Here is a 55,485-nt window from a genome sequence, read left to right on the forward strand (position 1 = left end):
GCATCCGGGCGCAGTGCGTGGGCACGGGCAAGAGCCTGGAGGCGGTGCTGGGCGACGCCACCGAGGCGCTGTCTGGCCTGACCCGCCATGCCGGGCTGGTGGCGGCCCCGGCCAGCGACCGGCCGTTCCGCCATGTCGAGTTCGTGTCGCTGGGCCCGGGCCGCGCCCTGGTGGTCACGGTCACCGATCATGGCATGGTCGAGAACCGGATCATCGACGTGCCGCTCGGCATGCCGCAGACCTCCCTGGTGGAGGCCGGCAACTACATGACCGCCCGCCTGTCCGGGCGGAGCTTCGCCGAGGCGCGGATCCAGGTCCACGAGGAGATCGAGGCACGCCGCGCCGAGATCGACGAGGTGACCCAGCGGGTGGTCGAGGCGGGGCTCGCCACCTGGGTGAAGCCCGGCGGCGACAGCGACGGGTTCCTGATCGTGCGCGGCCAGTCCAAGCTGCTGGAGGACGTCCAGAACCTGGTCGAGCTGGAACGGGTGCGGCACCTGTTCGAGACCCTGGAAACCCGCAAGAACCTGCTGCGCCTGGTGGAGGCCGCCCAGAGCGGCAACGGGGTGCAGATCTTCATCGGCGCGGAAAACGAACTTTTCGGCCTGTCCGGCTGCTCCATGGTGATCGCGCCCTACCGCGCGCCATCGCCGGACCAGTCGCAGTCGGCCGTGGTGGGGGCGATCGGCGTGATCGGCCCGACCCGGATGAATTATGCGCGGATCATCCCGATGGTGGACTACACCGCCCGGGTGGTCAGCCGCATGCTCGGTCACCATGACAACGGAAGCAGGGAATGACGACGGAACAGGAAGCGACCACCAACCCAGAGGCCGAGGCCAAGGTCGAGGAGACCCAGGTCGTCCAGCCCGAGCAGGAGATCGCGGACCTGAAGGACAAGCTCCTGCGCGCGCTGGCGGATGTCGAGAACACCCGGCGCCAGAAGGAGCGCGAGGTCGACGAGGCGCGCCGCTACGCGGTGACCCGGTTTGCCCGCGACCTGCTCGACGTGGCCGACAACCTCAAGCGCGCCCTCTCGGTGCCGGCTTCGGCCGCCGAGGAGAACCCGGCGCTCAAGAATCTGCTCACCGGCGTCGACATGACCGAGCGCAGCCTGCAGAGCGTGCTGGAGCGCCACCAGATCAAGCGGATCGAGCCGCAGATCGGCGAGAAGCTCGACCCGAACCGCCACCAGGCGATGTTCGAGGTCCCGCGCGCCGACGTCGCTCCCGGCACGATTGCCGAGGTGATGCAGGCCGGCTATCTGATCGCCGACCGCCTGCTGCGGCCGGCGATGGTCGGGGTCGCGGCACGGCCGGCCGAGGCCGCGGACGAGACGGCGTCACCGGGCGAACCCGGCTCCAGCGTGGACACGCGGGCCTGATCCGCACCGATCGACGGCGTACGGACGAGCGGCGCCGGGCAGAGGACGTTTTTCGATGAAGACTGGTGTGAAGCGGGTGGTGCTGGCCTATTCGGGCGGGCTCGACACCTCGGTGATCCTGCGCTGGCTGCAGGACAATTACGGCTGCGAGGTGGTGACCTTCACCGCCGACCTGGGCCAGGGCGAGGAACTCGAGCCGGCCCGCGCCAAGGCCGAGATGATGGGCGCCACCCAGATCTTCATCGAGGACCTGCGCGAGGAGTTCGTCCGGGATTACGTGTTCCCGATGTTCCGGGCCAACACGGTCTACGAGGGCTGCTACCTGCTGGGCACCTCGATCGCCCGGCCGCTGATCGCCAAGCGCCTGGTCGAGATCGCGCACCAGACCGGCGCCGACGCCGTGGCCCATGGCGCCACCGGCAAGGGCAACGACCAGGTCCGCTTCGAGATCTCGGCCTACGCCCTGGATCCGTCGATCAAGGTGATCGCCCCCTGGCGCGAATGGGACCTGAACTCGCGCGACCGGCTGATCGAGTATGCCGAGGCCCGGCAGATCCCGATCCCGCGCGGCAAGCGGGGCGAGCCGCCTTATTCGACGGACGCCAACCTCCTGCACATCTCCTACGAGGGCAAGGTGCTCGAGGACCCGTGGGTCGAGCCCGACGAGGAGATGTTCACCCGCTCGGTCTCCCCGGAAGCGGCGCCCGACCGGGCCAGCTACGTCGAGATCGACTTCGAGAAGGGCGACCCGGTCGCGGTGGATGGCATCCGGCTCTCGCCGGCGGCCCTTCTGTCCCGCCTGAACGATTTGGGCGGCGCCAACGGCATCGGCCGCCTGGACCTGGTCGAGAACCGCTTCGTCGGGATGAAGTCGCGCGGCGTCTACGAGACGCCCGGCGGCACCATCCTCCTGGCCGCGCATCGCGGCATCGAGAGCATCACGCTGGACCGGGGTGCCGCGCACCTTAAAGACGAGTTGATGCCGCGCTATGCCGAGCTGATCTACAACGGCTTCTGGTTCACCCCGGAGCGCGAGATGCTGCAGGCCGCGATCGACGCCAGCCAGGCGAACGTGACCGGCACGGTGCGCCTCAAGCTGTTCAAGGGCAGCGTGCAGGTGGTCGGCCGCAAGTCGCCTTTCACCCTCTACAGCCACGAATACGCGACCTTCGAGGCCGACACGGTCTACGACCAGCGCGACGCGGAGGGCTTCATCAAGCTGAACGCCCTGCGCCTGCGCATCAAGGGCCTCTCGGGCAAGCTCGCGGCGAAGACCCAGGCCGGCGAGTAAGCCGGCGACGCGGACGGAGGTGGCCGCCAGGCGCTGCCACCTCCCGACGCTCCTTTAGCGGACGATCATCTCCAGCGGCGCCTTGGCCAGCGGCTCCGCCTTGCCCTCGGTGACCAGCGAGGTCCGCGCCAGCGTCATGGCGCGGCCGGTCTCGCTGTTCATCAGGATGATGTGGATGAAGAAGGTCATGCCCGGCGCCATCACCACCGGGTTGCCGGTGTAGAACATCGGCCAGTCCATCCAGGACGGCGCGTACACCGCCCCCAGCGAGTAGCCGGTGGCGTTCAGGCGGTGCGCCCGCATCCCGTGGCGGTCCAGCACCGCCGCCTGGGCATCGAACACCTCCCCCATCGTCCGCCCCGGCACCAGGGCCGCCTCGGCGGTGAGCAGGGCCTCCTTGGCGGCATCGAACATGCGGCGATGGTCGTCGTCGGGCTCGCCGACCAGCAGGGTGCGCATCAGCGCCGCGTGGTACTGCCGGTAGACGCCCGCGAACTCCAGGGTGAGCTGGTCCCGCGCGTCCAGCTTGCGCCTTCCGGTATAGTAGCGGCACAGCAGCGCCTGCGGCCCGCTGCCGATGATGAACGGGTTGCCCGGATAGTCGCCGCCGCCCTCGAAGATCGCGTCGTGCATCCTGGCCAGGATCACGCCCTCGTCGGCGCCGGCATGGGTCGCGGCCACCGCGGCGTCCAGCGCGGCGTCGCCAAGCTTGGCCGCCTCGCGGACATAGACCAGTTCCTCGACCGACTTCACCAACCGGATCTTCGAGAGCAGCAGCGAGGCCTCCTCAAGGGTCGCGAACCCCTCCAGGGCCGCTTCCAGCCGCTTGCCGTTGCGATAGGTCAGCCCGTGCGTGTCGAACTCGACCCCGACCCGCCGGCCGCGCAGCCCCAACTCCTCCAGCACCGGGCGGAGGTCGGTGGAGGCCGGGTCGGCCCCGTCGCGATCGACCCAGATCCGGATGTCCTGGATGTTCGAGGTCAGCTGCGCCTGGCGCAAATCGGCGGAGCGGGTCACCAGGACCGGCTCGCCCTTGGCCGGGACCACCAGGCACTGGAAGAAGCAGAACCCGAACGTGTCGTAGCCGGTCAGCCAGAACATGCTTTCCTGCTTGAACACCAGCAGGGCATCCAGCCCCTGGTCCGCCATCGACGCCCGGACGGCATCGCGGCGACGGTCGAACTCTGCGGCGGAAAAGTGCAAAGGCACGGTCGGCTCCTCGTCGATCCCAGGCGGCATGGCATCCACCGTTCCGATTTGCTTGTCGAGCCCCTGGCGCGCCCGAGCCGCCTTGGGCACGATCCGCCCGCATAACATGAACGGGAGAGCGGCGTTGCAGGGTCGGGTAGCGGATCGGGTGGCGGTGGTGTTCGGCGCGGCGCGGGGGATCGGCGCTGCCGTCGCGGCGCGCTTGGCCGAGGAGGGCGCCATCGTCTGGATCGCGGACGGACGCCCGGAAGGACAGGCGACCGCCGAGCGGATCGGCGGGCGCTTCCTCTCTTGCGACGTGTCGAAGGAACAGGACGTCCAACAGGTGGTCAACGCCATCGTCGCCGAGCATGGCCGGCTGGAGATCTGCATCCAGAACGCCGGCATCTTTCCCGAGACCATGCTGGACGAGATCAGCGTGGCCGAGTGGGACCAGGTCCTGGCGGTCAATCTGCGCGGCTCGTTCCTGGCGATCCGCGCCGCCTTCGCCCCGATGAAGCAACGGAACTACGGCCGGATCGTTCTGACCAGCTCGATCACCGGTCCGCGGGTGGTGCCGCCCGGCCATGCCCATTACGCCGCGTCCAAGGCCGGGCTGCTGGGGCTGATCCGGGCAGCCGCGCTGGAGGGCGCGCCGTTCGGGATCACCGTCAACGGCGTGGAGCCCGGCAACGTGCTGACCGAGGGGATGCGCGCCGAGCGCTCGGCGGCCTATGTCGAGGGCATGGCGCGGTCCATCCCGCTCAAGCGGCTGGCCGATCCGGCCGAGCTCGCCCACAGCTACCTGTTCCTGGCCTCCGACGAGGCCGCCTACATCACCGGGACCAGCATCGTGGTCGACGGCGGCCAGACCCTGCCCGAGGGCAAGGTCTAGCTCCGCCTCGCCACCGGCCGGAACGTCCGGCCGGGCCTGCCCTCAGCGCCGGCGCTGCACCTGGGTCACGTCGCGCACCGCGCCGCGCGCAGCGCTGGTGGTCAGCGCCCCATAGGCCTGCAGTGCCGGCGAGACGACCCGCTCGCGGTCCGGCTGCCAGGCGGCCGCGCCCTTGGCCTCCATGGCGGCGCGCCGCTTCGCCAGTTCCTCGTCGCTCAAGGCGACGTCGAGCTTGCGGTTGGGGATGTCGATCTCGATCCGGTCGCCCTCCTCGATCAGGCCGATCGCACCGCCCTCGGCCGCTTCCGGCGAGATATGGCCGATCGACAGGCCGGCGGTGCCGCCGGAGAAGCGGCCGTCGGTGACCAGCGCGCAGACCTTGGCCAGCCCCTTCGACTTCAGGTAGCTGGTCGGATAAAGCATCTCCTGCATGCCGGGCCCGCCCTTCGGCCCCTCGTAGCGGATCAGCACCACGTCGCCGGCCTGGATCTTGCCGCTGAGGATGGCGGACACCGCGGCGTCCTGGCTCTCGAAGATCCGCGCCGGGCCGGCGAACACCAGCACCGACGGATCGACGCCCGCGGTCTTCACGATCGCCCCGTCCAGCGCGATGTTGCCGTACAGCACCGCCAGCCCGCCATCCTTGCTGAAGGCGTGCTCGACGTCGCGGACCACGCCGTTCTCCCGGTCCAGGTCCAGTTCCTCGTAGCGGTTGTCCTGGCTGAACGCCTCGGTGGTGCGCACGCCGCCCGGTGCGGCCTTGAACAGCTGGACGGCCGCATCCTCCTCGCGCCTTCCGGGTGCCCGCACGTCCCACTGGGCGATCGCGTGGCCGAGCGTGGTGGCGTGGATGGTCGGCACCTCGCGGTGCAGGAGCCCGGCGCGGTCGAGTTCGCCCAGGATGCCCAGGATGCCGCCGGCGCGGTGGACGTCCTCCATGTGCACGTCGGTCTTGGACGGCGACACCTTGCACAGATTGGGCACGCGCCGGGACAACCGGTCGATGTCGGCCATGGTGAACGGCACCTGCCCCTCCTCGGCGGCCGCCAGGAGGTGCAGCACGGTGTTGGTCGACCCGCCCATCGCGATGTCCAGCGACATGGCGTTCTCGAACGCCTCGAAGCTGGCGATGGTGCGCGGCAGGGCGGTGGCGTCGTCCTGCTCGTACCAGCGCCTGGCCAGGTCCACGACCACCCAGCCGGCCTCCACGAACAGGCGGCGGCGATCGGCATGGGTGGCCAGCAGGCTGCCGTTGCCCGGCAGCGCCAGGCCCAGCGCCTCGGTCAGGCAGTTCATCGAGTTGGCGGTGAACATGCCCGAGCAGGAGCCGCAGGTCGGGCAGGCCGAGCGCTCGACCGCCAGGGTCTCCTCGTCGCTGACGCTGGAATCGGCAGCGACCACCATGGCCGAGATCAGGTCGACCCGGCGCGCCTTGGTGGTGCCGTGCACCATCTTGCCGGCCTCCATCGGGCCGCCGGACACGAACACGGTCGGGATGTTCAGGCGCATCGCCGCCATCAGCATGCCGGGCGTGATCTTGTCGCAATTGCTGATGCAGACCAGCGCGTCGGCGCAGTGCGCGTTGACCATGTACTCGACGGCATCCGCGATCAGCTCGCGCGAGGGCAGGCTGTAGAGCATGCCGTCATGGCCCATCGCGATGCCGTCGTCGACCGCGATGGTGTTGAACTCCTTGGCGACGCCGCCGGCGGCCTGCACCTCCTTGGCGACCAGCTGGCCCAGGTCCTTGAGGTGGACGTGGCCGGGCACGAACTGGGTGAAGGAGTTGGCGATCGCGATGATCGGCTTGCCGAAATCCCCGTCCTTCATGCCGGTGGCGCGCCAGAGGCTGCGGGCGCCGGCCATGTTGCGGCCATGGGTGGTCGTACGGGAGCGGTAGGTCGGCATCGACGATCCTGGTGATGCTGCGGTTGCGGAACCCGGCGATACGCACCGGAGGGGCGAACGTCCCTGGGATGACACACCATTCGTCCGCTGGCCCCTGCCGCGGCAGGGAAGGTCGGGCGAGGTGCTCCGGGCGCTCTTCGGTTCGTGCGACAGGACAGATGCCTCTTTCCTAGCCGGGCACGCTATGTATGACAAATGGAAGAACGGGCCGCCGCCGCGGTCCCATCCCGCCTGATGGCACTCTGGCGAGGCTCGCCAAGCTCTCTCCGATGCGGCTAGGCTCGCGGCCGCGCCCTCACCCGCCGGAGCCGCCATGACCACGCCCCTGCTCGTCGTCGATCACATCGCCCGCCGCTTCGGCGCGGTGACGGCGCTGGCCGAGGTGAGCTTCGAGGTGATGCCGGGCGAGGTGGTGGCCCTGCTGGGCGACAACGGCGCCGGCAAGTCGACCCTGATCAAGATCATCGCCGGCACCCAGCCCCCCTCCTCCGGCCGGCTGGTCTGGAACGGCCAGGAGGTGACCTTGGACGGGCCCGGCAGCGCCAAGGCGCTGGGGATCGAGACCGTCTACCAGGACCTCTCGCTGGCGCCCAATGTCGACGTGGTCGGCAATTTCTTCATGGGCCGCGAGCTGACCCGCAAGGTCGCCGGGATCCGATGGCTGCGCGAGAAGGAGATGGAGGAGACCACCCGCGCCGCCCTGGACCGGCTCGGCACCAAGATCCCCGACGTGCGCGCCAAGGTCGAGAACCTGTCCGGCGGCCAGCGCCAGGCCATCGAGCTTTGCCGCTTCGTCCATTTCGGCGGCAAGCTCGTCCTGCTGGACGAGCCGTTCGCGGCTCTCGGCGTCGAGCAGACCCACAAGGGCCTGGAGATGATCGAGCGGGTGCGCCGGGAAGGCATCTCGGTGATCGTGATCACCCACAACGTCCTGCACGCGCTCCAGGTCGCCGACCGGATGGTGGTGATCCGCCAGGGCCGGGTCGCCGGGGTGCGCACGCGGGAAGAAACCTCCCACGACGAGCTGATCGAGCTGATCACCGGCGACACCAGCCTCACCCGGCGTCCGGCCGCCGCCTGATCAACCGTTCTGCTTGTGCCGGCTGTTGCGGGCCCCGGTGTCGATGACCCCCGTCATCGCCAGCCGCGCCGCCTCCGGGTCGCCGGCCTCGATCGCCTGGAAGATCGCGAGGTGCTGGCCTGCGGAGGCGAGCCGCTCCGCCTCCCCCACCGGGGTCGACTGGGTGAAGGCGGCGGCAAGGGCCGCCTCGATCAGTCCGCCCAGCGACTGCAGGAACGGGTTGCCGGACGCCTCGCTCACCGCGAGGTGGAAGCAGAGGTCCAGCTCGATGAACCGGCCGAGCTCGGCGCAGGCCATCATCGCCAAAGCGATCTCCCGCAGCTGCTCGAGCTGCTCGGGCGTCCGGCGAAGGGCCGCCAGGGCCGCGCCTTCCGGTTCCAGCACCCGGCGGACCTCGAACAGCGAGGCGATGAACTCCGGATCCATGCCGACCCGCGTGCGCCATTCCAGGAGGTCGGCGTCGAACATGTTCCAGGATTTCGGCGGGGTCACCCAGGTCCCGACCTTGGTCTTGGACGCGACCAGTCCCTTGGCCGCCAGCGTCTTGAACGCCTCGCGCTGGACGGTGCGGGAGACGTTGTAGCGGTCGGCCAGCTCCTCCGGGCTGGGCAGGAGCTCGCCGATCTTGAACTCGCCTTTCAGAATGCCGAGGCCGATGCCTTCGGTGACCACCCGATGAGCCGAAAGGGCCGCCGCTTTCGCCTGGCCCCGCACACCCGCCATGTTTCCTTGTTCCCGACCTCGCCTGATCGACCAGAGGTGATCGCCAGCGCCGCCGGTTCGTCAAGCCGGATGGATGAAACCGTCATCATTTCGACGCAACGGGCCGGTCGGGATCAGCTTGCCCGGCCCAGCGCATCCTGCAGGTAGGCCGCGGTCGCCAGGTCGGCATGGCCGCCCCCGCCCGACTTGAACCAGGTGATCTCGTCCGGGCCGAGCCGTCCCGGCCGCACGCCCCGGCAGAGCTCGAACAGGTCGACCAGCGCGCTTTCGGTGATGATCCCGGCCCGCATCGGCAGGATCAGGTCGCCTACGACGCCCACCGTGGTGAAGCGCGCGTCCACCACGTGCCGCGCGGCGCGCTCGGCCGCGGCGTCGTCGGCCTCGCGCATGTCGGCGAGATAGCCGCCGACCAGGTCCAGGTGCGCGCCGGGCTTCAGGAGCCGGCCCTTGACCAGCGGGACCGCGGCGCGGGTGGCGCAGCTGATCACGTCCGCCTCCGCGACGGCGCCGTCCAGCCGGTCCGGGGCCACCTGGGTGATGCCGGTCATCCCGCAGGTCGCGATCGCCGCCTCGGTCTTGCGGGCATCCCGCCCCCACCAAAGCACCTGGCTATAGGGCCGCACGCTGCGATGGGCCCGCACCAGCCAGCCGGCCAGCGCGCCGCTGCCCAGCACCAGCAGCGTGGCGGCATCCGGGCGGGCGAGCAGGTCGGCAGCGAGCGCTGAGTTGCAGGCGGTCTTCTTCAGCGTCAGCGCCGCCCCGTCCACCACCAGGACCGGCACGCCGCTGCTGCCGTCGAACAGGGCGTAGATGCCCTGCACCGCCTCCAGGCCATTGGCGGGATTGGCCGGGAACACCGAGACCAGCTTGGCACCGAAATGCCGGCCGAAGCGCCAGGAGGGGAGCAGCAGCCAGTCATTGGCCCCCTCGGCCGTCGGCTCCGCCAGGTGCAGCCGCTCGACCCGGTCGACGCCTTCGCGATACATGGCGCGCAGCGCCTGGATCAGACCCGGCTCGTCCAGCCGCTCCATGGCGGTGGCGAAATCGACCGTCCTCATAAGGCAAGCCCCGTGCGCCGGCCCTCGTAGAAGGCCAGGCTGGCCCGCCTGGAGGCGACCGCGTCGCCGATCAGGATCGCCTGGCCGCCCGTGGCCGACACCTCCTGCATCAGCCGGTCGTCGGCCACCGGCGTGGTCGCCAGCACCAGCGTGTCGAACGGCTCCAGGCGGAGCTCGCCGGACAGCATGTCGCGCAGCCGCGCCTGCCCGCCAAGCCAGGCATCCAGGGCCGTGTAGGGCTGCAGCCGGCCTCCGGCCTGCACCAGGCGGCGGCGCAGCGGCCCGTCGGCGGTGCTGTGGGCGAGGCCGCGGGCGATCTCGCCATCGGCGCTGGCGATTGTCACCTGGTGACCGCGCTCCTGCAGCAGGATGGCGGTGCCGATCGCCCGCCAGTTGCTCAAATCGTCCAGCACCAAAACCCGCTCGCCGATTGCCAGCTGCCGCTCCGGCGCATCCTCCAGCACGTCCTCGACATCCAGCACGTCCGGCCGGTCCACCCCCTCCAGGCGCAGCCGGTCCGGGAAGGCGCGCTGGTAGCCGTCCCGGGCGGGCCTGGCGCCGGTGGCGATCACCACCTCGTCGAAGCCCTCCAGCTCGACCGGGCCGGCCCGGACGCCCAGGCGGATCTCGACCTGAAGCTCCTCCAGCCGGTTGCGGTACCAGTTCAACAGCTTGCCGATCTTCTCCCGGGCCGGCTGGCGGGCGGCCAGGCGGAAGCGCCCGCCAAGCTCGCTGTTCTGCTCGATCAGGACCACATGGTGGCCGCGCTCGGCCGCCACCCGCGCGGTCTCCAGCCCGGCCGGCCCTCCCCCAACCACCAGGACCCGGCGCGGCCGCGCCGCCCGCTCGAACCGGTCGCCGTTCCAGGCGAACTCCCGCCCGGCCGAGGGGTTCACCAGGCAGGAAATCCAGTAGTCGCGCGAGCGCCGGCCCCAGCACAGCTGGTTGCAGGCGATGCAGGGCCGGACCGTGTCCGGGCGGCCGGCCGCTGCCTTGGCCGCCAGCCAGGGATCGGCGATCTGGCCGCGCACGATGCTGACCATGTCGGCGCCGCCCGCCTCCAGCAGGGCCTCGGCGTCCTCAGGGGTGGTGATCCGGCTTTCCGCCTGCACCCTTGCATGCCGCACCACCTGCTTCAGTTCCGCGGCGAACGGCGCGCCCAGCCGGTCGGGATAGGGCGAGGTCGGGATGATGCTGGCGAAGTCGAAATAGCTGCCGGTCCCGCAGGTCACGTAGTCGACCAGGCGGCGCTCGTCGTGCCAGGCCACCACCGCCTTCAGCTCGTCCAGGCCGAGGCAGCCGGGCGTGCCCGGATCGGCCGAGACCGCCAGCCCGATCACGAAATCCTCGCCGCAGGCCTCGCGGATGCGGCCGCACAGCTCGCCGGAAAACCGCATCCGGTTTCCGAAGCTGCCGCCGAACTCGTCGGTGCGGCGGTTGGTGAGCGGCGTCCAGAACTGGTCGATCAGGGCGTTGTAGGCGGCGAACAGCTCGATCCCGTCGAACCCGGCGGCCCTGGCGCGCACGGCGCAGCGCACGAAGCCCGACTGGACCTCCCGGATCTCCGCCAGGGTCATCGCATGGCTGCCGTCGGCGTCGTGGAAGGAGGGCGCGCCCGATGGCGACCAGTTCGGCGCGAAGCTGTTGTCGGCATCGCCATGGGCGCCGACATGGTAGAGTTGCTGGATCATCACCGGGCCGTGCGGCTTGCAGGCCGCCACCAGGCGCTGGAAGGCCGGCACCACCCGGTCGTCGTCGGCAAGATAGTTGCCCCGGGTCAGCACCGCCGTCGCATGGACCGGCACCGGCTCGACCACGATCATCCCGGCCCCGCCCCGGGCGCGTTCCTCGTAATATCCGATGGTGCGCGCCGAAGGCAGCCCGTCCTCGGCCATGTTGTTGGTATGGGCGCCGAAGACGATCCGGTTCTTCAGGGTGCAGCTGCGGATCGTGAGCGGCTCGAACAGGCGCGGGAACATGGGCCGTCTTCCTGGAACTGCGACCGCAGGGAGCGTGCAGGACGATCTGGCCCGCCACAAGCCCTGCCGCTTGACTATGCCCAGATCCGATCGTTCGATCCGCCGGTCCAGCATCATTTCCCAGGGGGGACCATCGATGCGTCTGAGCCGTCGTGACGTCGGCATGCTGCTATCCGCGGCTGCCGCCTTGACCGCCGCCCGCCCTGCCTTCGCGCAGAGCAAGGGCAAGATCGTCTACATGATCCCGACCCTCCTGGACGAGTTCCAGACCGAGAGCCAGAAGGCGGTGGAATCGGTGTTCACCTCGCTTGGCTACGAGGTCACCTCGATCGACGCGCAGAACGACGCGTCGCGCCAGCTCTCGCAGCTCGAGGACATGATCAACACCAAGCCCGACGCGGTGATCATGAACGCGGTGGCGTTCGATTCGATCGTGCCCGGCATCGAGAAGGCGCGCGCCGCCGGCATCAAGGTGCTCAATTTCGACCGGCTGATCACCACCACCGAGTTCGACCTGACCTCGGTCGCCGGCACGGTGGAGATCGGCGAGATCGCCGCCAACGAGGCGATCCGGCTGCTGACCGAGCGGCACGGCTCGGCCAAGGGCAAGGTCCTGCAGATCCTGGGCGATCCGGGCGACGCCTACACCCTCGACATCCAGAAGGGCTTCGAGGCGGTGATGGCCGAGAAGGCGCCCGAGGTGGAGATCATCTCCAAGGCGGCGCTGCTCTGGGAGCCGACCAATGCCGGGCGGGCGTTCGAGGACCAGCTCCTGGTCACCCAGGACATCGACCTGGTATTCGCCCACGCCGCGCACCTGACCGTGCCGATCGTCTCGATCATGGAAGCCAAGGGCATGAAGCCCGGCGACATGATGCTGATGGCCTCCAACGGCGCCCCGGTCGGCCTCGACAACATCCGGGCCGGCTGGCAGCAGGTCGAGGTCGAGCAGCCCACCTACGCCCAGGTCTATGGCCTCGCCATGTTCATCGACAAAATCATGGCCGGCGAGAAGCTGGAGCCCGGCACCTACGACGTGATCGGGCTGAAGGCGACGCTCACCGACGAGGACTGGGGCCCGAACCTGAAGATCCCGGGCGCGGCGATCACCAAGGAGAACGTCGACGACCCGCGCTTCTGGGGCAACCTGAAGTTCCCGAGCGTCCCGGTCGACGTGGTGAAGTAACCGGCTCGATCGCCTCCCGGCGCCGCGCTCCAGCGGGCCGGGCGCCGGGAGGCCCTTATGGACCGCAAGATCGAGATCTGGACCCCATGATCGCTGTTTCCTCGGCCCCCTCGGCCGGCCGCATCCGGGCGGTCAAGCTGGTGCTGGACCATCTGGTCTGGTTCATCCTGGCCGCCATCCTCCTGATCTGCTCGCTTTCCATCGAGCATTTCTTCCAGATCGGCATCTTCATCAACATCGCCCAGCACGCGACCTATGTCGGGCTCCTGGCGCTGGGCCTGGCGTTCTGCGTGATCGCCGGCCACATGGACCTCTCGATCGAGAGCGTCATGGCGTTCGGGGCGATGCTGGCCGCAGGCCTGACCGCCGCCCGCGGCTCGCCCTTCGCCTTCCAGGTCAACACCTGGCTGTCCTTGCTGATCGTGCTGGGCTTCGGCGGGCTGGCCGGCCTGTTCAACGCGGTCCTGATCGTGAAGATGAGGCTGAACGCCTTCGTGGTCACGCTGGCCACCTATATCGCGATCCGCGGCCTCGGCCTGATCCTCACCGGCGGGCGCTCGATCTACGGCCTGCCCGACGACTTCCGGGCTGTGGCGAACACCGAGCTGTTCGGCCTGCCGCTGCTGGTGGTGATCACCATCGTCACCTACCTGGCGTTCGGCCAGATCCTGAAGGGCTCCCTGTTCGGCCGGCGGGTCTACCTGGTGGGCGGCAACCCGGTGGCGCCGTTCCGGGCCGGGATCGACGTCGACAAGGTGCTGTTCGGGGTGTTCATCCTGTCCGGCATCGTCGCCGCGTTTGCCGGCTGGCTCCTGGCCGCGCGCACCAACGGCGCCACGCCCAATCTAGGGGTCGGCATGCTGTTCGAGGCCTTCGCGGCCGTGGTGATCGGCGGCGTGTCCCTGCGCGGCGGGGTCGGCCAGCTCTCCGGCGTGTTCGCCGGCGTGCTGCTCCTGTCCACCATCGACACCGCGATCAACGTGATGGGCCTGGATGCCAGCTACATGCAGGTGATTCGCGGCGGGCTGATGCTGGTGGCGGTGATGCTGGACGGGGTCAAGACCGAGATCGCCAAGCGCCTGGGCTAGGCCACGCCTGGATGCGACATTCCGCCACACCCATGGAAACCTGGGCAGCGGCAGGCTGGCTTCAAGGAATTCCACCGCATTCGAGCGATGTTACCCGATCCCTCCAGGCAGGTGGATCGTCGGCGTTTTTTTCGATCCAAGATCAGTTGCAGAAAATTCGATCAATCTTAGCGTCGCCGACAACCCACAACTTGCTGCGCCGGCGCAGGTTCCGCGTGATAGGCGATACCTATTGTTTCTAATTCAACCACAGATGTATCTTCCCGCTTGAAGACGACGTGGTCCCCTGTCCCACCAGTGGCAGGGTCCACCCGCCGATTGTTCATGGGGGACTTCGATGAGCAACTTCAGCGCCTTGGCCGACCGTGTCGAGCAGCCCCAGCTGCTTGGACTGTCCGAGGCCACCGCCTCGTCCTGGGTCGGCTTCGCCACCGACACCATCCATGACGCGGTGGTCAGCGCCGCCGTGCTGACCAGCGCCGCGTTCCGCATGCGCGACGAGGGCGCGCTGGTGGCAGCATTGCGCGGCCTGGCCTCGGCGGTGGCCGATCTCGAGCTGTCCCACGCGAACGACAACGACTGACCGATCTGACCGGCGGCGACCTCCCGGCCTGTTGCGGCCGGGCAGGTCGGCGCCGCCGGCGCTTTCCCGCCCGATGTCCTGCCTAAACCCGTTGCGCAAACCGTGCGGATCACCCACCTGAAGCGCTTCGAGGTTGGCAAAGGGGCGATGCATTGACGGAGAGTTGGCACGGCACGACGATTTTGTGCGTGCGCAAGGGCTCGACGGTGGTCATGGCCGGGGACGGCCAGGTGTCGCTCGGCCAGACCGTGGTCAAGGGGAACGCCAAGAAGCTACGCCGGGTCGGTGACGGCCATATCCTGGCTGGATTCGCCGGCGCCACCGCCGATGCGTTCGCCCTCCTGGAGCGGCTGGAAGGCAAGCTGGAGCGCCATCCGGGCCAGCTGGCGCGGGCCTGCGTGGAGCTTGCCAAGGACTGGCGCACCGACCGCTACCTGCGGCGGCTGGAAGCGATGATGGCGGTGGCCGACAAGGACGTGTCGCTGGTGCTCACCGGCCAGGGCGATGTCCTGGAGCCGGAGTTCGGCGTGATCGGCATCGGCTCCGGCGGCAGCTACGCGCTGGCCGCGGCGCGCGCCCTGCTGCCGGTCGACGGCCTGGACGCGGAGACGATCGCCAGGCGGGCCATGGGCATCGCCGCCGACATCTGCGTCTACACCAACCAACAGATCACCCTCGAAAAGCTCGACCTGTCATGACCGCGCTGACCCCCCGGGAAATCGTCTCGGAACTCGACCGTTTCATCGTCGGCCAGCACGCCGCCAAGCGGGCCGTGGCGATCGCGCTGCGCAACCGCTGGCGCCGGCAGCAGATCGACGAGCATCTGCGCGAGGAGGTTCTGCCCAAGAACATCCTGATGATCGGCCCGACCGGCTGCGGCAAGACCGAGATCGCCCGCCGCCTGGCGCGGCTGGCGCAAGCACCCTTCCTCAAGGTCGAGGCGACCAAGTTCACCGAGGTCGGCTATGTCGGCCGGGACGTGGAAAGCATCATCCGCGACCTGGTCGAGATCGCGATCAAGGAGACCCGCGAGCGGATGCGCCGCGAGGTCGCCGCCAAGGCCGAGGCTGCCGCCGAGGACCGGGTCCTGGACGCGCTGGTGGGTCCCCAGGCTTCCAAGGACACCCGCGAATCCTTCCGCAAGCGGCTGCGCGACGGCCAGTTCAGCGAGAAGGAGATCGAGATCGACGTCGCCGAGCAGGCCGGTGCCGGCATGCCGATGTTCGATATCCCGGGCATGCAGGGCGCCCAGATGGGCATGGTCAATCTCGGCGACATGCTGGGCAAGGCCCTGGGCGGCCGCACCCGCCGCCGCAAGATGACCATCGCCCAGTCCTACGACGTGCTGATGGCCGAGGAGAGCGACAAGCTGCTCGACCCCGAGGTCGTCACCCGCGCCGGGATCAAGGCGGCCGAGGAGAACGGCATCGTCTTCGTGGACGAGATCGACAAGATCACCTCGCGCGAGGGCAAGACCGGCGATGTCAGCCGCGAGGGCGTGCAGCGCGACCTCCTGCCGATTGTGGAAGGCACCTCGGTGGCGACCAAGCATGGCATGGTCCGCACCGAGCACATCCTGTTCATCACCTCTGGCGCGTTCCACCTGACCAAGCCGTCCGACCTCCTGCCGGAACTGCAGGGCCGTTTGCCGATCCGGGTCGAGCTGGAGCCACTCAGCGAGGCGGACCTGCGCCGGATCCTGGTGGAGCCGGAAGCCAGCCTGATCCGCCAGTACGTGGCGCTGCTGGCTACCGAGAACGTGACGCTGGAGTTCGGCGAGGATTCCATCGACGCGATCTCCAGGCTCGCCGACGACATCAACCGGCGGGTCGAGAACATCGGCGCCCGCCGCCTGCAGACCGTGATGGAGAAGCTGCTGGAGGACGTCAGCTTCAGCGCCACCGACATGGGCGGCCAGACGGTCAAGGTCGACGCCGAACTGGTGCACGACAAGGTCGGCTCCCTGCTCGGCAGCCACGACCTGTCGCGCTTCATCCTGTGACACCCGCCCGGCGGTGACGGAGGTCCGTCCCGGCAGCGCCGCCGATCTTCCGGAACTGGCGGCGGTCGAGCGCTCCGCCGCCAGGCGCTTTGCCGGCACCCACATGGCCTGGGTGGTCGAGGCGCCGGTCACCGCGCCGGACCGGCTGCGGCAGGCCCTGGACGAGCGACTTCTCTGGGTCGCCACGGTTGGCAGCCGGCCGGCCGGCTTCCTGATGGCGTCCGAGCTTGCCGGCGACCTGTTCGTCGAGGAGGTGTCGGTGGCGCTGGACCGGCAGGGCCAGGGGCTCGGCCGCCGCCTGCTCGAGGCGGCGGTGCAGGCCGCCCGGGCGCGGGGCCTGGCCGGCGTCGCCCTCACCACCGACCGGACCATCGCCTGGAACGCGCCGTTCTACCGCCGCTTCGGCTTCCGGCTGCTCGATGCGCCGCCGCCAGCGCTGCAGGCGCGCCTGGCCGGCGAGGCGGACCATGGCCTGGATCCCGCCCGCCGCTGCGCCATGCGCCTGGCGCTTGCCTGATCAGCGCGCCGGCGGCTCAGCCGCCGGGAGCCGCGTCGGCAAAGCTCGCCTTCAGCCGGGCCCCGGCGAATTCCTGGGCATCCCTTGCGTCGTCGACCACCGCCCCCATCCCGAAGAACTCGTGGGTCACGCCGTCATAGACCCGGTAGGCCACCGGCACGCCGGCCGCCTCCAGCCGCTCGGCCAGAGCCTGGCCTTCCGAGCGCAGCGGGTCGATCTGCGCGCCGATGATGGTGGTGGGCGGCAGGCCGCCGAGATCGGCCTCAACCAGGTTGATCCGGGGGTCCTGCGCATCGCCCGGGTTCAGGTATTGCTGCATGAACCACGCCATCATCGGCTTGTTCAACGGCTTGGCGTCGGCGTTCTCCTGGTAGGAGGCGGTGTTCATGTCGCTGCCTGCCACCGGGTAGATCAGCAGTTCGTGGACCGGCTGGGTGATGCCGGTGTCGCGGGCGCGCAAGGACACGGCAGTGGCCATGTTGCCGCCAGCACTCTCGCCCGCCACCGCGATCTTGTCGGGATCGCCGCCCAGCGCCATCGCGTTCGCCACGGTCCACTGATAGGCGCGGAACGCATCGTCGTGGGCGGCCGGGAACTTGTGCTCCGGGCCCTGCCGGTAGTGCGAGGCCACCACGATGGCGCCCGCCTCCCGCGCCAGTGCGCGCGCCGAGGCGTCATAGGTGTCGAGGTCGGCGATCACCCAGCCGCCGCCATGGTAGTACACGATCACCGGGAACGGGCCCTGGCCCTCGGGCGTGTAGATCCGGATCGGGATCTCGCCGCCCTCGCCGTTGATGGTCCGGTCCGTCGCACTGGCGACCTGCTCCGGCGGCTGGATGCCCTGGCGGCTCATGACAAGCTTCACCGCATCGGCCGGGGTCGGCTGGGCGCGGGCCTCCGTGGCGGACAGCGTCTCGATCGGCTTGCCGCCCAGGCTGGCCAGCGCGTCCAGCACGGCCGCCATGTCGGCATCGGCGCGCTCCATCGTGGCGGCGGCAGCCTCGGCGGGCGGTTCCGGGACGACGGTGGATCCTGCCGGCGGCTGCCGGGCGCAGCTGGCCAGCACCAGGACTGCGGCCGTGGCGAGCAGTGCTGCGCGGATCCGCCCGGAATGTGGTTCGATCATTGCTCGTTCGCTTCCCCGCAAGGCGTCCCGCCGCCCGGTCCTTGCCGGAGCGGGCCATTCTTGTCCTGAACAAGGCGGCTGGCGGACGGGTTCCGACGGGAGCATTGGCGGATTCACTGGCGTTGATGAAGTAGAAGAAGTGTATCCACCAGGTCTGTATCTTCCCTGGAGAGGTGCCCCAGGATCGGCATCTACCCACACGGTTGCCGCGGCTCGTGGAGCCCGCCTATCCACGTGCGAAAAATGGAAAACATATCATGGAACGTTTGTAACTCTGCTCGGTTTTTTCGGGGTGCAGCGGCAGAAAGCCAGCCTCATCTGGCGCGGTTACTGTCCAGAGGATCATCATCATTTCACCGGTGAGTAATCACCCACGGGAGACACAAGATGCGCAAGTTCCTGATGACGACGGCGGCCGTGGCCCTTCTGGGCCTTCCGGCTTACGCCTTTGCCCAGGAATCTGGAGCGACCGCGGGCGGCTCGCAGGCTGATTCGTCGCGCGGCGGCAGCACCGCGGGCCCCGGCGCGGCGGGCCAGACTGGCGGCGGCGCCGATGCCGGCTCGACCGCGGGCGGCAGCCTCGATTCGGAATCCCGCGGCGGCGACAATGCCGGCCCGAACGCGGTCACCGCGCCGGCCGACCCGGCCACCCCGCAGGCCTTGGACGACCCCCGCTGCGTCGGCCCGACCGCCACGACCGACGAGGAATGCGTCAACGCCGAGGAGTGAGCCCCAAGCCGACGTGGGCTGCCGGACCGGGACAACCCGGCCCAGGCAGCCCGCGGGCCATTCTCACCGCAGATCCGGGGTCGCCGGCTGCAGCCGGTCCGCGATGAACTTCGCGAGCACCGGCCCGGTCAGCAGGACGAACACGAACCGCACGGTCTGCAGCGCCATCACGAACGGCAGGTCGACATCGCTGGAGGCGGCAATCACCGCCATGGCATCCAGGCCACCCGGACTGGTGGCGAGATAGGCGGTGAGCGGGTCGATCCCGGCCAGTTCCGTCAGGGCAAAGGCCAGGACCCCGGCGAACGCCATCAGGGTCAGGATCGACAGCGTGACCTGCGGCAGCGCGCGGGCCGCGTGCAGAAGGATCGGGCGCCGGAAGCCCAATCCGATCCACCAGCCGAGCAGCGCATAGCTGCCGGCCAAAAGCCATTCCGGCAGCTGGAACTCCATCAGCCCGGCCAGATGCAGCGCCGCCCCCGCCAGCATGGGCAGGAGCAGGGCGCCGGCCGGGATCCGCAGCTTCTGCCCGAGCAGGGCCCCGCCGACCGCCAGCAGCAGCGTCTGGCCGAACGGCAGCGGGTCGATGGGCGGGAACCAGACGATCGCGGGCAGCGGCGCGTCCGCGACATCGACCCACAGCCTCGCCACCAGCGACGCGCTGACCGCGACGAACACCACCCGCAGATATTGCATGAAGGCGACCAGCCGAGCGTCGGCGCCATAGGCGTCGGCCATCAGCATCATGGCGGAGGCGGCGCCGGGCGAGGAGCCCCAGACCGCGGTGGTGCCGGGCAGGATCTGCCGCCGGCTCAGCACCCAGCCGAGCAGGCTGCTGGCCGCCACCACCAGCAGCACCACCGACAGAATTAGGGGCCAGCGTGCGGCGAAGGTGCCCAGGATCTCGCCGCTGATCGCCGCGGCGATCAGGCAGCCGATCACCCCTTGCGCCGCCAGGTAGGGCAGCTTCGGCACCTGCACGCTGGCGCCGTTCACCCCGAACAGGATCCCGGCCAGCATCGGCCCCAGCAGCATGGCCGCCGGCAGGCCGCCGCCCTCCAGCAGCGCCGCCACCAGTGCGGACAGGATCAGCAGGAGCGACCACTGGGCGGCGGCCGGAAGGCGCGCGAGGCGCCCGGGAGCTGCGGGTGACAAGGATCGATCCTAGGCGCGCGAAGGAGGGAGCCCGCCTCCCATGCACCCGGAACCCGCCCGGGGCAACCGCCAGGCCGCCGCCCGGTTCAGGCCGCCCGGTTGCGCAGCCGCTGGGCGTAGACGTTGATCACCAGGGCCAGGAGCAGGATCAGGCCGCGGATCAGCACCTTCAGGAAGCTGTCGATGTCGATATGGTCCAGGCCGTTGTTGAGCACACCCAGGACCAGCAGGCCCAGGATGGTGTTGGGGATGCCGCCCTGCCCGCCGAACAGGCTGGTGCCGCCCACCACCACCGCCGCGATCGAATCGAGCAGGTAGTCGTCGAACTCGTTCTGCTGCGCGCTGCCGTAATAGGCGACACCCAGCATGCCGGCGACGCCGCAGCACACCGCCGAGATGATCATCACCGCGGCGATCACCAGCTTGACGTTGACGCCGGAGAACTCGGCCGCCTCGCGGTTGCCGCCGACCATGTACACGTAGCGGCCGAATCGCGTGTAGGTGAGCACCAGGTGGCCGACCAGAAGGAACAGGCAGGCTACCACCACGATCGACGGGAACGGCCCGATCGTGCCGGAGCCCAGGAAGCGCACCGGGTCCGGGATGGCGTAGGCGATCTGGCCGCGCACCAGCATGGCGGAGATGCCAGCGCCGATCTGCATCATGGCGAGCGTCATGATGAAGGACGGGATGCCGATGATGGTGACACCCACCGCGTTGACGGCACCCAGCGCGAACGCCGCCAGGAGCGCGAACATGATCGCCACCGCGCCCGGCACCGGCACGTTGGCGATGTTCACGTAAGTTTCCTGGAGGGTGAAATAGGCCACCACGATGCCGACCGCGTTGGCGATGCTCGCCACCGACAGGTCGATCTCGGCGGTCAGGATCACGAAGGTCAGCCCGGTCGCGATGATCGCGGTGATCGAGACCTGGCGCATGATGTTGCCGAGATTGTCCACCGTCGCGAAGGACGGCGCCATCAGGCTGAACACCAGGCACAGGAACAGGAGCGTCACCAGGGGCGCCAGGTTGGTCAGGTGCCCGGCCAGCCACCGGCCGATCCCGCCGGACCCGTCCCCGGCCGCTTTCGCCACATCAGCATTCATCAGGTCTGACTTTCTTCAAGCAGCCGCGAGGAGCTGGTCCTTGCTCACCCCGCGGTCGGCGAACTCTTCGGTGATCTCGCCCTTGCGCATCACCAGGATGCGGTCGGCCAGCGTCAGCACCGTTTCCGGCTCCGCCGACGTCACGACCACCGCCACCCCCTTCTCCTTCAGCCCCTTGACGATCTTCACCACGTCGTCCTTGGCGCCGACATCCATGCCCTTGGTGGGCTCGGAAAGCACCAGGAGGCGCGGCAGGTGGGTGAGCCAGCGCGCCAGCGCCACCTTCTGCTGGTTGCCGCCCGACAGCTTGCGCACCTCCGGCTCCACCGAGAACGGCCGGATCCGGAGCGCGTCGACATGGCCCTGGGCGATCCGGCGCTCCTCGCCGGGCTTGAGCAGCAGGCTCGAGATCTTCTCCAGGATGCTGATCGAGATGTTCTTGTAGACCGGCTCGTGGGCGAACAGCATCGCGCGCCGGCTCTCCGGCACCATCGCGATCCCGGCCTTCTTGGCGTCCGAGGTGTTGCGCAGCCGGATCGGCTTGCCGTCCATGCTGACCGTGCCGCCATGCAGGGTCGCCTTGCCCATCAGCGCCCGGGCAAGCTCGGTCTGGCCGGAGCCCATGAAGCCGTACAGGCCCAGCACCTCGCCGGCCTTCACGTCGAAGCTGACGTCCTGGAAGCTGCGCGGCCGGAACAGCCCGCGCGCCGAGAACACCACCGGCGCACCCTTCGGGCTTTCCAGCGGGATCTCGCCCAGCATCGCGTCGGCCAGCTCGTGGTGGCCGGCGCCGATCATCTGCTCGATCACCCAGGCCTTGTCGACCGAGGCAGCCTGGGTGGTGGCGACCTTGCGGCTGTTGCGGAACACGGTGACCCGGTCCGACACTTCCAGGATATCCTCCAGGAAGTGGGAGATGAACACGAAGGTGGTGCCCTCCGCCTTCAGCCGCCCCAGCACCTCGAACAGATGCTTCACCTCCGGCGGCGAGAGCGCCGAGGTCGGCTCGTCCAGGATCACGATCCGGGCGCCGGAGAACAGCACCCGGCTGATCTCGACCAGCTGCTGCATGCCGATCGGCAGCGCGCCGGCCTCGCGCCCTGGGTCGATGTCGATGCCCAGCCGGTGCAGGTGCTCGGCCGCCTCGCGCTTCATCCGCCCCCAGGAGACGATGCCCATGCCGTTGGTGGGCTGCACGCCCAGGAACACGTTCTCGGCCACCGAGAGTTGCGGGACGATCGAGAGCTCCTGGTGGACCATGCCGATGCCGGCGGCCAGCGCGTCGCGCGCCGAGCGGAAATGCACCGGCCGGCCATCGATGCGCATCTCGCCGTCATAGCTGTGGTGCACGCCGGCGATGATCTTCATCAGCGTGGACTTGCCGGCGCCGTTCTCGCCGACCAGGCCGTGCACCTCGCCGCGCTTCAGGTCGAAGTCGATCCCGGTGAGCGCGGTCACGCCGCCGAACCGCTTGCCGATCCCGATCATCTCCAGGATCGGTGTTTCCGCCGATGCGCTCATCCCACCACCCGACACCCGCCCATCCTTGTCCGCCCTGCCCCGAGCGCCACGGCCGGCGGATGCCGGCCGTGGCGGGCCCGGATCAGATCAGGAAGTGCCGCTGCATCCAGAGCATGCCTTCGGCATTGTTCTTGGTGACCACCGGCCCGTCGGTGATGACGTGCTTGGGGATCCCCTCGCCGCTCTTCTCGCCGGCGACCACCGCCGCCACGCCCGCCATGACCGCACCGCCATGGATGCGCCCGGACGGGTTGCGCACGGTGGCGTGCATCCGGCCGTCGATGACCGCCTCGACCGCCGGCGGCATCGCGTCGACGCCACCCACCAGGATGTTGTCGCGGCCGCGCGCCTTCATGACGTTCTGGGCGGCCAGCGCCATGTCGTCGTTGTGGAAGAACGCCGCGTCGATCTCGGGGTACTTGGTGAGCAGGCTGTCCCAGATCCGGGTGGCCTTGGTGACGTCCCAGTCGGCCGGCTGCTCGTCGAGCACCTCGATCTCGGGGAACTTCTCGACCACCGAGTGGAAGCCGCGCGCACGGCCCTGGGCGCCGGTGTGTCCCAGCGCGCCCTGGGTCATCACGATCTTGCCCTTGCCGCCCATGGCGTCCACCAGGGCCTGGGTGACCGCGGCGCCCATGAACTCGTTGTCCGGCGCCAGGAAGCTGTGCACGTCAATCTGGTCGAGCGGCGCGATCAGCGTGTCCATGTCGATCACCGGGATGCCGGCGTCGATCATCCGCTTGACCGGGTCGGTCAGCGTGCCGATGCCGAACGCCTGGATCGCGACGAAGTCCCACTCCTGCGAAGCCATGTTGTCGATGGCGGCGCGCTGCTTGGGCGCCGACAGCTCGCCGTCGAACCAGGTGACCTCGACGTTGAACAGCTTGCCCCAGTACTCGGCGGCCTGCTTGCCCTGGGCGCACCAGGTCGCCTGGAGGCCGGCATTGGAGAACGCCGCCTTCAGCGGCTTTTCCGACCGGCCCATCTCCTGGGCGAGTGCCGCACCCATGAACGGGCTCATGCCCATGCCGCCCAGCAAGGCCGCGGCCGCGGCGCTGGAGCCGGTCACCTTGTGGATGAACGAACGCCGGGTCTCCGGCGTGACGCCGATCTTGTCGGTCATCGGTAGGTACCTCCCTGAAGGCGGTCTCGCCGGACCGCGCGCGGCAGTCTTGAGGGACGCCGTCGGGCTTGGCAAGCGCTCCTGCGGCAGCCTGCCCGCAAAAATCATACTTTAGCAGCTCTGACTGAATCCTCATGGTCCGCCACGCCCGGGACCGCCCGAACCGCCTGCCGGCAGAAGCCGATCACGCACCATGGTCAGCCCGCTCAAGCACCGCGCCGGCTCCAGCCTCAGCCGACCGGCTTGCCCTCAAGGTCCAGCGCCAGGCGCGGCAGGAAGATCACCAGCCTGCTCCGACCTGGAAACGAGGCGGAAAAGCAGCCTGCCATCACTACAGACATCACCGTCAGGATGCGTATTTACATGACAAGCCCGGAAAGTGGTTGACGAGACATTCCGGCTTTGCCAGACAGATCAACCATAATACGGCATAGTCAAAGCATGCCATTCCTAACGTTGCAGCCCTCGCATTGAAATGATGGGTACATGTTGGGATTATTTGCACATGGTACAATCATCTTCTTCATCCCTGCTTTCCGAGCTGAATGAAGCCAAGCCTGTCGACACGTCCTTGCTGGCACCGATCGATCGCCGCCTGCTGACTGTCGAAGAAACGGGCGAAGTCGTGGTGACCCTCGCCGGCGAGAATGGCCGCTACCAGAACTCGCTCGGCTACTACACCGTGAACGAGGACGGCACGTTCGGCTCGGTCGGTCTTCTTTTCGCGGATACCAACTCGACCAAGTTCGATCCGGACAATCCCGAGGTCGATGACGGCAAGGGCAGCCTGGTGGAAGGAATCAGCCAGGCCTCGTTCGGCAGCTTTGCCGCCGGCACCGAGATCGGCTTCTTCCTTCTCGCCAACGGCGCCGCGCTGAATGGCGACCTAGATCCCACCGCCTCGTTCCGCCTGGAGAAGGCAGACGGAAGTCCGGCCGGCATCGCTGACGGAACGGTGCCCCGCTTGGTGCAAGTCGGCGCGGATGGCCAGGAGGTCGTCCTTCAAGGCGATCTGATGTTCACGACCGATCCCACCGGCGAGGACTTCGCCAACGCCCTGAACAGCGGCGGCGCAGGGCAGGCCATCGCCGGCACCGACGAGGAGGGCGATCTGCTGATCGCCTTCGAAGACCTGCGCGCGGGCCACCGCTTCGCCGATCTGGACTTCAACGACCTGGTGATCGAGGTGACGACGATCGCCAGCGGGGAGCCCTCGCCCACGCAGACGGCTACCGACCAGGCGACCATCCCCTCCACCGGCCAGACCCTGGCGGCCAGCCTCACCAGCGAAGTCGCCACCACCGACGACGTCATCGAGATCGAAGGCTTCATCAATCTGGGCGGGATCGCGCAGCCACCGTTCAACGTCGCCTTCGTGATCGACACCTCGGGCTCGATGCTCTCCGATTTCGGCGGCGACGTGGGCGACCTGAACGGAGATGGCCGGTTCAATACCCGGCTGGACGGCGCGATCGCCGCCTTCGAGGCGCTCAACCAGTCGATCATCGAGGACGGCCTGCAGGACGTCGTCGACATCAAGATCATCACGATCGACACGGTGTCGAGCACGTCGGAGGTCCTGGACCCGGGCGAGGACGTCGATGATGCCTTGGAAGCGCTGCAGCTGGGCGGGATCACCAACTACGCCGACGCGCTGGACCAGGCCGGCCTGTTCTTCGATGCACAGGCGGGGGGCACCAACATCGTTTATTTCGCCTCGGACGGGAATCCCAATACCGGCGGCTCCTACGAGGACGAGCTGACCCGCCTGACCGACGTGCACGAGGCGCGGATCGATGCGATCGGCATCGGCACCGCCGTCACCGAAACCGTGCTGGACGCCATCGATTCCGACGGCGAGGCCCAGATCACCACCACCCCGGAGGAACTGGAGGCCGATCTCGGCGCCGCGCCGATCGCGCCCGCCGATCTGGCCAGCGTCGAGATCCTGCTGGATGGCGACGTGGTGCAGACGATCGACGTGGCCGACCTGACGGTGACGCCGTTCGGGCTGCGCTTCGCGTTCTCCCTGACCGGCATCGACATCACCGACGGCGTGGCCAACCAGGTCTCGGTGCGGGTGGTCGGATCGGACGGCGACGCGACCACCGTGCAGCCGACCCTTTCCGTGGCCGATCCAGGTTCGGCACCCGTGGCGCCCCTGGTTCTCGACCTGGACGACGACGCTCCGTCGGCCGGCAGCTCTCTGTCGATCGAGGCGACCCTGGCGCCCACCGGCACCGAACTCGCCTCGCTCCTGCAGGAGCCGGCCGCGTCCCAGGTCATCGCCGCCTGACAGGCGTCGCCAGGGACCAGCGCGGGGATGTCCCGGCAGTCGTTGCCGGGCCATCCCCGCCTTGCTGGATGGTGCACGGCATCCGCGGCAAGTGACTGGGGTGCCGGCTCAGCGCGCAGGCGGTCCGGCGGCAGGGTTGCAGGCCGATACGCCCAGCGTCACGCCGGACGGATGTCAGCGGGAGCGTGCGTCCGAGAGGGTGGAGCGCGCCGAGGCGCTGGCGCCCCACAGGTCCAGCGCCAGGCGCAGCAGGAAGATCACCAGCCAGCCGAGCAGCGCGCCGGTGACGTTGGTGATGATGTCGTCGACCGACGGCACCCGGCCGGGCACGGTGAGCTGGGTGAACTCGATGGTGCCGCTGACCGCAAGCCCGGTCGCCAGCACCGAGAACACCGTGGCGCCCGGCCAGATCGCCGCGACCATGCCGAGCGGCACGAAGCCTAAGACGTTCTGCCAGGCATCGGCGGTGCCCAGGTCCTCCAGCATGGTCAGGCGCGGCTCGCGGTGCAGGAACCACATCCGCGGCGGGCGATCCAGGACGCCCGGCGCCAGCAGGTCGACCTGGCGGCTGCCGGCCTGCACCTCAGCCTTCAGGATCTCGCCCAGGAAATAGCGGCGGATGTTCAGGTCGCTGCCCACCACCGCCTGGTAGGTGCCGTTCCAGCGCCGGCGCGGGTCGTAGGGATAGGTGCGGTTGATCACCTGCCGGCCGTCGATCGCCACGGTGAGCCTTGGCCCCAACAGCTCCAGGTCGATCGTCACCGGCACCCCGTCCGTGAACACGTTCGGGACCCGGATCGGCGGCGCCCCCTCATGGTTGGTGCCCTTGCCGCGCAGATGCACCAGCAGGGCCGGCCCCTCCCGGTCGAGCGAGAGCAGCCGGCCGTTCGCCCCGCCGCTCAGGCCGAACATCCGGCCGATGAAACGCGGGTGCGGCGGGGCCGGCACCACCTCCAGGTGGACGCGCAGGGGCAGGCCCTGCACCACGTCGTCCAGCCAGCCGGGCGGCTGGTAGCTGCGCAGCAGGCCTGGCTTAGCGAACAGGGCATGGCCGTCGGCGGCGATCTCGACCTGGTTGAGCTGCTGCTTGGGCAGCCGCCAGTGCAGCGGCCAGAACACCGCCACGAAATAGCTGGCCAGCACCACCAGCAGGGCGGTGACGCGCAGGCCGGGCGTGAGGAGCGCGCTGATCTCCTCGTGGACCAGGAAGCGCTCGCGCAACCGGCCCGGCCGGTGCGCCTCGATCATCGCGCGCAGGGCCGCGAACGGGCGGCGCCATGCCGCCCGCCGGGCCCCGTGCGGGTGCGGATCGTTCAGGACAGGGCCTTGGCGAGCTGCTTGTCGAGCGCGTCCAAGAAGCCCGTGGTAGTGAGCCAGGGCTGCTCCGGCCCGATCAGCACCGCCAGGTCCTTGGTCATCTGGCCGCCCTCGACCGTGTCGACGCAGACCTTTTCCAGGGTCGCGGCGAACTGCTCCACGTCCGGCGTGCCGTCGATCTTGCCGCGATAGGTCAAGCCGCGGGTCCAGGCGAAGATCGAGGCGATCGGGTTGGTGGAGGTCTGCTTGCCCTTCTGGTGCTCGCGGTAGTGGCGGGTCACCGTGCCGTGCGCCGCCTCGGCCTCAATGGTGCCGCCGTCCGGGGTCATCAGCACCGAGGTCATCAGGCCCAGCGAGCCGAAGCCCTGCGCCACCGTGTCGGACTGCACGTCGCCGTCATAGTTCTTGCAGGCCCAGACATAGCCGCCCGACCACTTCATCGCGCAGGCGACCATGTCGTCGATCAGCCGGTGCTCGTAGGTCACCCCGGCTTCCTTGAACTTGCCGGCGAACTCCGCGTCGTACACCTCCTGGAACAGGTCCTTGAAGCGCCCGTCATAGGCCTTCAGGATCGTGTTCTTGGTCGACAGGTAGAGCGGCCAGCCGCGCTGCAGCGCGTAGTTCATCGACGCGCGGGCGAACTCGCGCACCGATTCGTCCAGGTTGTACATGGCCATCGCCACGCCGGCCGCCTGGAAGTCGTAGACCTCGTGGTGGATCGGCGCGGAGCCGTCCTCGGGCTGGAAGGTGATGGTCAGCTTGCCCTTGCCCGGCACCTTGAAGTCGGTGGCGCGGTACTGGTCGCCGAAGGCATGGCGGCCGATCACGATCGGCTGGGTCCAGCCCGGCACCAGGCGCGGCACGTTCTTGCAGATGATCGGCTCGCGGAAGATGGTCCCGCCCAGGATGTTGCGGATCGTGCCGTTCGGCGACTTCCACATCTTCTTGAGCTTGAACTCCTCGACGCGCTGCTCGTCGGGGGTGATCGTGGCGCACTTCACGCCGACATTGTACTTCTTGATCGCCTCGGCGGCGTCGACCGTCACCTGGTCGGAGGTCGCGTCGCGATGCTCGACGCCCAGGTCGTAATACTTCAGGTCGATGTCCAGATAGGGCAGGATCAGCTTGTCCTTGATCATCTGCCAGATGATCCGGGTCATCTCGTCGCCGTCGAGCTCGACGATCGGGTTCTTGACCTTGATCTTCGCCATGGGTGGCTCCTTCTGCCGCAGGTCCGAAACGTCCGCCCGCGCCGCGTGCGGGCCTTCTAGCTAGGCTTGGGCGCACCGATCAACGCCTGCCGCCGCCGCATCGACGCAACGCTGACCTGTTCTCGGCGGCTGCGCGCGGCCCGGAAGCCGGTTTTCGGCCGCCGTCACGCCTGGTTCCAGAGCGCGTCCTTGATCTTGGCGACGAACCCCGCATGGGCCAGGAGCTCCGCCTCGCTGGCGGCATGCGGGCGGGCGGGGCGGAACGGCCGCTCGATCCGTCCCAGGGCCGGCCCGCTGCGCTCCGCCTCCACCGAGAAGCCGAGCGCCGCCTGCCGCCCGCCCAAAAGGTTGACGTAGACCTCTGCCAGCAGTTCGCAGTCGAGCAGGGCGCCGTGGAACACCCGGCCGGAATTGTCGATGGAGAAGCGCCGGCACAAGGCGTCCAGGCTGGCCGGCGCCCCCGGGAACTTGCGCTGCGCCATCATCAGCGTGTCGATTGCGCGGTCCGAGGGCAGTTCGGGAAGCCTTGCCCGGAACAGCTCGGCGTTGAGGAAGCGCATGTCGAACGGCGCGTTGTGGATGATCAGCGGGTCGTCGCCGATGAAGTCCAGGAACTCCCTGGCGACCTGCTTGAAGCGCGGCTGGCCGACCAGCTTCTCCGTGGTGATCCCGTGGATGCGCGCGGCGTCCTCGGGCACGTCGCGCTGCGGGTCGATCAGCGAATAGAACGACTTGCCGGTCGGCACCTGGTGGACCAGCTCCAGGCAGGCGATCTCCAGGATCCGGTGGCCGTCGCGCGGGTTCAGCCCGGTGGTCTCGGTGTCGAGCACGATCTCACGCATGTCGCGTCCTTTCGCTGATCCGGGCGGCCAGGGCATAGCGGTGCGGCCAGACCAGTGCTGCCGGCTCCGGCTGACCGCCCGGCCCTGCCAGGCTGTCCAGGAAGCCGACCAGCCGCCGCTGCACCGCTCCCCGATCATAGCCCGAGGGAATGAACAAATCGCCCAGACGCCGCTTGGTCGGGGTCGGGACCTGCTGGGCACGGATCCGCGCCAGCCGCTCGCTTGTCATGCCGGGCCGGCGCAGCGCCCGCTGCTCCTGCAGCGCGTCGGAGCAGCCGACCACCACGACCCGGTCGACCCGGCGCTCGCCCGCGGTCTCGAACAGGAGCGGGATGTCCAGCACCACCACGGGCGTGCGGCGCCGGGCGGCGGCTTCCAGGAAGTCGCGCTCCGCCTGGCGCACCAGCGGGTGGACGATCGCCTCCAGGCGCCGCAGCTTGGCCTGGTCGCCGAACACCGCCTTGCCGAGCAGGGCGCGGTCGAGCGCCCCGTCGGCGGCCAGCACGCCCGGGAAGGCCAGGGCCACCGGCGCCACCGCGGCGCCGCCCGGCCGGAACATCAGGTGCACGGCCTGGTCGGCATCGAACACCGGCACGTCCATGGCCCTGAACAGGCCGGCCACGTGGCTCTTGCCGGTGGCGATCGATCCGGTCAGGCCGATCAGCAGCAAGGGCCGCTCACCGCCGCAGCACGCCCTGGTCGCGCAGCGCCTGCAGGACCTGCAGGAGCGGCAGGCCCAGGATCGTGAAATAGTCGCCGCTGGTCTTGGTGAACAGCTGGGCGCCGGCACCCTCCAGATGGTAGGCGCCCACCGACTGCCAGACCCCGTCGTCGGCCCGCGCCAGGTAGTCCTCCAGGAACTCGTCGGTGAACGGCCGCATCCACAGGTCGGCATGGGCGACATGGTGACAGATGCGGGCGCCGGAGCGGAACAGCACGGCAGCGCTCCAGAGCCGGTGCTGGCGGCCGCGCAGCTGCCGGAGCTGCTCGCGGGCGCCGTCCAGGGTCTCCGGCTTGTCCAGCCAGCGCCCCTCGACCTCCAGCATCTGGTCGGCCCCCAGGACCAGCGCGTCGCCACCATACCGGGCCGCCACCCGCTGCGCCTTGACCTCGGCCAGGATCACCGCCGCGTCCTGGGCGCTGACGCCCTCCGCGGCCAGGGCGTGCTTCATCTCGGATTCGTCGACCGAGGCCGCTTCGGCGACCAGGCTCAGCCCGGCCGCCTCGAGCATGCGGCGCCTGGCCGGGCTCTGCGACGCCAGGATCAGCAGGGGAGGCTCGGCCATCGTCCTCGTGCGCCAAAGGCTGGGCCCGGCGGGAATCAACCGGACGAAGCGGGGTCTACCGAGACGCCGCCGGGCGCACAAGCCGGGCGTGGCGCAGGGCGCCCTGCCCTCAGCGCGGCAGCCGCAGCGAGGCGCGCAGGCCGCCCAAAGGCGAGCGGCTCATGTCGATGTCGCCGCCATGGCCCAGCGCCACGTCGCGGGCGATGGTCAGGCCCAGCCCGACGCCGCCGGTGCTGCGCCGCCTGGCCGGGTCCAGCCGGGTGAAGGCCTGGAACACCTTGTCGCGCTGGTCGGCAGGGATGCCCGGCCCGTCATCGTCGACATGCACCGTCACGTAATGGGTGCCCAGCGCCAGGCCCAGCCCGATCCGCCGGCCATGGCGGACGGCGTTGTCGACCAGGTTGGCCAGGCAGCTGCGGATCGCCAGCGGCCGCAGCGGCAGGCGGACGGGCGGGCCCGGCTCCAGCACCACCTCCGCCCCGCCGCGCGCGGCCCGCTCGGCCATCTCCCCCAGCACCGCCTGCAGGTCCACCAGCTCCGGCGGCTCGCGCCCCTCGCCGCGCACGAAGCTCAGATAGACATCGACCAGGCGCTGCATCTCCTCGACATCGCTGGTCAGGTCGGCGATCGCCGGATCGTCCTTGGGCATCATCGCCAGCTCCAGCTTCATGCGGGTGAGCGGCGTGCGCAGGTCGTGGCTGACCGCGGCCAGCATGTCGGTGCGCTGGTGCATGAAGCGCAGGATGCGCTGGCGCATCAGGTTGAAGGCATGGCCGGCGCGGCGGATCTCGGTGGCGCCCTCCAGCCGGAAGTCGCCGATGTCGCGGCCCTTGCCGAAACTGTCGGCCGCCTCGGCCAGGCGCCGGATCGGGCGGACCTGGCGGCCCAGGAAATAGATCGCGACCAGCAGCAGCACCGCCGAGGCACCGACCATCCAGAGCATGAACAAGGTCGTGGTGGTGCTGGTGAGCCGCTTCTTCTCGGCCAGCACCCGCAGGATCCCGCCATCGGCCGCGACCCAGACCGCGAACCGGTCGTCCTGGTCGGCGCGCAGCTCGATCCGGAACGGCCGCTTCAGCTTCTCGGCGAACACCTCGCGGATCGTGTCGGGCACCGTGTCGTCGTCGATCCCGGCGACCTTGGCCGCCGCGTCCAGGTCGGCGCCGGGCTCGAACGACAGGGCCAGGCTGGTGCGCTCGCGGGCCAGCTGCAGGAAGGATTCGCGCTCCTGCGGCCGCTGCTCGATCATGTCGGCGATCAGCGCGGTCTCGCCGGCCAGGCCCAGCGCCAGCCAGCGGGTGACCGTGTCCCAGTGCCGGACATAGAAGATATAGGCGACGATCAGCTGCAGGATGATCAGCGGCAGCAGCACGATCAGCAGCGAGCGGCCGAACAGGGAGCGCGGCATCACGCCCCGGCGCACCCGGCGCTCGGCGCTGGCGGACGGGGCGGCGGTCACGGCCACCGGTCGCCGCCGGTCTTGAGCATGTAGCCCTCGCCGCGCACCGTCACGAGGTGGCGCGGCGCCTTGGGATCCGGCTCGATCTTGCGGCGCAGCCGGGTCACCGCCACGTCGACCGCCCGGTCCGATCCGTCCAGCCCCACCCCGGTGGCGATCTCGAACCGGGTCAGCGGCCGGTCGGCGCGCACCGCCAGGAAGTCGATCAGCGCGGTCTCGCCATCGGTCAGGCGCACCGGGCCGTGCTCGTCGAACAGTTCCTTCATCGCCGGGTCGTAGCGCAGATGGCCGAACGAGACCGTGCCGGCCTCGCGCGGCCCGGCGCGCCGCAGGATCGCCGCGATCCGCAGCGCCAGTTCGCGCGGCTCGAACGGCTTGGCCAGATAGTCCTCGGCCCCGGCCTCCAGCCCGGCGATCCGGTCGTCGGATTCGCCGCGCGCGGTGAGCAGGAGCACCGGCAGGTCGCGGCTGCGGCCGATCTCGGCGGTGAAGCTCACCCCGTCGCCGTCCGGCAGCATCACGTCCAGCACCACCAGGTCGAACATCACCCCTTCCAGGGCGTGGCGCGCCTCGGCCAGGTCGGCCGCCACCGAGACCCGGTAGCCCTCCTGGACCAGAAAGCGCTGCAGGAGCTGGCGCAGGCGCGGATCGTCGTCGACCACCAGGAGGTGGCGCTCGCCCAACTCGCTCATGCAGGGGGCTCGCTCATGCTCGAAACCTTCCTCAGGAGGTGGTCAGGCTGCGCTGCGCCGCCTGGGCGGCCGGCTCGGCGCGCGGGTCGAGCAGCATCTCCAGGACCTGGCGGAAGCCGCCCACCGCCTCGGGCCCGACCATCCGGAAGGCGCGGCGCAGCCGGCGGCGGCGGAGCTGGTCGAGCTCCGCCAGAAGCGCGCGGCCGGTCTCGGTGATCCGGGCGGGGCGCTGCCGGCGGTCGGCCGCCCGCTGCTCCAGCTGCACCAGGCCCTTCGCCTCCAGCTCCGAGATCACCCGGGACAGGGTCTGCTTGCTGGCGGCGATGGTGCGCTTCAGCTCGACCATCGCCACGCCCGGCCGGCGGGCGACCAGCCGCAGCACGAGGTCGTGGGTGGCGCCCAGGCTGAGATGATCGAGGGCGTCGGCCACATCGGAGGCGACGAGACGCTGGGCCCGCTCGATCATCAGGATCGCGTCGTCCAGGTCCTCGTCGCGCAGGAAGAGCGGGTTGCCGGTGCTCATGGGTCCTATCGCTTGTCTTTTCTGGACGCCTGCGCGGCACAGGCTGCCTAGCACGCGCGGGGTTCCGTTGACATCCCGGGATCATGGGTGATAGCGCGCCCAGCACCGTCGACGACTCGTTCTTACCCGTCGCGACCCGTCCACACCGAGGTTCGTCCACCATGGCAGCGCTGATCCCCTACCACGACCGCGACGGCTGGATCTGGTACGATGGCGAGATGGTACCGTGGCGCGACGCCAGGCTGCATGTGCTCACCCACGGGTTGCACTATGCCAGCGCGGTGTTCGAGGGCGAGCGCGCCTATGGCGGCAAGGTGTTCAAGCTGCGCGAGCACAGCCAGCGCCTGATCGACAGCGGCCGGGTCTTAGGCTTCGAGATCCCCTGGACGGTCGAGCAGATCGACGAGGCGACGGTCGCCACCATCGCCAAGAACGAGCTGTCGGACTGCTATGTCCGGCCGATCGCCTGGCGGGGCAGCGAAATGATGGGCGTGGCGGCGCAGGCGTCGAAGATCCATGTCGCGATCGCGGTGTGGAAGTGGGGCGCCTATTACTCCGACCTGCGCCTGACCCGGGCGATCTACGACCGTCCGGCGCCGAACACCGCCCCGGTGCACGCCAAGGCCGCCGGCCTCTACATGATCTGCACGATCTGCAAGCACGACGCCGAGGCCAAGGGGTTCGGCGACGCGCTGATGCTGGACTATCGCGGCTATGTCGCGGAGACCACCGGCGCCAACATCTTCCTGGTCCTGGACGGCAAGCTGCACACCCCGATCGCCGACTGCATCCTGAACGGCATCACCCGCCGCACCGTGATCGAGCTGGCCAAGGCGCGCGGGATCGAGGTGATCGAGCGGCACATCAAGCCGGAGGAGCTGCCGGGCGCGCAGGAGATCTTCGTGACCGGCACCGCCGCCGAGATCACCCCGGTGCGCGCGATCGACGAGCTGAGCTACCAGGTCGGGCCGATCACCCAGCAGCTTCTCCAGGACTTCCACGCCGCGACCCGCGCCCACGAGAAGGCCGCGGCCTGACCGGCGGCTTGGCCATGGACGCCACCAGCTCCGGGCGCCCGCTCCAGGTCGCGGTGTTCTGCGGCTCGCGCCCGGGCCGCGACCCGGTCCATGCCGCGCTGGCGAAGGAACTGGGCCAGGCCATCGGCGGGCGCGGCTGGCGGCTGGTCTATGGCGGCGGCCATGTCGGCCTGATGGGGATCGTCGCCCAGGCGGTGCTGGATGGCGGCGGCCAGGTCCACGGCATCATCACCCAGCATCTGGTCGGCCGAGAGGTGGCGATGCCGGGCCTGCAGAAGCTCGACGTGGTCGACACCATGTTCGAGCGCAAGCGCCTGCTGATCGACGGCAGCGACGCCTACATCGTCCTGCCCGGCGGGTTCGGCACGGTGGATGAACTGCTCGACGTGCTGACGCTGAAGCAGCTGGACGAGCACCGCAAGCCGATCGTGCTCCTGGATTCGACCGGCCGGTTCTGGGCGCCCTGGCTGGCCCTGGCCCGCCACCTGGTCGACGAGGGCTTCGCCGGGCCCTCCGCCCTGGCCCTGGCGGCCGAAGCCGCGGACGTCGAGGCTGCCCTGCGCCTGGCCGAGGCCGCTCCCGGAACGGCCGAGCTGGCCTAGGCCGGGCTCCGTCGACCCCTTCCTGACCAGCATCGTCGACAGGCACATGCATTGGCTGGAGGAGCGGCAGCATCTGGCTGCAGTGCGTCTCCTCAAGACACTTGCACCATGAGCAGACTTGGCCCATGTCTAGATTTGGACAAGGAGCCCTGAAGAGCATGTTGGGTGCGCACGGACAGGCGCCGGTCGGGGCTGGCCCGCAGATCCTCGACAGGTCGCGCTTCGATCCCGTTCGTCGCAGGGAGTTGAGCCCCCCTGCCCTGCGGACCTTTTTGACCATCGCTGATCTTTGGCGCCTCACCGAGGACGAGCGGCGGCTAGTGTTGGGCTATCCCGCCCGCTCGACCTATCAGAACTGGTGCCGGCTGGCGCGCGAGCATGGCGGCTTCACCCTCGATGCCGATGTGCTGACCCGCATCTCGGCCGTGCTCGGCATCCACCAGGCGCTGGGCGTCGTGTTTCGCGATGAACAGGCCGGGGTGCAGTGGCTGCGGGCGCCGCATGCGGCCCTGGTGTTCGGCGGACATCCGCCGATTAGCCTCGTCACCAGCGGCTCGCAGGATGGGCTGCTGACGGTGCGGCGCTTCCTCGATGCCGCCAGGGGCGGGCTCTACATGGCCCCCAACGCGGTCGATGCCGACCCTGCCCCCTACACGGACCGCGAGATCGTCTTCCGGTGAGCGGGCCGCTCGCTCCCGCGCCACAACCATCCTGCCGGCTGGTGCCCTCGCAGTTCCCGCCCATCGGCTTGTTCGACACGGTGGCCACGGCCGCCGACCTGCCGGCCGTGTTGGAACTGGTCGGCTGGACCAACGACCGGCTGGTGCCCGAGCGGATCCGGCGCCTGCCCGAGCGGGAATGGGTCTATGGGCGCAGCAACGCCAGCGTGGTGATGGCTGCCCTCCTGCACGGCGCGCCGGAGGGCAGCCGCTTCAATGGTCCGGATCTGGGCGCATGGTACGCGGCCGATGACGTGCGCACCGCCGCCGCTGAAGTCGGCCACCATCTTCGCCGGGAAGCGGTGGCGCGCAGCGTGCCGCAGATGCGCCGGACCTTCCGCAGCTATGCCGCCCGGTTGCTGGGCGACTATCTCGACATCCGTGGCCAGCAGGCAGCGCTCCCTGAGGTCTATGCGCCGGACCGCTACGAGGCCTCGCAGGCATTCGGCGAGGCCGTCCGGGCCGAGGGGGGTTCCGGCATCCTGTACGACAGCCTGCGCCGCCAGGGTGGGCAGAGCGTCGCCGCCTACCGTCCGACCCAGGTGACGGACGTGGTGCAGGCCGACCATTTCGAGATACTGGCGGTGGCCGCCGAGCGCCGGATCGAGGTGCGCAAGCTCTCGGACACCTAGTCCAGAACCGAGCGGACACTGGCCGGCACCGGTGGCTCATCTAGCGCACCTTGGCCTGGTCCGTGACAAGCTGGCATCGTGAAACGTCAGCGCCAGCCCACCAGCGACCTGCCGCGGCGCCAGGCATGAAATCCGGGTCCATCCCCCGCCGTGATTCTCAGGGGAAGCGGTGCTGGACCTCTGCAGAAAGCGAGGCAGCACCCAGCAGGAGAACCTTGTGGCAGGGTCGATGCGATCGCATCATCCCATGGAGTAGATGGTCTGCAGCCGGTAGCAATATCATGCGGATGATCAGATCACGGGATCCAACGCGCAGACGTAGTTCCATCATGGAATATAAATTACATAAAGATATGCGCATTTTTCCGCTCGGGACGAGGAGGCCGTAACCACCCGGCGCCCCTGTCCTCCGGTAGGAGAAGCTTCTTGGCGAATTCAGCACCAGCGCCGGGCGATCCCGAACTCACGACCAGTCTGGAACTCGTTCTCGACTCGATACCCGACTTCGCCATCATCCTTCTGGATCCACAGGGGCGGATCTCCATCTGGAACTCGGGCGCCGAACGCATCAATGGCTGGCGCGACGAGGAGGTCATCGGCCGCCACCTCTCGATCTTCTATCCCGAGGAAGCCATCGCGGCGGGCGTGCCGGAGCGCCACCTCGACATCGTGCGCCGGACGGGGCGCTTCGAGGAGCAGACCGTCCTCACGCGCAAGGATGGATCGACCTATATCGCGCACGTCGTCATGACCCTGCTGCGGGACGAGGCGGGCCATGTGCGCGGCTATGCCAAGGTGACGCGGGACGTCACCGGCCGGGTCGAGGCCGAACGGACGTTGCGGGCCCGCGAGGCCCACCTCCAGTCCATCCTGGATACCGTGCCGGACGCCATGGTGGTGATCGACGAGCAGGGCTGGATGCAGTCCTTCAGCGTCACGGCGGAACGTCTGTTCGGCTACAGCGCGGCCGACGCCGTCGGCCAGAACGTCAAGATCCTGATGCCCAGCCCGTACCGGGAGCAGCACGACGCCTACCTGAAGCGCTACCTCGCCACCGGCGAGCGCCGGATCATCGGCATCGGGCGGGTCGTGGTCGGCCTGCGCAAGGACGGCTCGACCTTCCCGATGGAACTCGCGGTCGGCGAGATGTCCTCCGGCGGCAAGCGCTACTTCACCGGCTTCATCCGCGACCTGACCGAGCGCCAGCGGACCGAGACCCGGCTGCAGGAACTGCAGGCCGAACTCGTCCACATGTCGCGCTTCACGGCGCTGGGCGAGATGGCCTCCACCCTCGCGCACGAGATCAACCAGCCGCTCACCGCGGTCTCGAACTACCTGAAGGGCTGCCGGCGCCTGCTCGAGCGCAGCACCGAGGAGAAGGCGGTGATGCTGCGCCAGGCGGTCGAGCAGGCCGCCGAGCAGGCGCTGCGCGCCGGCCAGATCATCCGGCACCTGCGCGAGTTCGTGGCGCGCGGCGAGAGCGAGCGCCATGTCGAGCATCTGGCGAAGCTGATCGAGGAGGCGAGCGCGCTGGCGCTGGTCGGGGCCAAGGAAAAGGGCGTGCGGGTCGGCTTCCGCTTCGATCCCGAGGCGCCGCTGGTCCTGGTCGACCGGATCCAGATCCAGCAGGTCTTGCTCAACCTCATCCGCAACGCCATTGAGGCGATGCAGGAATCGCTCAGGCGCGAGCTGCTCGTGCAGACCGATGCCCAGCCCGGCAGCATGGTGCAGGTCAGCGTGAGCGATACCGGGCCCGGCATCGCGGCCGAGATCGCCCAGCAGCTCTTCCATCCGTTCATCACCACCAAGAAGCACGGCATGGGGGTAGGCCTGTCGATCTGCCGGACGATCGTCGAGTCCCATGGCGGCAAGATCTGGGCGGAGGCCGGGCCGGACGGCGGGACCGTGTTCCGCTTCACGCTCCGGGCCATCAGGGAGGAGGAACTGAACCATGAGCCATGACGCGATCGTGCACGTGGTCGACGACGACATCGCGGTCCGCCAGTCCCTCGCCTTCCTGCTGGGCTCGGCCGACCTTTCGGTCCGGCTCTACGATTCGGCCCTGGCCTTCCTGGAAGCGCTGCCGAAGCGCCCGAAGGGCTGCCTGGTGACCGATATCCGCATGCCCGGAATGGACGGGCTGCAGCTCCAGCGCCGCCTCGCCGAGCTGGGCGTCAGGCTGCCGATCATCATGATCACCGGCCATGGCGACGTGCCGCTCGCGGTCGAGGCGATCAAGGCGGGTGCCGTCGACTTCATCGAGAAGCCCTTCGACGACGAGGCCCTTCTCGGCGCCATCCATGCAGCCCTCTCCCTGGGGGCGGTGGACACGCAGCGCGATTCCCAGCTCGCCGAGATCCAGGCCCGCCTCGATTCCCTGTCGGAGCGTGAGCGCCAGGTCCTGGATGGGCTGGTGGCCGGCAAGCCGAACAAGGTCATCGCCTACGACCTTGGCATCAGCCCGCGCACCATCGAGATCTACCGGGCGAACGTCATGACCAAGATGCGGGCGGGCAGCCTCTCCGAACTGGTGCGGATGGCGCTGCTGGCCGGCACGGGTGCGGGGTAGAACCTAAGGGTTTCTCCGGTGGTGCGGATCTTGCCTCCGCGGACCATATTGGAGATCGCACGGACGCGACGCCGTTTGTGCCAGGAAGCCCGGAAAGTCGCTCATGGCCACCCGCCCAGGCTCCGTCATCATTGTTGATGACGACGATGCCGTCCGCAGCTCGCTGAAGTTCGTCCTGGAGCTGGAAGGCCTCGACGTCCAGGCCTACCAGGGCGGCCGCGAGGTTCTGGCCGATGCGGCGGCGCTGCCGGCCGACTGCCTCGTGGTGGACTACTTCATGCCCGCCATGACCGGCATCGAGCTCATCGACGAGCTGCACCGGCGGCTGGTCCACATCCCGGCCATCCTGATCACCGCCAGGGCCGACGCCGACATGCGCGGCCAGGCGGCCCGCGCCGGCTTCCACGCCGTCCTCGAGAAGCCTCTGTCCGACGAGGCGCTCATCGACACCATCCGCTCCCTGCTCCCGGCGGACAGGACCGGCGCGCCGGGCTGACCGAGAGCCCCACCTCAGGGACATCCCTTAGGGAAGCATCGGATTTTCGCCGCGGTTCGCAGCCGGCTATCCATGCGGTGACGCCACCCATCGACCGCCGGAGGTTCCGATGCACCCCACACGCGTTGCGCCCCTCGCTCCGGCTGCAGCCGTCCTCCAGGCCTCCCCATGGCAGGCGGCCGAGGTTCCGCCGCTGGGAAGGGTGCGGAGCTTCGTCAAGGACGAGACGATCATGGCGGCGGGCGGTTGCCCGATATTCTTCTACAAGGTCGTCTCCGGCATGGTCCGCACCTGCCAGGTCCTCGCCGACGGCCGCCGGAAGATCGCGGCCTTCTACACGGCGGGCGACGTCTTCGGGATCGAGGCGGGCCACGAGCACCGCTTCGCCGCCGAGGCGCTGGGCGACGTCACTGTCCTGGCCTATCGCCGCTGCAGCTTCGACAGGGTGGCCTCCGGCGATGGCCGGATCGGGCGCATGGTGATGGACGCCATGATCCGCGACCTCGGACGGGCGCACGACCACATGCTGGTCCTGGCGCGCAAGAGCGCGATCGGCAGGGTGGCGGCCTTCCTGCTCGACCTGAGCGACCGCGCTGCCGGCCGGGTGGTCGACCTTTCCATGCCCCGGGCGGACATCGCGGACTATCTCGGCCTGACCATCGAATCCGTGTCCCGCTCGTTCACCCAGCTCGAGCGCCTGGGGGTGATCGAGGTCCTGGCGACCCGGCGCACGGTGATCGTCCGCGACATGGCTGCCCTGCGGGGCTTCGACGCGTAGCTCGGCGCGGATCCCGCTTCTCTCCCTCTTCGCCGCATCGACGCAGCCACCCCGCGGAACCTCCGCGGGGTGGCTGCGTTCATTCGCGCATGACGAGCCATTTCCTCCCCCGTGCCGCGCAGCTCCTGGCACTCGCCTTCATGGCGTGGGGGATCGTCGTGATCCTGCGGATCGCCAGCATCGTGCTGGCCACCCTGAGCGGCTTGCCGATCGGCGCGGGTGCTTCGGCGCTCGTCGTGATGGGCGGCGGCTGGGCCCTGATCCTGGTGGAGCTCTACATCCTGCTGATGCGTCCGCAGGCGCCGGCGCGTGCCGATCGAGGCGCGGCGGCCAGGGACAGGTAGGGGTGGGACCGCCCTCCTCCTCCGGACTTTCCATCTGCGCTGCCAGATAGGCCAGCAGGAGGGAGAACGGCCCGAGCAGCGCGGCGAGGGCGATATCGGCCAGTGCCGCCAGCGGGGATGGCTCCGCCTCGCGGGTCCAGAGCAGGCTGGCGATGCCGATGCCGCACCAGAGAACGAGTGCCGCCACCATGTCGCTCATGAGGGTGCCCAGGGTTCGGTACCCTCAAGATCGCTCGGATGCTCCCGGCTTCAATAGGCAATGGCCGGCCCGTGCGCGGACCGGCCGGAGTCACGAAGGATGGTGGTGATGGCCGCATCCATGGGCGGCCTGCGTCGGCCGCAGCGCGTACTCGACCATCTTCTTCAGGCAGGCCTGGCCCGGATCGGTGGTCTGGCCCATCACGCCGATCAGCGACACCCAGTCCTCGTCCGAGGCCTGCCCGGCGAACAAGGCCACCGCCTGGGCGGCGAACGCGCCGGGCGCCAGCCCGGCCTGCGCCGCTGCCGCCTCGATGCGGCTGAGCAGCACGAGGTCGTCCATGCCCAACAGGGTTTCGGTGGCGACGTCCGCATCGTCGAGGCGGGCGATCAGGTCGCCGAGCAGCATCGTCCGTCGTCCTTCAATGCACGTTGTGGTCGCCGGGTGCCGGGATCTCGATCCCCTCCACCCGGGCGGCGGCCAGCAGGCGGGCGACATACTGGGCCTGGGCCCGCCGGTTCACCGCATCCGCCAGGTAGCCGGCGATCCGCACCGCCACGATCTCGAACGGGAGCGCGGCGCCCTCGACCTTGCGGTCCAGCCGGATCACGTGGAAGCCGAAGCGGCTCTCGACCGGCTCTCGTGACAGTTCGCCCTCGTTCATGCGTTCCAGCGCCGCCTCGAACTCCGGCACGGTCTGGCCGCGCGTCACCTGGCCAAGCTGGCCGCCGATCTCCCGGGACGGGCAGGCGGAGTGCAGCCTGGCCAGTTCGGCAAACCCGCCAGGTTCCGCCGCCAGCGCCGCGATCGCCTGGCGCGCCTTGTCCCGCGCCTCCGCCCGCGCCCTGCCGTCGCCCGGTGCCGCGGCGAACAGGATGTGCGCCGCCGCGCAGATCGAGGGCGTCCGGAAGCGGCCGGGGTTGCGCGCGTAATAGCGCCGGCACTCCTCTTCGGTCGGCTCCGGCGTGGCCACCTCGCGCTCCACCAGGCCGCGCATCCGCGCCTCGTCCAACGTCTCCCGCCGGCCCTGCCCGTCCGTGAGCGGCGCCGCCGCGATGTCCAGGCGCCGGACCTCCTGGCTCAGCGCCTCCCGCACCACGAGCGCCAGGGCGGCCGATTTCCAGGCTGCCGCAGGCGACCGCGCCGGGTGGTTCTGGGCCTCGCGGGAGATCATCGCGTGCGGGATGACCACGCCATTGACCTTCACCACGGCTCGGTGGGCGGCGGGCTGGGTCTTGATGGTGCAGGTGGACATCGGGCGGACCTCCTGGTGGCCGGGCGTTGCTGGCCCTTACTCGGCGGGCTGCACCGGGGTGGGGCGGATGGCGGCGGGCCGCATCTGGGGCGGCAGGTCACCGATGGCCGGGCGCTGCCTGGCAGCCGGCTGCAGCTTCTTGGTGCGCACGATCTGGTAGCCGGTGCGCCCGAGATACCAGACCGGGGCGGACAATGCGTGGACCAGGCGGGTGAACGGGAAGAGCAGGAAGATCGTCATGCCCAGGAACAGGTGGGCCTTGAAGATCGGGTGCACGTCTGCGACCATCGCCGAGGCGCCCGGCTGCATCGTGACGATGCCCTGCGCCCAGCTCATGAACTTCACCATCTCGCCGCCGTCCATGTGGCCGAGCGAGAGCGGGATGGTCGACAGGCCCAGGATCAGCTGCACGTAGAGGATCAGCAGGATGCCGATGTCCGAAAAGGACGAGGTCTTGCGGATCCGCGGGTCGAACAGGCGCCGGTGCACCAGGAGCGACATGCCGATAAAGCAGGCGATGCCGGCGATGCCGCCGATCACGATCGCCATGCCCTGCTTGAAGCCGTGGCCGATGCCGAGCGCGTCGAACACCGCGATCGGGGTCAGCAGGCCGCCCAGGTGCCCGAGGAAGATCACCAGGATGCCGACATGGAACAGGTTGGAGCCGAGCCGGAGCTGGCGCGCGCGCAGGAGCTGGCTGGAGCCGGCCTTCCAGCTGTACTGCTCCCGGTCGAAGCGCAGCAGCGAGCCGACCACGAACACCGTGAGCGCCAGGTACGGATACCAGCCGAACAGGACGTGATTGAGCGTCATGACGCCTCTCCTCAGGCTCGCGCGGGCGATGAATGGCTGACGGCGGTGCGCGGCGGCTGCGGGAGCTGCACGCCCGGTGCTGGGCGAAACGCCTGGCGGAACCTGGCGGCGAGGCTGTCGGCGCCGCACTCCTTGGTCGCGGCACCCGGCCCGAACCGGACCTCCTCCTCCGCCCAGGCGGCATCCAGGGCCTTCAGGTCGCCCGGATCGATATCGTCCTCGGGCTGCAGCGCCTCGAACGCGGCCTCGCTTGGCTCCTCGGCCGCCAGCGCCGCCAGCGCCTGGAAGACCGGGGCATAGTCCGATCCCTTGCGCGCCAGGCGCAGGCCGATGGCGGTCAGGATGTGCGCCGGCTCGGAAAGCAGGCGGCGCGCCTCCGCTTGCGGCAGGAGCGAGGCATATTCCAGGAACATCGGGATGAAGTCGGGCAGGTCGCTGGTGGCGATGCCGAAGCCCTTCGCCTCATAGACGCCCTTCAGGTCGACCATGGCCTGGCCGCGGTCGCGGCTCTCGCCGTGGACGTGCTCGAACAGGTGCAGGGACAAGGAGCGGGTGCGGTCGAAGAGCAGGATGTAGGCTTCCTGCAGGTCGTAGACATCGCCCCGTTCCAGCCGGGCCAGCAGCGGCTCCAGGCCGGCACGCTGCGACGCGTCCAGGATTCGTTCCTCTGCCAGGACGGCCCGGATCTCCGGCACGGCGGCAGCCAGTCCCGGCGTCGGATAGGTCAGCAGGGCCGACATGGCCTTCAGGGTCTTCATCGAGGATCTCCAGGGCGCGCCGCCCCCGTTGTCGTTCCGGCTCCGTTGTGCCGAGAACTAGCGGAAGGGCGCGCCGTCGTTCATTCGGGAGATCTCCGTAGGTCCGGCTCAGGAAACCTACGGAGGTCCCTTCCAGGGATCAGGCGACCTCCATCGGGGTTTTCGCCTTCTTGCCCCTGGGCGCGCCGAACAGGTTGGTCTCGCTGTCGCCGCCGGCGCAGCCATTGCCGAACGAGAAGCCGCAGGAGCCGCGCAGGTCGTAGGCGTCCTCGATGCTCAGCTCGCGGTGCGAGGTCGGGATGACGAACCGGTCCTCGTAGTTCGCGATCGCCATGTAGCGGTACATTTCCTCGATCTGCGCGCCGGTGAGGCCGACCCTGCTGGCGGCCCCCTCGTCGATCAGGCCGTCGATGGTCTTGGCCCGCATGTAGGTGCGCATGGCCAGCATGCGCTCCAGCCCCGTCACCACCGGCTCCTCCACCCCTGCAGTCAGGAGGTTGGCGAGGTACTTCACGGGAATGCGCAGGCTGCGCACGTCCGGCATCTCGCCGTCCACCCCGATCCTGCCGGCCTCGGCCGCCGACTGGATCGGCGAGAGCGGCGGCACGTACCAGACCATCGGCAGGGTGCGGTACTCGGGATGGAGCGGGAAGGCGATCTTCCACTCCATCGCCATCTTGTAGACGGGCGAGCGCCTGGCCGCCTCCAGCCAGGCCTCCGGGATGCCCTCGGCGCGCGCTTGTGCAATCACCTGCGGATCGCTCGGGTCGAGGAAGACCTGGAGCTGCGCCTCGTAGAGGTCGCGCTCGTCCGGCGTGGCGGCGGCGGCCTCGATCCGGTCGGCGTCGTAGAGCACCACGCCCAGGTAGCGGATGCGGCCGACGCAGGTCTCCGAGCAGACCGTCGGCATCCCGGCTTCCAGGCGCGGGTAGCAGAGCGTGCACTTCTCGGACTTACCCGAAGACCAGTTGTAGTAGATCTTCTTGTACGGGCAGCCCGAGACGCACATGCGCCAGCCCCGGCACTTGTCCTGGTCGATCAGGACGACGCCGTCCTCCTCGCGCTTGTAGATCGCCCCCGACGGGCAGGCCGCCACGCAGGTCGGGTTCAGGCAATGCTCGCATAAGCGCGGCAGGTACATCATGAAGGTGTTCTCGAACTGGCCGTAGATCTCCTTCTCGACGCCCTCGAAGTTCTGGTCCTTGGACCGCTTCGCGAACTCGCCGGACAGGATCTCCTCCCAGTTCGGGCCCCACTCGATCTTCTCCATCCGCTCGCCGGTGATCTTCGAGCGCGGCCGCGCGGTCGGGAAGGCCTGGACCTCGGGCGCCTTCTGCAGGTGCTCGTAGTCGAAGTCGAACGGCTCGTAATAGTCATCGATCTCCGGCAGGTCGGGGTTGGCGAAGATATTCGCCAGCACCCGCCACTTCGAGCCGATGCGCGGCTCGATCCTGCCGTCGGCCTTGCGGGTCCAGCCGCCCTTCCACTTGGACTGGTTCTCCCAGTCCTTGGGATAGCCGATGCCGGGCTTGGTCTCGACATTGTTGAACCAGGCGTATTCAAGCCCTTCGCGGTTCGTCCAGACGTTCTTGCAGGTCACCGAGCAGGTATGGCAGCCGATGCACTTGTCGAGGTTCAGCACCATCGCGATCTGGGCGCGGATCTTCATGGCGATCGTCTTCCTTACTCGGCAGCCTGGAGAGCGGCGGGGGCGGCCTCATGGGGGCCCTCCAGCCAGTCGACCTTGTCCATCTTGCGGATCACGACGAACTCGTCCCGGTTGGCGCCGACCGTCCCATAGTAGTTGAAGCCATAGGAAAGCTGCGCGTAGCCGCCGATCATGTGGGTCGGCTTCAAGACGGCGCGGGTGACCGAGTTGTGGATGCCGCCGCGCTGGCCGGTAATGGGCGAGCCCGGCGTGTTGATGATCTTTTCCTGCGCATGATACATCATGCACATGCCGTCCTTGACGCGCTGCGAGACCACGGCACGGGCCGAGATCGCGCCGTTGACGTTGTAGACCTCGATCCAGTCGTTGTCGGCGATCCCCGCCTGCTTCGCGTCGTTCTCCGAGACCCACACCACGGGACCGCCGCGGTTGAGGGTCAGCATCAGGAGATTGTCGGAATAGGTGGAGTGGATGCCCCACTTCTGGTGCGGCGTGATGAAGTTCAGGACGATCTCGGGGTTGCCGTTGCCCTGGACGCTGCCCTGGACGGGCCGGATCGTCTTCAGGTCGACCGGCGGCCGGTACACGCAGAAGCCCTCGCCGAACGCCCGCATCCACAGATGGTCCTGGTAGAGCTGCTGGCGGCCGGTGAGCGTGCGCCACGGGATCAGCTCGTGGACATTGGTGTAGCAGGCGTTGTAGCAGACCTTCTCCGATTCCAGGCCCGACCAGATCGGCGAGGAGATGATCTTGCGCGGCTGGGCCACGACGTCCCGGAAGCGGATCTTCTCCTCCTCCTTGGGCAGCGCCAGGTGGGCGTGCTCCCGGCCGGTGAAGCTCTCCAGCGACTCCCAGGCCTTCACCGCCACCTCGCCGTTCGTTTCCGGCGCCAGCATCAGCAGGACCTCGCAGGCGTCGATGGCGCTGTCGATCCGCGGCAGCCCCTTGGTCGGCCCTTCCTCCGCGACCACCCCGTTCAGCGCCTTCAGCAGTTCGACCTCGTGCCCGGTGTTCCAGGCCATGCCCTTGCCGCCATTGCCGGCCTTGGCCATCAGCGGGCCGAGCGCGGTGAAGCGCTTGTAGAGGTTGGGGTAGTCGCGCTCGACCACCGTCACCTGCGGCATGGTCTTGCCCGGGACGGGCTCGATCTCGCCCTTCTTCCAGTCCTTCACGTCGAAGGGCTGCGCGATCTCGCCCGCCGTGTCGTGCATGATCGGCGTCAGGACCACGTCCTGTTCGACGCCCAGCACCTCAGGGGCGACCTCGGAGAAGGCCTGCGCCAGGCCCTTGTAGATCTCCCAGTCCGAGCGCGATTCCCAGGCCGGGTCCACCGCCGCGGTGAGCGGGTGGATGAAGGGATGCATGTCGGAGGTGTTGAGGTCGTCCTTCTCGTACCAGGTGGCGGTGGGCAGGACGATGTCGGAGTAGACGCAGGTGGTCGACATGCGGAAGTCGAGCGTGACCAGCAGGTCCAGCTTCCCTTCCGGCGCCTGGTCGTGCCAGACGACCTCCTTGGCCTTCTGCCGGCCCTGCTCGCCCAGGTCCTTGCCCAGCACGCCGTTGGAGGTGCCGAGCAGGTGCTTGAGGAAGTATTCGTGGCCCTTGCCCGAGGAGCCCAGGAGGTTCGAGCGCCAGACGAACAGGTTGCGCGGCCAGTTGGCCGGGTTGTCCGGGTCCTCGCAGGAAAGCTTGAGCTCGCCCGACTTCAGGGCCTTGGCGACATAGTCCTTCGCGTCGGTTCCGGATGCCGCCACCCTTCGCCCCACCTCCAGCGGGTTGGTCTGGAGCTGCGGGGCGGAGGGCAGCCAGCCCATGCGCTCGGCGCGGATGTTGTAGTCGATGATCGCGCCGTCCCAGGGCCCAGGGGGTGCGGTCGGCGACAGGATGTCCGCCACGTCCATCGTCTCGTAGCGCCACTGGTCGGTGTGCGCGTAGAAGGCCGAGGTCGAGTTCTGCTGGCGCGGCGGCCGGCCCCAGTCCAGCCCGAAGGCGAGCGGCGCCCAGCCGGACTGCGGCCGGAGCTTTTCCTGGCCGACATAGTGCGACCAGCCGCCGCCGGACTGGCCGATGCAACCGCACATCACCAGCATGTTGATGACGCCGCGGTAGTTCATGTCCATGTGGTACCAATGGTTCATCGCGGCGCCGATGATCACCATCGACCGCCCATTGGTCTTCTCGGCGTTCAGCGCGAACTCGCGCGCCACCGCGATGATCTTGTCCCGCGGCACGCCGGTGATCTTCTCCGCCCAGGCCGGCGTGTAGGGCACATCGTCGTCGAAGGAGGTCGCCACGTTGGCGCCGCCGAACCGCTCGATGCCGTAATTGCCGAGGAACAGGTCGTAGACGGTCGCGACCAGGGCCTCGCCGTCGCCGAGCGCCAGCTTCTTCACCGGGACCCGGCGCTCCAGCACGCTGGCATGCTCGGTGGCGGCGAAGTGCTCGTGGGCGATGTTGCCGAAATAGGGGAAGGCCACGTCCTCGAAGGCATCGGCGCTGTCGTAGAGCGACAGGCTCAGGTCGACCTCCTTGCCGTCGGAGCGCCTGGCCTCGAGGTTCCACTTGCCCTTCTCGCCCCAGCGGAAGCCCACGGAGCCGAGCGGCGCCACCAGCTCGCCGCTGGCCTGGTCGTAGGCGAGCGTCTTCCACTCGGGATTGTTGGCCTCGCCCACAGCACCCGCCAGGTCGGAGGCGCGCACGAAGCGCTCCGGGACCAGCCGGCCGTCCTGCTTCACCAGGCGCACCAGCATCGGCATGTCGGTGTAGCGCTTCACGTAGTCGGTGAAGTACGGCACCTGCCGGTCGACGTGGAACTCCTTGAGGATCACGTGGCCCATGGCCATGGCCAGCGCCGCATCGGTGCCCTGCTTCACCGACAGCCAGATGTCGGCGAACTTGGAGGCTTCCGAATAGTCCGGGCAGATCACGGCGCTCTTGGCGCCGCGGTAGCGGACCTCGGTATAGAAATGCGCGTCGGGCGTGCGGGTCTGCGGGACGTTGGAGCCCCACAGGATCAAAAAGCCGGCATTGTACCAGTCGGCGCTTTCCGGCACGTCGGTCTGCTCGCCCCAGGTCTGCGGCGAGGCCGGCGGCAGGTCGCAGTACCAGTCGTAGAACGACATGCAGACCCCGCCCAGCAGCGACAGGTAGCGGGCACCGGCGGCATAGGAGACCATCGACATGGCGGGGATCGGCGAGAAGCCGAAGATCCGGTCGGGGCCGTGGGTCCGGGCGGTGTAGGCGTTGGCGGCCGCGATGATCTCGTTGACCTCGTCCCAGGTGCCGCGAACGAAGCCGCCATGGCCGCGCTTGCTGGTATAGGCCCGGCGCTTTTCCGGGTTCTCGACGATCGAGGCCCAGGCGGCCACCGGGGTCATCATCGCCCGCGCTTCGCGCCACAGCCGGAGCAGGCGCGAGCGGACCAGCGGGTACTTCACCCGGTTGCCGGAATAGAGGTACCAGCTGTAGCTGGCCCCGCGCGCGCAGCCGCGCGGCTCGTGGTTGGGAAGCTCCGGCCGGGTCCGCGGATAATCGGTCTGCTGGGTCTCCCAGGTGACGATCCCGCCCTTCACGTAGACCTTCCACGAGCAGGACCCGGTGCAGTTCACGCCATGGGTCGAGCGGACGACCTTGTCGTGCTGCCAGCGCTTCCGGTAGCCATCCTCCCAGCGCCGGTCCTCGCGGGTGGTGATCCCGTGGCCATCCGAGAACTCGCCCACCGTGCGGTTGAAGAAGGTCAGCCTGTCGAGAAAGTGGCTCATCTCGGATCCTCTCGGCCCCCGCACGCCCTCCAAAGGAGCGGGCGCGACCTGGTGAAGTTCTTGCTCGGGTGGTAGCCAGCGCCCGCCTCGCGGGAAATTCCGAGCATCCACCTAAGGGATGTCCCGGAGGTCCCCGGGATCAGCAGGGGGTGGCGGCGCCGCGGCGGGCGTACATCCACCAGTTCAGGGCGATGTTGAACGCGAAGAACACCGCCAGCGCGTAGAAGACGGCGTTGGGACTGCCGAACAGGCCGACCGCGGCGCCGAACATGATCCCGAACAGGAACGGCCCGTAGGCTGCCACCGCCGCGGTGAAGCCGATCACGCCGCCCGCCTGGCGCGGCGGGAAGATCATCGGCATCTGCTTGAAGGTCGATGCGTTGCCGATGCCGGCGAACGCCGAGAGGCCCAGCATGGCGCCGACGAAGTAAGGGAAGTCGGCCATGGAAGCCGGCTGGGTGTAGAAGGGCACCAACAGCACGCAGGCCAGCATGCCGATCGCCGCCACATGGGTGACCTTGGCGCCGCCCAGCCGGTCCGAGACCGGGCCTGCCACGACCCGCATCAGCGAGCCGACCAGGGGGCACAGGAACGCATAGGCGAGCGGGTCCGGGGCGCCCGGCAGGTCGCCGTAGCACTGCTTGATCAGCAGCGGGAAGGTTCCGGCCAGGCCCGAGAAGGCGCCGAAGGTCATGATGTAGAGGCTGGTCATCGCCCAGGTATGGCGCGAGCGGAAGATGTCCATCTGCTCGCGGAAGTTCGCCTTCACCGGCACGCTCTTCAGCAGGAACAGCGCTGCCAGGCCCAGCACGGCGATGAAGGGGATGTAGATGCCGGCGGCGTTCTGCAGCCAGACGGACGAGGTCGCATCACCCCGGGTCAGCTCCTGCGGGCCGCCCAGCATCGTGCCGCCCACCAGGGCGAAGCCGATGAGCCAGGGCGTCAGGAACTGCACGACCGAGACCCCGAAATTGCCCACGCCCGCCTGGATCGCCAAAGCGGTGCCCTGCATCCGCTTGGGAAAGAACAGGCTGGTGGACGGCATGAAGGACGAGAAGTTGCCGCCGCCCAGGCCCGCCAGGAAGGCCAGCGCCATCAGGATCCAGTAGGGCGTGGCCGGGTTTTGCACCGCGTAGAACCAGCCGACCGCCGGGACCAGCAGCGACAGGGTCGAGTAGCCCACCACCTTGCGGGTGCCATAGACGGGGGTGAGGAACATGTGGACCAGGCGCAGCGTGCCGCCGGCAAGGCCCGGCATCGCCGCCAGCCAGAAAAGCTGGCTGGTGGTGAGCTGGAAGCCGATCGCCGGCAGGCGCACCACCAGAGCGGAAACCAGGAACCAGACCGCGAAGGCCAACGTGAGGTTGGCCGTGGTGATCGCCAGCGTTCGCCAGGCGAGGCGGCTGCCGCTCTGGGTCCAGAAGGTGGCGTTCTCGGGCTCCCAGCTTTTCAGCCACTCGGCCGAAAGCGGCCGCGCCGAGGCAGCGGGAAGGGTGGCGACGGACATCGGGGTTCGTCCTTGCTGGAGGAGGGGCCGGCGGGACCGTGCCCGCCGGCAGGTTCATTCGGCCGGCACGCCGGAGAGGCCGCCATGGGGCGCGGGCGGAACCGGCCGGGCAGGCCGGTCCGGCGCTCCCGCGGGCTGCGGGTGCAGCCCCTCGATCTCGGCCAGGTCCTTGCGGGCGAGTTCGGGATAGGCGCGCTTCTCCATCCGCAGGATGGCGGCGTGCATCCAGGCGAGGCTGGTGGCCACGATCAGGAACAGCAGCATGAAGCAGGAGGTCCACACGCCGACCAGGTCGTTCATGGCTCCGAAGGCGATCGGCAGGACGAAGCCGCCCAGGCCGCCGATCAGGCCGACCACGCCGCCCACCGCGCCGACGCGGCCGGGGTAGTAGACCGGGATGTGCTTGAAGACCGCCGCCTTGCCCAGGCTCATGAAGAAGCCCAGCACGAAGGTCAGGACCGTGAACGGCACCAGGCCGATGGCGATGCTGAACTCGATCGGGCCGCGGACGCCGTCGACCACGTAGCGGGTCGCCGGGTAGGACAGGAGGAAGGTGCAGGCGACCGAGCCGGCGAAGGTCCAGTACATCACCCGGCGTGCGCCGAAGCGGTCGGAAAGCGTGCCGCCCAGGACGCGGAACAAGGAGCCGGGGATCGAGTAGGCCGCGGCCAGCCAGCCGGCGGCCACGATGCTCAGGCCGTAGACGTCGGTGTAGTAGTGGGGCAGCCACAGGGCCAGCGCCACGAACCCGCCGAACACGAAGAAGTAGTAGAGCGAGAAGCGCCAGACCTGCAGGTTCTTCAGCGGCACCAGCATCGCCGAGAGCGGCTCCGGCCGGATGCCGGCCTGCCGGCGCGCGGCAAGCTCGGGATCGTCCTCGGTGAGGATGAAGAACACCACCGCCATGACCACCAGCGCCAGCGCCCAGATCTGCGCCACCGCCTGCCAGCCGAGCGCCACCATGACGAGCGGGGCCAGGAACTTGGTGACCGCGGCACCCACATTGCCGGCGCCGAAGATGCCCAGCGCCGTGCCCTGCTTCTCCTTGGGGAACCACCGGGACACGTAGGCGACGCCCACCGAGAACACGCCGCCGGCCATGCCGATCCCGAGCGCCGCCAGGAGGAAGGTCGGGTAGTCGTAGGCGTAGGTCAGCATGAAGGTCGCGAACGCTGCCGCCAGCATGGTGAAGAACGCGACGAGGCGGCCGCCATACTGGTCGGCCCAGATGCCCAGGATCAGGCGCACCAGGCTGCCGGTCAGGATCGGGGTGCCGACCAGGAGGCCGAACTGCGTGTCGGACAGGCCGAGCTCGGCTTTGATCCGCACGCCGATGATCGAGAAAATCGTCCAGGCCGCGAAGCAGACCGTGAAGGCCAGCGTGGAAAGCCACAAGGCCCGGCGCTGGTCGGAACTGGATATGGGAGTAGCTGGGTTCATGAGGTTATGCCCGAGTGCCGATCCGCGGGGGATCCAGTGCGGGCATGCTTTGCCGATCCGCAGCGAGCTGGATTTGCGCCAGATCAAACGGTGAAGCGAAAGCCGATGATTGCGGTCCGCCCTTAAGGGCTCTTACTTAGCGTGCCAAAGGGGGCTGGCCGCCGGTGCTGCCGCGCGCCCGCGGACAGTTCCTGCGGCCGGCCGCGGCCCGCACCGGGCGTAGCCTGCAATCCCTCGATCAGGAGGCACCATGGCAGAAAAGCCCGAAAACCTTCCCTCCGGCGCCGCTGAGGTGGCCAGATCCTATCCGGAGGTCTGGGAGGCGTATGCGAAGCTCGGCCAGGCCTGCGCCGAGGCGGGGCCGCTCGACGGCCGGACGCTGCGCCTGGTGAAGCTGGCGCTGGCGGTCGGCGCCTCGTCCGAGGGAGCGGTGCATTCCCATGCGCGCCGGGCGGTCGCGGAAGGCGTGTCCAGGGAGGAACTCCGGCAGGTCGCCCTCCTGGCGATCCCGACGCTGGGCTTCCCGCAGGGGGTGAAGGCGCTCACCTGGATCGAGGACATCACCGATCCGCACGGCTGAGGCTATGGCCGGGTGGCAGGCGGCGCTGCCTGTTCCCGGTCATGCCCGGCGCGCTGGCGGCAAGAGCAGCATCCGGCCATAGCCCAAGGCGAAGCCCAGGAAGGCCAGGGCCCAGGCAAGTCCGGCGAACTCCAGGCCGCGCCCGATCTCGCCCGGCAGGTAGGGTGCTGCCACCCGTGCCAGCGCGCCCAGGAGCACCAGGCCGTAGATCGCCACCTCCAGCCGTCCGGCGGCGAGCGGCTGCCCGGAATGGCCGCGGCTGGCGCGGGTCATGACCGCCAGCGTCATGGCGCCGAACGTGCCGGCCGCCCAGACATGGATGGCACCCGTCGGGTCCACCGATCCTGGCGCCAGGATCGACGCGCCCACCATCGCGAACCCCAGCGGCAGGGTGGCGTAGGCCAGATGGAGGACCCACAAGAGCGGCTCCGACCGGGTCTGCAGCCCCTGCCAGCGCGCCATCCGGACCAGGTTCATGATGCCCGCCAGGATCAGCAGGGCAGCACTGGCATCCGCCCAGGGCCAGGCCGTCCAGGCCAGGAGCGCCGCGGCCGAGACCGCCACGGTCGCGGCATCATAGCGCCCGAACGGGGCGGGAAGCGCCGCCGCCTTGCGCGCTGCCAGCCAGTTGCGGGTGAAAGCCGGGATGATCCGCCCGCCCACCAGCATCACCAGCGCCAGGACCAGGCCGATGCCCGCGCGCACCGAATAGTCGGCCAGGCCGGCATGGGCGGCCTCCAGGTGGAAGCCGCCATTGGCGAGGCCCAGGAGCGCCACCAACGCTACCACCCGGAGGTTGCGGTAGTTGCCGGCAGCGATCACCTCGCGGGCAAGCATGCCGGCGAGCGCTGCCGGGAAAGCGAGGTCGATCACGGCGGCCGCCGGCGCGCCGATCCAGGCCGACACCGAAACGGCGAGGATCCCCGCCAGCCACAGCACGAGCAGCAGGGCCAGCTCGCCGCCAGCCACGGGCGGGCGGCCGGTCCAGTTGCTGGCAGCGGTCAGCGCGAAGCCGGCTATGATCGCCGGCAGACCCCCGAACAGCATGGTGTGCACGTGCCAGTCGCGCAGCGTGAAGCTGGTCGGGAGCTGGTAGGCGCCGGCCAGCATCGGCAGCCATGCCAGGATGGAGGCCGCCATCACCAGGGCGCCCAGGAAGAAGAACGGGCGAAAGCCGCAGGTGAGCCAGTAGGGCATGGCCAGCGGCGGCTTCGATGGGTTTGCGATCATCCAGGAATTCCTGCCGAACCGGGACGAGGGCCGGCCGCCACTCGACCTGCCATCCGCCAGCATAGCCTGGCTGGTCCCGGCGGACCTTGCGCCAGCGCAAACATCGCCGGCGACGGGCATGGTTCCGATGCCGCCCGGCCGGGCCAAGACATGGTTGGCGCCATGCCGGCATCTGTCGCTATATCCTGACCCGGGCCCCCGAACGGCCATGGAGGCAAGATGCCGGCCCGCAACCTGGACCGGTCGCTCATCCGCGACCTGCCGATCTTCCGGTCGATGGCGGAGGACGACCTGGACGCCGTTCTCGCGGCCGCCGCGCTGCGCCGGCTTCCGCAGAACAGCCCGGCATTCGTGCAGGGCGCGCCGGCCACCGAGTTCTTCGCCCTGCTGCACGGCCGCCTGAAGGTGGTGCAGACCACGCCGGACGGGCAGCAGGTCATCGTGCGCCACGTGAACCCGGGCGACATCTTCGGCATCGCCCGGGCCATGCGGCGCACGGACTATCCGGCGACGGCGCTGGCCATCATCGACAGCCTGGCGCTCGCCTGGCCGTCCAGCCAGTGGGAGAGCTTTCTCGGGCACAGCCCCGCCCTGGCGGCCAACGCGCTCGCCATGGTCGGCCAGCGGCTGCAGGACGCCCATGCCCGGATCCGGGAGCTCTCCACCGAGGAGGTGGAGCGCCGGGTCGCCCACGCGCTGCTCCGCCTCGCCCGGCAGGCCGGGCGGGCCACCGAGGCGGGCCTGCTGATCGACTTCCCGATCACCCGTCAGGACATCGCGGAGATGACGGGAACCACCCTGCACACGGTCAGCCGGGTGATGTCGGCCTGGGAAGCGCAGGGCCTGGTGGCCAGCGACCGCAAGCGCATCACCGTCCGCGACTCCCGCAAGCTCCTGGCACTGGCCGAGCAACTGCCTGCCTGAGGCAGCACACCTAGCCGGCCTCCTGCCGCTTCACGGCTTCCGATCGGCTGATCGGGAACACGGGCCGGGATGCGTCCGTGCGGATGCCCCATCCCTTCCGGCTGTCGGCCGCAGCCTGGGCGCCGATCGAGCCCACCTGCCTCGTGGCCGCCCGGATCGACCAGCCATCCAGGCCCGGCGCAGGCTCCGCCGGATCCTGCCCGTGCTCGAAGCCGGCTGCCGCCCCCCGATCTCTCCCCGCCCCGGTTGGCTGGCCGTGGCCATCCTCAACCGCTGCAACAGAGGGGCAGGTCGCGGGTCATGGCAGCGTCGGTTCCAGCAGCTTGCCGCCGCCTGGGGAACTCTGGATCGACAAGAGCCATGCCTGGGCGCAGCGTTTCGCTTCGGCTCCGGAACTGCCGGCCGAAGCGGAGCGCGCCATGACCGCCTCGCCCGGAACCGGCTGGACGAATCCCCTGCCCCGGCGCGGCGCCGGCTTCTTCACGTTTTCTTTATCGGCGGGTGCGATGATCGGGCAGCCACCATCGGAGGTGTCCGCGATGATCGCCGCCCGCATCGTCATGCTGCTGCTGTTCTGCGCCATGGCCGGGACGATGCTCGGCCAGTGGCCGGGCCCGCACCGGGTCTTGGCGCTCAGCCAGACCCTCGGCCTGGACCCGGGGCCGGAGCCTGCCGCCGGCGGCTTGGCCCAGCCCGCCCGGGCGACCGGCCACAAGAGCGCCGGTGGCCCGTTCGTGCGTGGCTGACCTCCCGCCGGGCACGCCCTGCCGGAAGGACCTGCGCTCAGGTGAGCGCGGTGTCGGTCCCGCCGGCCTTTGCCTGACTGGCCGCCGAGGCCAGGCGCTGGCGGTAGAGGGTCACGAAGTCGATCGGGTCGATCATCAACGGCGGGAAGCCGCC

Annotated in this window: 54 protein-coding genes (2 of these 54 running past the window's edge); 25 read left to right on the plus strand and 29 right to left on the minus strand. The window is 69.2% G+C overall.

Translation table 11 applies throughout. From position 1 onward, the window contains the following. The 3 genes in view from hrcA to GEMRO_RS0101885 are tightly spaced (at most 55 nt apart) and all read left to right on the plus strand, a layout consistent with a single transcriptional unit that may run on beyond the window. On the plus strand, window positions 1–800 hold the 3' portion of the coding sequence (gene hrcA, locus GEMRO_RS0101875) for a heat-inducible transcriptional repressor HrcA (RefSeq protein WP_027132654.1). The gene continues 280 nt to the left of window position 1, outside the view; 800 of the gene's 1,080 nt are visible here — the last part of the coding sequence; the start codon falls outside the window, past its left edge; it ends in the stop codon at window positions 798–800. Then, window positions 797–1,384: a nucleotide exchange factor GrpE gene (gene grpE, locus GEMRO_RS26990; protein ID WP_051328582.1), complete on the plus strand. Its 588-nt coding sequence runs from the start codon at window positions 797–799 to the stop codon at window positions 1,382–1,384. The genes hrcA and grpE overlap by 4 nt, the downstream gene beginning before the upstream one ends. A gap of 55 nt (window positions 1,385–1,439) precedes the next feature. Beyond that, complete coding sequence (locus GEMRO_RS0101885) at window positions 1,440–2,675, plus strand: argininosuccinate synthase (protein ID WP_027132655.1); 1,236 nt, start codon at window positions 1,440–1,442, stop codon at window positions 2,673–2,675. Window positions 2,676–2,729: 54 nt separating this feature from the next. Here GEMRO_RS0101885 and GEMRO_RS0101890 read toward each other — a convergent pair whose 3' ends face one another. Further along, window positions 2,730–3,884 (minus strand): M24 family metallopeptidase, encoded by a 1,155-nt coding sequence (locus GEMRO_RS0101890; protein ID WP_027132656.1) that lies wholly within the window; start codon window positions 3,882–3,884, stop codon window positions 2,730–2,732. A 124-nt stretch (window positions 3,885–4,008) separates the two neighbouring features. Between GEMRO_RS0101890 and GEMRO_RS0101895 the strand changes: the two genes are divergently transcribed. Beyond that, window positions 4,009–4,758 (plus strand): SDR family oxidoreductase, encoded by a 750-nt coding sequence (locus GEMRO_RS0101895; RefSeq protein ID WP_027132657.1) that lies wholly within the window; start codon window positions 4,009–4,011, stop codon window positions 4,756–4,758. A gap of 42 nt (window positions 4,759–4,800) precedes the next feature. On the opposite strand, the gene ilvD is transcribed toward GEMRO_RS0101895, so the two are convergent. Further along, the gene (gene ilvD / locus GEMRO_RS0101900) at window positions 4,801–6,666 is read right to left on the minus strand and encodes a dihydroxy-acid dehydratase (protein WP_027132658.1); all 1,866 of its coding nucleotides are present in this window, start codon (window positions 6,664–6,666) and stop codon (window positions 4,801–4,803) included. Between the two features lie 313 nt (window positions 6,667–6,979). On the opposite strand from ilvD, the gene GEMRO_RS0101905 reads away from it, so the two are divergent. Next, a complete protein-coding gene (locus tag GEMRO_RS0101905; RefSeq protein WP_027132659.1) occupies window positions 6,980–7,747 on the plus strand; it encodes an ATP-binding cassette domain-containing protein in 768 nt (255 codons plus the stop codon). Here the strand turns inward: GEMRO_RS0101905 and GEMRO_RS26995 are convergent, their stop codons facing one another. The 3 genes from GEMRO_RS26995 to GEMRO_RS0101920 all read right to left on the minus strand — a co-directional run bounded on the left by GEMRO_RS26995 (window position 7,748) and on the right by GEMRO_RS0101920 (window position 11,507). After that, complete coding sequence (locus GEMRO_RS26995; protein WP_051328583.1) at window positions 7,748–8,470, minus strand: FadR/GntR family transcriptional regulator; 723 nt, start codon at window positions 8,468–8,470, stop codon at window positions 7,748–7,750. It lies immediately after the preceding gene. A 113-nt stretch (window positions 8,471–8,583) separates the two neighbouring features. Then, the gene (locus GEMRO_RS0101915) at window positions 8,584–9,528 is read right to left on the minus strand and encodes a hypothetical protein (RefSeq protein ID WP_027132660.1); all 945 of its coding nucleotides are present in this window, start codon (window positions 9,526–9,528) and stop codon (window positions 8,584–8,586) included. Beyond that, entirely contained in the window at window positions 9,525–11,507 is a 1,983-nt protein-coding gene (locus tag GEMRO_RS0101920; protein ID WP_027132661.1) for an oxidoreductase, read from the minus strand. The genes GEMRO_RS0101915 and GEMRO_RS0101920 overlap by 4 nt, the downstream gene beginning before the upstream one ends. A 163-nt stretch (window positions 11,508–11,670) precedes the next feature. On the opposite strand from GEMRO_RS0101920, the gene GEMRO_RS0101925 reads away from it, so the two are divergent. The 6 genes from GEMRO_RS0101925 (at window position 11,671) to GEMRO_RS0101950 (ending at window position 16,883) form a co-directional block, all read left to right on the plus strand. Continuing rightward, window positions 11,671–12,693: a sugar ABC transporter substrate-binding protein gene (locus GEMRO_RS0101925; protein WP_205624876.1), complete on the plus strand. Its 1,023-nt coding sequence runs from the start codon at window positions 11,671–11,673 to the stop codon at window positions 12,691–12,693. 86 nt (window positions 12,694–12,779) lie between these two features. Next, window positions 12,780–13,781 (plus strand): ABC transporter permease, encoded by a 1,002-nt coding sequence (locus GEMRO_RS0101930; protein ID WP_035484604.1) that lies wholly within the window; start codon window positions 12,780–12,782, stop codon window positions 13,779–13,781. A 337-nt stretch (window positions 13,782–14,118) separates the two neighbouring features. After that, window positions 14,119–14,364 carry a hypothetical protein gene (locus GEMRO_RS0101935; protein WP_027132664.1) on the plus strand — a complete coding sequence of 82 codons (246 nt, stop codon included), beginning with the start codon at window positions 14,119–14,121 and terminating at the stop codon, window positions 14,362–14,364. A gap of 152 nt (window positions 14,365–14,516) precedes the next feature. Next, a complete protein-coding gene (gene hslV, locus GEMRO_RS0101940; protein ID WP_027132665.1) occupies window positions 14,517–15,062 on the plus strand; it encodes an ATP-dependent protease subunit HslV in 546 nt (181 codons plus the stop codon). Next, the gene (gene hslU, locus GEMRO_RS0101945; RefSeq protein ID WP_027132666.1) at window positions 15,059–16,366 is read left to right on the plus strand and encodes an ATP-dependent protease ATPase subunit HslU; all 1,308 of its coding nucleotides are present in this window, start codon (window positions 15,059–15,061) and stop codon (window positions 16,364–16,366) included. Before hslV ends, hslU begins: the two co-directional genes overlap by 4 nt. A 13-nt stretch (window positions 16,367–16,379) precedes the next feature. Continuing rightward, window positions 16,380–16,883, plus strand: a complete 504-nt coding sequence (locus GEMRO_RS0101950) for a GNAT family N-acetyltransferase (RefSeq protein WP_027132667.1) — start codon at window positions 16,380–16,382, stop codon at window positions 16,881–16,883. Between the two features lie 16 nt (window positions 16,884–16,899). Here the strand turns inward: GEMRO_RS0101950 and GEMRO_RS27000 are convergent, their stop codons facing one another. Next, window positions 16,900–18,009, minus strand: a complete 1,110-nt coding sequence (locus GEMRO_RS27000; protein ID WP_035484606.1) for an alpha/beta hydrolase — start codon at window positions 18,007–18,009, stop codon at window positions 16,900–16,902. Between the two features lie 387 nt (window positions 18,010–18,396). Here GEMRO_RS27000 and GEMRO_RS32250 point away from each other — a divergent pair, with 387 nt between their 5' ends. Then, window positions 18,397–18,738, plus strand: coding sequence for a hypothetical protein (locus GEMRO_RS32250; protein WP_051328584.1), 342 nt, complete (start codon window positions 18,397–18,399; stop codon window positions 18,736–18,738). Window positions 18,739–18,801: 63 nt separating this feature from the next. Here the strand turns inward: GEMRO_RS32250 and GEMRO_RS0101965 are convergent, their stop codons facing one another. The 4 genes from GEMRO_RS0101965 to GEMRO_RS0101980 all read right to left on the minus strand — a co-directional run bounded on the left by GEMRO_RS0101965 (window position 18,802) and on the right by GEMRO_RS0101980 (window position 23,646). After that, entirely contained in the window at window positions 18,802–19,893 is a 1,092-nt protein-coding gene (locus GEMRO_RS0101965) for an AbrB family transcriptional regulator (RefSeq protein ID WP_027132668.1), read from the minus strand. A gap of 86 nt (window positions 19,894–19,979) precedes the next feature. Next, window positions 19,980–21,002: an ABC transporter permease gene (locus GEMRO_RS0101970; protein WP_157505420.1), complete on the minus strand. Its 1,023-nt coding sequence runs from the start codon at window positions 21,000–21,002 to the stop codon at window positions 19,980–19,982. A gap of 15 nt (window positions 21,003–21,017) precedes the next feature. Then, the gene (locus GEMRO_RS0101975; RefSeq protein WP_027132670.1) at window positions 21,018–22,523 is read right to left on the minus strand and encodes a sugar ABC transporter ATP-binding protein; all 1,506 of its coding nucleotides are present in this window, start codon (window positions 22,521–22,523) and stop codon (window positions 21,018–21,020) included. A gap of 82 nt (window positions 22,524–22,605) precedes the next feature. Next, window positions 22,606–23,646, minus strand: a complete 1,041-nt coding sequence (locus GEMRO_RS0101980; RefSeq protein WP_027132671.1) for a sugar ABC transporter substrate-binding protein — start codon at window positions 23,644–23,646, stop codon at window positions 22,606–22,608. A gap of 571 nt (window positions 23,647–24,217) precedes the next feature. On the opposite strand from GEMRO_RS0101980, the gene GEMRO_RS0101990 reads away from it, so the two are divergent. Further along, on the plus strand, window positions 24,218–25,942 hold the full coding sequence (locus tag GEMRO_RS0101990) for a DUF4114 domain-containing protein (protein ID WP_027132672.1): 1,725 nt from the start codon (window positions 24,218–24,220) through the stop codon (window positions 25,940–25,942). Window positions 25,943–26,116: 174 nt separating this feature from the next. Here GEMRO_RS0101990 and GEMRO_RS0101995 read toward each other — a convergent pair whose 3' ends face one another. From GEMRO_RS0101995 to GEMRO_RS27015, 8 genes are all read right to left on the minus strand, one after another. After that, window positions 26,117–27,190 (minus strand): VanZ family protein, encoded by a 1,074-nt coding sequence (locus GEMRO_RS0101995; protein WP_027132673.1) that lies wholly within the window; start codon window positions 27,188–27,190, stop codon window positions 26,117–26,119. Window positions 27,191–27,255: 65 nt separating this feature from the next. Beyond that, window positions 27,256–28,470, minus strand: coding sequence for an NADP-dependent isocitrate dehydrogenase (locus tag GEMRO_RS0102000; protein WP_027132674.1), 1,215 nt, complete (start codon window positions 28,468–28,470; stop codon window positions 27,256–27,258). Between the two features lie 164 nt (window positions 28,471–28,634). Beyond that, a complete protein-coding gene (gene dnaQ, locus GEMRO_RS0102005) occupies window positions 28,635–29,312 on the minus strand; it encodes a DNA polymerase III subunit epsilon (protein WP_027132675.1) in 678 nt (225 codons plus the stop codon). Next, a complete protein-coding gene (gene coaE / locus GEMRO_RS27010; RefSeq protein ID WP_084506427.1) occupies window positions 29,305–29,982 on the minus strand; it encodes a dephospho-CoA kinase in 678 nt (225 codons plus the stop codon). The genes dnaQ and coaE overlap by 8 nt, the downstream gene beginning before the upstream one ends. 7 nt (window positions 29,983–29,989) lie before the next feature. Continuing rightward, entirely contained in the window at window positions 29,990–30,598 is a 609-nt protein-coding gene (locus tag GEMRO_RS0102015; RefSeq protein WP_035484611.1) for a Maf family protein, read from the minus strand. Between the two features lie 109 nt (window positions 30,599–30,707). After that, complete coding sequence (locus tag GEMRO_RS0102020) at window positions 30,708–32,063, minus strand: ATP-binding protein (RefSeq protein WP_051328585.1); 1,356 nt, start codon at window positions 32,061–32,063, stop codon at window positions 30,708–30,710. Next, window positions 32,054–32,749: a response regulator gene (locus GEMRO_RS0102025; RefSeq protein WP_027132678.1), complete on the minus strand. Its 696-nt coding sequence runs from the start codon at window positions 32,747–32,749 to the stop codon at window positions 32,054–32,056. The genes GEMRO_RS0102020 and GEMRO_RS0102025 overlap by 10 nt, the downstream gene beginning before the upstream one ends. A 31-nt stretch (window positions 32,750–32,780) precedes the next feature. Beyond that, entirely contained in the window at window positions 32,781–33,272 is a 492-nt protein-coding gene (locus tag GEMRO_RS27015; protein ID WP_051328586.1) for a MarR family winged helix-turn-helix transcriptional regulator, read from the minus strand. Window positions 33,273–33,433: 161 nt separating this feature from the next. On the opposite strand from GEMRO_RS27015, the gene GEMRO_RS0102035 reads away from it, so the two are divergent. The 9 genes from GEMRO_RS0102035 to GEMRO_RS0102075 all read left to right on the plus strand — a co-directional run bounded on the left by GEMRO_RS0102035 (window position 33,434) and on the right by GEMRO_RS0102075 (window position 40,449). Then, on the plus strand, window positions 33,434–34,309 hold the full coding sequence (locus tag GEMRO_RS0102035; protein ID WP_027132679.1) for a branched-chain amino acid aminotransferase: 876 nt from the start codon (window positions 33,434–33,436) through the stop codon (window positions 34,307–34,309). Between the two features lie 14 nt (window positions 34,310–34,323). Continuing rightward, on the plus strand, window positions 34,324–34,911 hold the full coding sequence (locus GEMRO_RS0102040) for an LOG family protein (RefSeq protein WP_027132680.1): 588 nt from the start codon (window positions 34,324–34,326) through the stop codon (window positions 34,909–34,911). 158 nt (window positions 34,912–35,069) lie between these two features. Beyond that, window positions 35,070–35,591, plus strand: coding sequence for an MbcA/ParS/Xre antitoxin family protein (locus GEMRO_RS0102045; RefSeq protein WP_027132681.1), 522 nt, complete (start codon window positions 35,070–35,072; stop codon window positions 35,589–35,591). Beyond that, complete coding sequence (locus tag GEMRO_RS0102050) at window positions 35,588–36,262, plus strand: RES family NAD+ phosphorylase (RefSeq protein WP_027132682.1); 675 nt, start codon at window positions 35,588–35,590, stop codon at window positions 36,260–36,262. Before GEMRO_RS0102045 ends, GEMRO_RS0102050 begins: the two co-directional genes overlap by 4 nt. 426 nt (window positions 36,263–36,688) lie before the next feature. Then, a complete protein-coding gene (locus tag GEMRO_RS27020) occupies window positions 36,689–38,224 on the plus strand; it encodes a PAS domain-containing sensor histidine kinase (RefSeq protein ID WP_051328587.1) in 1,536 nt (511 codons plus the stop codon). Continuing rightward, a complete protein-coding gene (fixJ, locus tag GEMRO_RS0102060; protein WP_027132683.1) occupies window positions 38,214–38,831 on the plus strand; it encodes a response regulator FixJ in 618 nt (205 codons plus the stop codon). Before GEMRO_RS27020 ends, fixJ begins: the two co-directional genes overlap by 11 nt. Before the next feature lie 103 nt (window positions 38,832–38,934). Continuing rightward, complete coding sequence (locus GEMRO_RS0102065; RefSeq protein WP_027132684.1) at window positions 38,935–39,327, plus strand: response regulator transcription factor; 393 nt, start codon at window positions 38,935–38,937, stop codon at window positions 39,325–39,327. Between the two features lie 109 nt (window positions 39,328–39,436). Further along, window positions 39,437–40,105 (plus strand): helix-turn-helix domain-containing protein, encoded by a 669-nt coding sequence (locus GEMRO_RS0102070; protein WP_027132685.1) that lies wholly within the window; start codon window positions 39,437–39,439, stop codon window positions 40,103–40,105. An 89-nt stretch (window positions 40,106–40,194) separates the two neighbouring features. Beyond that, on the plus strand, window positions 40,195–40,449 hold the full coding sequence (locus GEMRO_RS0102075; protein ID WP_027132686.1) for a hypothetical protein: 255 nt from the start codon (window positions 40,195–40,197) through the stop codon (window positions 40,447–40,449). Between the two features lie 289 nt (window positions 40,450–40,738). Here GEMRO_RS0102075 and GEMRO_RS0102080 read toward each other — a convergent pair whose 3' ends face one another. From GEMRO_RS0102080 to GEMRO_RS0102115, 8 genes are all read right to left on the minus strand, one after another. After that, a complete protein-coding gene (locus GEMRO_RS0102080) occupies window positions 40,739–41,056 on the minus strand; it encodes a hypothetical protein (protein WP_027132687.1) in 318 nt (105 codons plus the stop codon). Between the two features lie 13 nt (window positions 41,057–41,069). Then, window positions 41,070–41,903 (minus strand): peptidylprolyl isomerase, encoded by an 834-nt coding sequence (locus GEMRO_RS0102085; protein WP_027132688.1) that lies wholly within the window; start codon window positions 41,901–41,903, stop codon window positions 41,070–41,072. A gap of 36 nt (window positions 41,904–41,939) precedes the next feature. After that, complete coding sequence (narI, locus tag GEMRO_RS0102090; RefSeq protein ID WP_027132689.1) at window positions 41,940–42,716, minus strand: respiratory nitrate reductase subunit gamma; 777 nt, start codon at window positions 42,714–42,716, stop codon at window positions 41,940–41,942. 11 nt (window positions 42,717–42,727) lie between these two features. Next, window positions 42,728–43,474, minus strand: a complete 747-nt coding sequence (gene narJ, locus GEMRO_RS0102095) for a nitrate reductase molybdenum cofactor assembly chaperone (protein ID WP_027132690.1) — start codon at window positions 43,472–43,474, stop codon at window positions 42,728–42,730. Window positions 43,475–43,613: 139 nt separating this feature from the next. Beyond that, window positions 43,614–45,143, minus strand: coding sequence for a nitrate reductase subunit beta (gene narH / locus GEMRO_RS0102100; RefSeq protein WP_027132691.1), 1,530 nt, complete (start codon window positions 45,141–45,143; stop codon window positions 43,614–43,616). Between the two features lie 14 nt (window positions 45,144–45,157). Further along, on the minus strand, window positions 45,158–48,904 hold the full coding sequence (locus GEMRO_RS0102105) for a nitrate reductase subunit alpha (RefSeq protein WP_027132692.1): 3,747 nt from the start codon (window positions 48,902–48,904) through the stop codon (window positions 45,158–45,160). 139 nt (window positions 48,905–49,043) lie between these two features. Further along, window positions 49,044–50,411: an MFS transporter gene (locus GEMRO_RS0102110; protein WP_027132693.1), complete on the minus strand. Its 1,368-nt coding sequence runs from the start codon at window positions 50,409–50,411 to the stop codon at window positions 49,044–49,046. Between the two features lie 54 nt (window positions 50,412–50,465). Further along, entirely contained in the window at window positions 50,466–51,851 is a 1,386-nt protein-coding gene (locus tag GEMRO_RS0102115) for an MFS transporter (RefSeq protein WP_027132694.1), read from the minus strand. Between the two features lie 250 nt (window positions 51,852–52,101). Here GEMRO_RS0102115 and GEMRO_RS0102120 point away from each other — a divergent pair, with 250 nt between their 5' ends. After that, complete coding sequence (locus GEMRO_RS0102120; protein WP_027132695.1) at window positions 52,102–52,431, plus strand: carboxymuconolactone decarboxylase family protein; 330 nt, start codon at window positions 52,102–52,104, stop codon at window positions 52,429–52,431. A gap of 39 nt (window positions 52,432–52,470) precedes the next feature. Here the strand turns inward: GEMRO_RS0102120 and GEMRO_RS0102125 are convergent, their stop codons facing one another. Then, a complete protein-coding gene (locus tag GEMRO_RS0102125) occupies window positions 52,471–53,661 on the minus strand; it encodes an NnrS family protein (protein ID WP_205624877.1) in 1,191 nt (396 codons plus the stop codon). A 219-nt stretch (window positions 53,662–53,880) separates the two neighbouring features. Here GEMRO_RS0102125 and GEMRO_RS0102130 point away from each other — a divergent pair, with 219 nt between their 5' ends. Continuing rightward, window positions 53,881–54,585: a Crp/Fnr family transcriptional regulator gene (locus tag GEMRO_RS0102130; RefSeq protein WP_027132697.1), complete on the plus strand. Its 705-nt coding sequence runs from the start codon at window positions 53,881–53,883 to the stop codon at window positions 54,583–54,585. 298 nt (window positions 54,586–54,883) lie between these two features. Here the strand turns inward: GEMRO_RS0102130 and GEMRO_RS33960 are convergent, their stop codons facing one another. Beyond that, on the minus strand, window positions 54,884–55,141 hold the full coding sequence (locus GEMRO_RS33960; RefSeq protein ID WP_157505421.1) for a hypothetical protein: 258 nt from the start codon (window positions 55,139–55,141) through the stop codon (window positions 54,884–54,886). On the opposite strand from GEMRO_RS33960, the gene GEMRO_RS33965 reads away from it, so the two are divergent. Next, entirely contained in the window at window positions 55,125–55,331 is a 207-nt protein-coding gene (locus GEMRO_RS33965; protein WP_157505422.1) for a hypothetical protein, read from the plus strand. The genes GEMRO_RS33960 and GEMRO_RS33965 overlap by 17 nt on opposite strands. Before the next feature lie 37 nt (window positions 55,332–55,368). Here GEMRO_RS33965 and secB read toward each other — a convergent pair whose 3' ends face one another. Then, on the minus strand, window positions 55,369–55,485 hold the final stretch of the coding sequence (gene secB / locus GEMRO_RS0102145) for a protein-export chaperone SecB (RefSeq protein ID WP_027132699.1). The gene runs 390 nt beyond the window's last position; 117 of the gene's 507 nt are visible here — the last part of the coding sequence; the start codon falls outside the window, past its right edge — the gene reads right to left on this strand; its stop codon occupies window positions 55,369–55,371.

Source organism: Geminicoccus roseus DSM 18922 (assembly GCF_000427665.1).
Lineage (GTDB): Bacteria > Pseudomonadota > Alphaproteobacteria > Geminicoccales > Geminicoccaceae > Geminicoccus > Geminicoccus roseus.

Bases quoted from the DNA above. Each gene is read 5' to 3' on its own strand.
- GEMRO_RS0101975 (WP_027132670.1), bottom strand. From the start codon at position 22,523: ATGAGCGCATCGGCGGAAACACCGATCCTGGAGATGATCGGGATCGGC.
- ilvD (WP_027132658.1), bottom strand. From the start codon at position 6,666: ATGCCGACCTACCGCTCCCGTACGACCACCCATGGCCGCAACATGGCC.
- dnaQ (WP_027132675.1), bottom strand. From the start codon at position 29,312: ATGCGTGAGATCGTGCTCGACACCGAGACCACCGGGCTGAACCCGCGC.
- GEMRO_RS0102045 (WP_027132681.1), top strand. From the start codon at position 35,070: ATGTTGGGTGCGCACGGACAGGCGCCGGTCGGGGCTGGCCCGCAGATC.
- hslU (WP_027132666.1), top strand. From the start codon at position 15,059: ATGACCGCGCTGACCCCCCGGGAAATCGTCTCGGAACTCGACCGTTTC.
- GEMRO_RS0102015 (WP_035484611.1), bottom strand. From the start codon at position 30,598: ATGGCCGAGCCTCCCCTGCTGATCCTGGCGTCGCAGAGCCCGGCCAGG.
- GEMRO_RS32250 (WP_051328584.1), top strand. From the start codon at position 18,397: ATGCGCAAGTTCCTGATGACGACGGCGGCCGTGGCCCTTCTGGGCCTT.
- fixJ (WP_027132683.1), top strand. From the start codon at position 38,214: ATGAGCCATGACGCGATCGTGCACGTGGTCGACGACGACATCGCGGTC.
- GEMRO_RS0102130 (WP_027132697.1), top strand. From the start codon at position 53,881: ATGCCGGCCCGCAACCTGGACCGGTCGCTCATCCGCGACCTGCCGATC.
- GEMRO_RS0102025 (WP_027132678.1), bottom strand. From the start codon at position 32,749: ATGAGCGAGTTGGGCGAGCGCCACCTCCTGGTGGTCGACGACGATCCG.
- GEMRO_RS0101925 (WP_205624876.1), top strand. From the start codon at position 11,671: ATGCTGCTATCCGCGGCTGCCGCCTTGACCGCCGCCCGCCCTGCCTTC.
- GEMRO_RS0102075 (WP_027132686.1), top strand. From the start codon at position 40,195: ATGACGAGCCATTTCCTCCCCCGTGCCGCGCAGCTCCTGGCACTCGCC.
- narI (WP_027132689.1), bottom strand. From the start codon at position 42,716: ATGACGCTCAATCACGTCCTGTTCGGCTGGTATCCGTACCTGGCGCTC.
- narH (WP_027132691.1), bottom strand. From the start codon at position 45,143: ATGAAGATCCGCGCCCAGATCGCGATGGTGCTGAACCTCGACAAGTGC.
- GEMRO_RS0102000 (WP_027132674.1), bottom strand. From the start codon at position 28,470: ATGGCGAAGATCAAGGTCAAGAACCCGATCGTCGAGCTCGACGGCGAC.
- GEMRO_RS0102065 (WP_027132684.1), top strand. From the start codon at position 38,935: ATGGCCACCCGCCCAGGCTCCGTCATCATTGTTGATGACGACGATGCC.
- GEMRO_RS0102070 (WP_027132685.1), top strand. From the start codon at position 39,437: ATGCACCCCACACGCGTTGCGCCCCTCGCTCCGGCTGCAGCCGTCCTC.
- GEMRO_RS27000 (WP_035484606.1), bottom strand. From the start codon at position 18,009: ATGATCGAACCACATTCCGGGCGGATCCGCGCAGCACTGCTCGCCACG.
- narJ (WP_027132690.1), bottom strand. From the start codon at position 43,474: ATGAAGACCCTGAAGGCCATGTCGGCCCTGCTGACCTATCCGACGCCG.
- GEMRO_RS0102040 (WP_027132680.1), top strand. From the start codon at position 34,324: ATGGACGCCACCAGCTCCGGGCGCCCGCTCCAGGTCGCGGTGTTCTGC.
- GEMRO_RS0101915 (WP_027132660.1), bottom strand. From the start codon at position 9,528: ATGAGGACGGTCGATTTCGCCACCGCCATGGAGCGGCTGGACGAGCCG.
- GEMRO_RS0101995 (WP_027132673.1), bottom strand. From the start codon at position 27,190: ATGATCGAGGCGCACCGGCCGGGCCGGTTGCGCGAGCGCTTCCTGGTC.
- GEMRO_RS0102110 (WP_027132693.1), bottom strand. From the start codon at position 50,411: ATGTCCGTCGCCACCCTTCCCGCTGCCTCGGCGCGGCCGCTTTCGGCC.
- GEMRO_RS0102105 (WP_027132692.1), bottom strand. From the start codon at position 48,904: ATGAGCCACTTTCTCGACAGGCTGACCTTCTTCAACCGCACGGTGGGC.
- GEMRO_RS0102080 (WP_027132687.1), bottom strand. From the start codon at position 41,056: ATGCTGCTCGGCGACCTGATCGCCCGCCTCGACGATGCGGACGTCGCC.
- GEMRO_RS33960 (WP_157505421.1), bottom strand. From the start codon at position 55,141: ATGCGGGCGGCGATCATCGCGGACACCTCCGATGGTGGCTGCCCGATC.
- GEMRO_RS0102115 (WP_027132694.1), bottom strand. From the start codon at position 51,851: ATGAACCCAGCTACTCCCATATCCAGTTCCGACCAGCGCCGGGCCTTG.
- GEMRO_RS0102035 (WP_027132679.1), top strand. From the start codon at position 33,434: ATGGCAGCGCTGATCCCCTACCACGACCGCGACGGCTGGATCTGGTAC.
- GEMRO_RS0102085 (WP_027132688.1), bottom strand. From the start codon at position 41,903: ATGTCCACCTGCACCATCAAGACCCAGCCCGCCGCCCACCGAGCCGTG.
- GEMRO_RS0102125 (WP_205624877.1), bottom strand. From the start codon at position 53,661: ATGATCGCAAACCCATCGAAGCCGCCGCTGGCCATGCCCTACTGGCTC.
- GEMRO_RS33965 (WP_157505422.1), top strand. From the start codon at position 55,125: ATGATCGCCGCCCGCATCGTCATGCTGCTGCTGTTCTGCGCCATGGCC.
- GEMRO_RS27015 (WP_051328586.1), bottom strand. From the start codon at position 33,272: ATGAGCACCGGCAACCCGCTCTTCCTGCGCGACGAGGACCTGGACGAC.
- GEMRO_RS0101930 (WP_035484604.1), top strand. From the start codon at position 12,780: ATGATCGCTGTTTCCTCGGCCCCCTCGGCCGGCCGCATCCGGGCGGTC.
- GEMRO_RS0101970 (WP_157505420.1), bottom strand. From the start codon at position 21,002: ATGAATGCTGATGTGGCGAAAGCGGCCGGGGACGGGTCCGGCGGGATC.
- GEMRO_RS0101905 (WP_027132659.1), top strand. From the start codon at position 6,980: ATGACCACGCCCCTGCTCGTCGTCGATCACATCGCCCGCCGCTTCGGC.
- GEMRO_RS26995 (WP_051328583.1), bottom strand. From the start codon at position 8,470: ATGGCGGGTGTGCGGGGCCAGGCGAAAGCGGCGGCCCTTTCGGCTCAT.
- GEMRO_RS0101980 (WP_027132671.1), bottom strand. From the start codon at position 23,646: ATGACCGACAAGATCGGCGTCACGCCGGAGACCCGGCGTTCGTTCATC.
- GEMRO_RS0101920 (WP_027132661.1), bottom strand. From the start codon at position 11,507: ATGTTCCCGCGCCTGTTCGAGCCGCTCACGATCCGCAGCTGCACCCTG.
- GEMRO_RS0102120 (WP_027132695.1), top strand. From the start codon at position 52,102: ATGGCAGAAAAGCCCGAAAACCTTCCCTCCGGCGCCGCTGAGGTGGCC.
- GEMRO_RS0101935 (WP_027132664.1), top strand. From the start codon at position 14,119: ATGAGCAACTTCAGCGCCTTGGCCGACCGTGTCGAGCAGCCCCAGCTG.
- GEMRO_RS0101885 (WP_027132655.1), top strand. From the start codon at position 1,440: ATGAAGACTGGTGTGAAGCGGGTGGTGCTGGCCTATTCGGGCGGGCTC.
- grpE (WP_051328582.1), top strand. From the start codon at position 797: ATGACGACGGAACAGGAAGCGACCACCAACCCAGAGGCCGAGGCCAAG.